Origin of the sequence: Microvirga sp. M2 (genome assembly GCF_047497095.1) — a bacterium.
Classification (GTDB): domain Bacteria; phylum Pseudomonadota; class Alphaproteobacteria; order Rhizobiales; family Beijerinckiaceae; genus Microvirga.
Genome location: NZ_CP134064.1, coordinates 835,001 through 891,039, shown reverse-complemented (window position 1 = coordinate 891,039; position 56,039 = coordinate 835,001). Strand labels below are relative to the sequence as shown.

Sequence of the window (56,039 nt, the reverse complement as noted above, 5' to 3'; positions counted from 1 at the left end):
GCGAAGCACGTCGTAGACGAGGTCGGTCGAGATCGTCACCTGCCGTCCCGTCTTATGCTCCCCCGGGAAGCGGCGCTCGATCAATCCCGCGATCACGGCGCATTGGCGGAAGGTGCGCTTCATCAGGGAGGATTCCGCCAGCCAATCCTCCAGGTCGTCACCCAGCATATCCTCGGAGAACAGCTCGTCCAGGAAGGCCGGCTCCCGCCCCGCCCGTGCGGCGATGTCGCCGGAGGCGTAGACGGCGATGCCGTAATCGTTCGCGACGAAGCCGAGGGGCTTCAGCCGCGCGCGCTCCAGGCGGCGGGTGAGCAGCATGCCGAGCGTCTGGTGCGCGAGCCGCCCCTCGAAGGGAAAGCAGGTCATGTAGAATCGGTTGCCGCGCGGAAATGTCTCGACCAGGAGGTCGCGCGGCCCCGGGACGATGGAACGGCGGCGCTGCTGCAGGAGCCACTCCGTCATCTGCGGCGGCAGACGATCCCATTCGAAGGGATCCGCCAGGATTTCGCGCACGCGGGCTGCGAGAAAGGTCGACAGCGGGAACTTGCCGCCCTCGTAGGATGGGATCATCGGATCCGTTCCGGATGCCGCGCGGGTCACCAGCACCTCGTCCTCGGCGATCCCCTCGAAGCGAAGCACCTCGCCCGCGAAGAGAAAGGTGTCGCCGGGCGTCAGGGTCTCGGCGAAGTATTCCTCGATTTCCCCGAGAATACGGCCGCGCGGCAGAACGGTCCCGGGTCGTGCCCGCGAGGTCTTGCCGAGGCGGACCTTGATCATGGTGGATTCGACGATGGTGCCGACATTCAGGCGGTATTGCTGCGCGACCTTGCCGTCGCGCACACGCCAGAGGCCATCGTTGCCCTTCACGATCTTGGCGAAGCGCTCATAGGCGCGAAGGGCGTAGCCGCCCGTGGCGACAAAGGCCACACAGGCCTCGAAATCCTCCCAGGTCAGGCCCGCATAGGGTGCTGCCGAACGCACCTCCTCATACAGATCCTCGAGCCTGAACGGATCGGCGCAGGCCATGCCGAGAATGTGCTGGCACAGCACATCGAGCGCGCCGATCCGGGCGTCGGGCGTGTCCTGCGCGGCCTCGTGCACGGCGTCCAATGCCGCGCGGCATTCGAGGATTTCGAAGCGGTTGGCCGGAACGAGATAGGCCTCGGACGGCTCGTCCATGCGATGGTTCGACCGGCCGATGCGCTGCATGATGCGCGACGCCCCCTTCGGGGCCCCCACATTCACGACGAGATCCACATCCCCCCAGTCGATGCCGAGGTCGAGCGTTGCGGTACACACCACCGCCTTGAGCCGTCCCGCCGCCATCGCCTCTTCGACCCGGCGACGCTGCGCCACATCGAGCGATCCGTGATGGAGAGCGATCGCAAGGCCATCGTCGTTGAGTTTCCAGAGTTCCTGAAACGTGTATTCCGCCTGCAGGCGGGTGTTCACGAAGACCAGCGTCGTCCTGTGCTCCCCGATGAGCCGATAGATCGAAGGCATCGAAAGAGAGGCGGTATGGCCGGCCAGCGGAAGGTGCTCGTCGAGGTCCAGCATGCGGATGTCGGGCTGCGCCCCGCCTTTCACCACGACGAGATCGGCGAGGTTCGCCTCCCGCTGCGGCACCAGATAACGCCGCAGATCGTCGGGCTCGCGGACCGTGGCCGACAGGCCGACGGCTGTCGCCTGCGGGGCGATGCTCATGAGCCGCGCCAGCCCGAGCGACAGGAGATCCCCGCGCTTCGAGGTCACGAGCGAATGCAGCTCGTCCAGGACGACACGGCGCAGATCCTTGAAGAACTCGCCCGCCTCACGATGGGCGAGGAGCAGCGCCAACTGCTCGGGGGTCGTCAGCAGGATGTCCGGGGGGCGCTCGATCTGACGCGCTCGCTTGTGGGACGGGGTGTCGCCTGTGCGGGTCTCGATCCGGACAGGAAGCCCCATCTCCTGGACTGGGGTTTCGAGATTGCGGGCGATATCGGTGGCCAGCGCCTTCAGGGGCGAAATATAGAGGGTGTGGAGGCCACGCCTGTCCTTCGCCGTGCCCCGGCCCGGTTCCCGCTCCGCAAGCTCGACGAGGCTGGGAAGGAAGCCCGCGAGGGTCTTTCCTGCGCCCGTCGGCGCCACGAGCAGCACCGAGCGGCCGGCCTCTGCCTTCGCGAGAAGCTGCAGCTGATGCTCGCGAGGCTCCCAGCCTCGGCTTTTGAACCAGTCCCGGAAGATTTGGGGGAGGAGGGATGAGGACGCTTTCGACATGCCCTGACAAGATAGGCGCCGGAGAAAGGTTTCGCCACGGGAAGCGAACTTCCCATGTGAACCCGGGCCTCGGCCGCTTGCTATCCGTCACGGGATGCGCTCACCCTAGAGCATCGGACCCAAAAGTGGATTTGCACTTTTGGGATTGAATCCGATGCTCCCACTTTAGAACAGCGCATCGTTTGATGCGGAAAACCGGGTCCACTTTTCCGCACGATGCGCTAAGCCGGCAAAAAGACCATCACAGGAAGCGCCATGACCAGTTCAAGCCAATTCAAGAACGCCGTCGCCGTCGTCACGGGAGGAACCCAGGGCGTCGGGGAAACCATTGCCCGGACGCTCGCCGAGCGCGGCGCTGCGGGCCTCGTCATCTGCGGCCGCAACGCGGAACGGGGCGAGGCCGTGGCGCGGGCCATTACGGCGCAGGGCTGCCGCACGGAGTTCGTCAGGGCCGATCTTGCCGATCTCGACGCGGCGCGCGCCGTGACCGCACGGGCGGACGACGTGTTCGGACGGATCGACGTGCTGGTGAACGCGGCAGGCATGACCGACCGCGGCACGATCTTCGATACGAGCCCTGAGCTGTTCGACCGCATGTTCGCCGTGAACGTGCGCGCGCCCTTCTTTCTCATGCAGGAGGCCGCCAAGATCATGCGCCGCGAGAAGATCGAAGGCGCGATGATCAACATCCTCTCCATGTCGGCCCATGGCGGCCAGCCATTCATCTCCGCCTATTGCGGCTCCAAGGGGGCGCTCGCGACCCTCACCAAGAACGCCGCCTTCAGTCTCATGCCGTGGCGCATCCGGGTGAACGGCCTCAATATCGGCTGGATGAGCACCCCGGGAGAGGATCGCATCATGCGCACCTATCACGGCGCTCAGGATGGCTGGCTCGAACAGGCCGCGAAGGAACAGCCCTTCGGCCGGCTGCTCGATCCCGCGGAAGTGGCGCGTGCCGTCGCTTTCCTCGCCAGCGCCGAATCCGGCCTGATGACGGGCTCGATCATCGATTTCGATCAATCGGTGCTGGGCTGCTGGGAATCCGCGCCGCACCCGTCGAGGCCCGACGCATAACCGTTCAACGCTGCATCACCACCAGAAACCCGGGAACCGGCATGCCACGGTCTTCCCGGGTCGAGACCCGTTCCAGGGTCACGGCCATGAACCCGGTCTCGTCCGCCAGGCCGCGCAGATAACGCTCGCTGTGTGCATAGCGCGCGTCGGCGCCGAGAATGAAGCCGTCTCCCTCATGCGTCTGGACCGTGAAGGCGAAGAGCCCCTCACGCTTCAAGACGCGATGGGCTTCCCGAAAAACCTCGTCGAGCGAAGCCATGTAGACGAACACGTCCGCCGCCACCACGAGATCGACCTCGCCCTCCGCGCGCATCTTCAGGAACGAGGCGAGTTCGCCCTCATGGAGGGCGTCATAGAGCTTCGTCCTGTCCGCTTTCTCGAGCATGCGCGGCGAGAGATCGACACCCACGAGCGACGCGCACACGCCCTCGAGCGCCTGCCCCATCAGGCCCGTTCCGCAACCGAGATCGATGCCCCGCCCGAACCTGAAATCCCTGATCCGCCTGGAACAGGCCCGGCGAAGCGCGTCGGCGATGAGCTCCGGCCCCCGATAGGCCAGGCCTCTGGTGAGATGCCGCTCGAATTTGGGGGCATACTCGTCGAACAGCGCCCGCACATAGCTGTCGGTCATCGCCGCATCGGCCGGAACCGCACCGAGACGGGCAAGATCGAGACGTACGCCCAGGACATCCTGCGGCTCGAGCTCCAGCGCTCGCCGCAAGGCCGCGACGGCCGGCTCCTGCGCTCCGAGCTCGGCCATCGCACGCCCCAGGAGAGCATGGGCCGGAGCAAAACCGGGGGCAAGCTCCAGGACCTGCCGGGCCAGATCCGCGGCAGCCTCGAAATCGCGCTCCTCGAAAGCCGCGCTGGCATATTCATAGCGTCGGTCGGCAAGGACATCGCCGGAGGAGCGGAAGGAATGGGGCAACAGCATGGCTTTGCCATGAGGCAGCGCCGAAGGGCTGTCAATGCCGAAGCACGGCCCTTGCGTTATGCACCCGCCTTAGTGGCCGACGCGGAGGATCACCTTGCCGCGGCCATGCCCCGAATCCAGCCGCTCATGGGCGATCGACACTTCGTCGAGCGGCAGAACCTCGTCCACGACGACCTTGGCCTGCCCGCGCTCGAAGAGCGGCGTCATCTCCCGCAGCCACGCCCCTTCGCGCATCAGGAACGTGCCGAAAAGGGTCTGGTTCTTGGTGTAGAGGGCGCTCAGGTCCCCGTCCGGCGGAAGAATGGTGGCGATCCGCCCGAAGGGCCGGGTCACCAGCGTGCTCATCGGCACGTTGCCGCCGGCGGTATCGAAGGCGGCATCGACGCTGCCGCCTGCCTCCCTCGCGATCCGCTCGACCGCATCGGGAGCGCGATAGTCGATCGCCACGTCCGCCCCGAGCTCGCGCAGAGCCGGATGGTTGGCCTTGCTGGCCGTCGCGATCACGCGGGCGCCGGCGGCTTTGGCGAATTGGACCGCAAAGGAACCGACGCCTCCGGCGCCCCCATGAATGAGGACGGTCTCGCCCGGCCTGACGTTCAGGCGACGGATGACCGCCTCCCAGGCGGTTCCGCCTGCCAGCGGGATTCCGGCAGCCTCGACATGGCTCAGATTCGCAGGCTTGCGCGCCACGATGCCGGCGGAGGCGACGGTGTATTCCGCATAGCTGCCGTGCGGATTGCCGAAGATCTCGGGCGTATAGAACACCTCATCGCCGGCCTTGAACTCGGTCACGCCGGGACCGACCTCCTCGACGACGCCGGACACGTCATAGCCCAGCACGGCGGGGAACGGGATCTGGGCCCAGGATCCCGCCTGCCGGATCTTGGCGTCGACGGGGTTGGTCCCCGAGGCGACGACCCGCACGAGAACCTGGCCCGGCCCCGGCTCGGGGCGCTCCAGATCCCGGAGTTCGAAGACGTCGGGACCGCCGAACCGTGTGATCACCATCGCACGCATGCCGTCGCTCCTCCTGCATCGCCTGCCATGTGGGCTTCTGCGGGGCCTCGATCAAGGCAAGCTCGACCGTGAGGGCCGGGTTCGACGGCAGATGGCCGCGCAACCTGACATTGCCGGACGGCATACTATATTCCCATCCATGGCGTTGCGCTCCACCGATATTCTCACCCAGACCCCGCAAGGACTCTACTGCCCTCTCGGGGATTTCCATATCGACCCGGTCCGGCCCGTGAAGCGGGCCCTCGTCACGCATGGCCATTCCGACCATGCGCGCTCGGGCCATGGTGCCGTCCTGGCCACCCGGGAGACCTTGCTCATCATGGGCGTGCGCTACGGTGGGGACTTTGCCGGAAGCATGCAGGAAGCACCGCTCGGCGAGAGCATGCGGCTCGGCGACGTGACCGTGCGCTTCACGCCCGCCGGGCACGTGCTGGGCTCGGCCCAGATTTCCATAGAGGCGGGCGGCACCCGCGTCGTGGTCTCGGGCGACTACAAGCGCGCCGAAGACCCGACCTGCCTGCCCTACGAACTCGTGCCCTGCGACATCTTCATCACCGAAGCCACCTTCGGGCTTCCCGTCTTCCGTCATCCCGATACGAGGGACGAGGTGCGCAAGCTCCTCGCTTCCGTCGCTCTCTTTCCCGAGCGCACGCACATCGTCGGGGCCTATGCCCTGGGCAAGGCCCAACGGGTCATGGCGCTGCTGCGGGAAGAGGGCTACGACGCTCAGATCTACCTGCATGGAGCCATGGAAAGGCTGACGGAGTTCTATAAATCCGAAGGCATTCCCTTGGGAGACACGCCGAAGGTCGTGGCGTCGGAGCGCTCGAAGCTCGCCGGCGCCATCGTCATCTGCCCGCCCTCCTCCATTCAGGACCTCTGGTCCCGCCGCTTTCCCGACCCGGTGACATGCTTCGCCTCGGGCTGGATGCGCGTGCGGGCGCGGGCGCGCCAGAAGGGCGTCGAACTGCCGCTCGTGATCTCCGATCATTCCGATTGGGACGATCTGTGCCGCACGATCCGGGAAACCGGCGCGGGCGAGGTCTGGGTCACCCATGGCCAGGAGGATGCGCTGGTGCACTGGTGCGGCACCCACGGCATCAAGGCGCGTCCCCTGCACATGCTGGGCTACGGCGACGAAGGCGAAGGAGAGGAAGCACAGCAGGCCGGAGGTGAGGCATGAACCGTTTCGCCGCCCTTCTCGACCGCCTGGCATACGAGCCGCGCCGCAACGCAAAGCTGCGGCTCATGACGGATTACTTCCGCCACACGCCCGACCCGGAGCGCGGCTATGCGCTGGCCGCCATGACCAATTCGCTGATGTTCAAGGAGGCGAAGCCCGGTCTGATCCGGGGCCTCGTGGAGGAGCGCATGGACCCGGAGCTCTTCCGCATGTCCTATCACTATGTGGGCGACCTCGCGGAAACGGCGGCGTTGATCTGGCCTTCGCCCGGGCATGCCGACGCGGCCCGCGTCGTCCATGACGCCCCCACCGCCCGCTCGTCCCCGCAAGGAGCAGGGGAACAGCCTCCACCCTCTCTCGGCCACAACAACCCGCCCCCGCACGTCCCCACGCTCACCGAAGTGGTCGAGACCCTGGCGACGACGGGCAAGAGCGATCTGCCCGCGAAAGTCGCAGGCTGGCTCGATGCCCTCGACGAGACCGGACGCTGGGCGCTCCTGAAGCTGATCACCCGGGAGCTGCGCGTGGGCGTTTCGGCCCGACTGGCGAAAACGGCGGTCGCGCAGCTCGGCGCTATCGAGCCCGATGAGGTCGAGCTGATCTGGCACGGGCTGGAAGCGCCCTATGCGGATCTCTTCGCCTGGGTCGAGGGGCTCGGTCCGAAACCCGAATCCGGCAATCCTGCTCCGTTTCGCCCGCCGATGCTCTCCCATCCTCTGGAGGACGAGGATTTCGAGAAGCTCGACCCTTCCGATTTCCTCGCCGAGTGGAAATGGGACGGCATTCGCCTGCAGGCGGTCGCAGGCCGTGACAGCCATGGGCGCCCGGTGCGGCGCATCTATTCCCGGACGGGCGAGGACGTCTCGCGCGCCTTTCCCGACCTGGTGGAAGCCTTGGATTTCGAAGGTGCCATCGACGGCGAATTGCTGATCGTGCGCCATGGCCTGGTGCAGAGCTTCAACGTCCTGCAGCAGCGGCTCAACCGGAAGGCGGTCACGCCGAAGCTCATCGCCGAGTTCCCGGCGCATCTGCGCGTTTACGACGTTCTCACCGAAGGCGATGAGGACCTGCGCGACCTTCCCTTCGCCGAACGGCGCGAGCGCCTCGAGGCGCTCGTGTCCCGCATCGGAGATCCGCGCATCGACCTCTCCCCCATGGTGCCGTTCGAGACCTGGGAGGATCTGGCGGCCGCCCGCGCCGATCCGGCCTTCATCGGCGCGGGCCCCGATGCGGACGCGATCGAGGGCTGCATGATCAAACGGGCGAACAGTCCGTACCTCCCCGGCCGGCCCAAGGGTTACTGGTATAAGTGGAAGCGCGATCCCTACCTTGTCGATGCGGTGATGATGTACGGACAGCGGGGGCACGGGAAACGCTCGTCCTTCTATTCCGACTACACCTTCGGCGTTTGGCGCGACGGTGCGAACGGGGAGGAGCTGGTGCCCGTCGGCAAGGCCTATCACGGCTTCACCGATGAGGAACTCGTGAAGCTCGACCGCTATGTCCGCAACCACACGGTCAACCGCTTCGGCCCCGTGCGGGAGGTCGAATACGGCAGGGATCGCGGGCTCGTCCTGGAAGTCGCCTTCGAAGGCCTGCAGCGTTCGACCCGGCACAAGTCGGGGGTCGCCATGCGGTTTCCCCGGATCAACCGCATCCGCTGGGACAAGCCAGCCGCAGAGGCGGACCGGATCGAGACTCTGGAAAAGATCCTGGAACGGGGCGAAAAGGAAATTCACCCCCTCAAGAGTCAGGAGTCCTGACGATGCTGAACGTGGAAACCCTTTCCGAAGGCAGCGTGACCCAGCAGGTTAATGGGCGCCTTCTCGTCGATACCGAAGGCCAGGGTCTCGTCGACATCACCGACGCGGTTTCCCGCTGGGTCTTCGGCACGGGCATCCTGCACGGCCTTCTGACGGTCTTCTGCCGCCATACCTCCGCGTCCCTGCTCATCCAGGAGAACGCCGACCCCGACGTTCGCCTCGACCTGATGACGGCCTTCGACCGGCTGGCGCCCCGGGACGCGGACTATATCCATTCCACCGAAGGTCCGGACGACATGCCCGCCCATATCCGCACCGTCCTGTCGGGCGTCTCCCTGAGCATTCCCGTCATGGAAGGGCAGATGGCCCTCGGCACCTGGCAGGGCCTTTACCTGGCCGAGCACCGGGACAGCCCGCATCGACGGGACATCATCCTTCATCTCATAGGGGCATAAGTCGAACACCTCGATGTTTCCATATATTATCCGCCGATCTTTCCCGGTAGAATGAGCGGGGCCCTCGATTGCCGCCTTGCCATTTCGGCGAGGATGCGGCTAAGGCTCACAAAAGCTCTCGTGGGAGAAGGCAGCAGTGCAGGGTCAGAACACCACGATCATCATCGCCGATGACCATCCGCTGTTTCGCGGCGCGCTGAGGCAGTCCGTCGCCTCCGTCATGCCCGAGGCCCGGGTTATCGAGGCGAGCGGCATGGACGACCTCAACGCGTCCCTGGCCCAGGAGCGGGACGTCGACCTGATCCTGCTGGATCTGACGATGCCCGGCGTCCAGGGCTTTTCCGGGCTCATGTCGTTGAGGGCGCAGTATCCCGAACTGCCGGTCGTCATCGTGTCCGCCACGGAGGAGCCCAATGTGATCCGCCGGGCGATGGATTTCGGCGCCTCGGGCTTCATCCCGAAATCCATCGACATCGACAGCATCGGCGGCGCCATCCAGGCGGTGCTGGCCGGTGATACCTGGACTCCGCCGGATGTGGACCTCTCCGCCGCCGAGGACGTGGAGACCGCCGACCTGGTCCGCCGCCTCGGCACCCTGACCCCCCAGCAGGTCCGCGTGCTGACCATGCTCTCGGAGGGGCTGCTCAACAAGCAGATCGCCTATGAGCTCGGCGTATCCGAAGCGACCGTGAAGGCCCACGTTTCCGCCATTCTCGACAAGCTCGGCGTCGACAGCCGCACCCAGGCCGTGATCGCCGCCTCCAAGATCGGCGTGACCCAGCGCCCCTCCCCGGCCGGCGCGGATTAGGGCGCCAAGGTCCCGCACGAAGCATCCCGTACAAGGCCACCGTCCCCATCCCGAACCTCCGCACGAGAGCTTCGGGCGACGGCTCAGGGCATCGGACGTGAAAAGTGGACTCCACTTCTCGCACGATGCGCTAAAGCGCCTCGACGAAGGCATCGATCCGGGACAGCGCCTGTTCGCTCAATGCGCTGTCGAAGCGGATGAACACGTGGCATCCGCCCGGCCAGAGGGCGAGGTCCGCCCGATTGCCCGCCGCGGCCCAGCGCGAGGCCATGAAAAGCGTGTCGTCGAGCAGCATGTCCTTCGTTCCGACCGAGAACAGCGCCGGTGCGAGCCCTTTCAGGTCCGCGTAGAGGGGCGAAACGTCCGGATTGGCCCGGTCGCTCATCCGACCGCAGAAATTGTCGGCGAAAACCCGGATATCGTTGGTATTGAGGATCAGCCGCTCCGGTCCCCAATGCCGGACGCTCGGGGTCAGGGTCAGGTCGTAGCAGCCCGCGAAGAGGTTCGCGCCCCGGAATGGCGTAAGGCCATGCCTGTCGCGCAGACGCAGGAGCGTCACGGCCGAGAGATGAGCCCCCGCCGATTCGCCGCCGATGAACAGCCGGGAGGTCCCGAAGCGGCTTTCGGCCTCACGAATGACCCAGAGGGCGGCCGCCTCGCAATCGTCCGGCCCCGCAGGATACGGGTTCTCCGGCGCGAGCCTGTAGTCCACCGAAACGACGGCGAGCCCGCAGCGATCCGCGAGGCGGTCGAGCCAGGGATCCTGCTCGTCAGCGGTCCCCCAGGTCCAGCCGCCGCCATGAACATGGAAATAAAGCCCCCGCGGGTTCTCGGGGGCGATGATCCGCAACGGAAGCGGCCCGGCGGGCCCGGCGATCTCGATGACCTCGGCCCTGGGGCTCGAGGGCATCAGGGGAAACGGCCCGAGGCCCTGTGCGCGCCGCTCGCGCACGACGGACGGCGGCACGGACATGGGATCGGGAAGAGCCGCAAGCTTGGCCACGATGTCCGCGTTCTGGGCGCGGATCTCCTCGCTGACGGCGGCGGGGTCGAATAATGCAGGATCGATCATGGGATGCTCGACAGGGTTGCGTTCATCATCGGCCCTTGCGATGAAGCACACGCGACTCCCCGCGTCCAGTGACGCTTTCTGACGAGATTAGACGACATGTCCAACCTGACCCGGTTTCTCGGCGGCTCGCCCGGCTCCGTGCTGGCCAAGCTCATTTTCCTGTCGCTTCTCGTCGGCGCCTTCATGCATTTTCTCGACATCACGCCGATCGGGCTGATCCAAGGATTGTTCGACTGGATCAGTTCCGTCCTCGACCTGAGCCTGGACACGGTGAAGGAGGTCGGCCTCTGGGCCGTCTACGGAGCCGTCATCGTGGTGCCGCTCTGGCTCCTGACCCGGATCTTCGGCCAACGTTAATCGGACATCCCAGCCCATGGATGGCTCCCTGAAACTTCGTCGCCCGGAAGTCTCCCACCGGCGCATCCTCACCCTCGCGCTTCCGATGACCCTGTCGCACGTGACGACGCCCCTCCTGGGGCTCGTCGACGCGACGGTGATCGGGCGCCTCGGCGAAGCCCATCTCCTCGGCGCGGTCGCCTTGGGAGCCGTGATCTTCGATTTCGTATTCTGGAGTTTCGGCTCCCTTCGCATGGCAACCGCGGGCCTGACCGCGCAGGCGACCGGCGCGGGGAACCGGCACGAGGTCGACCTCGCGCTCGCGCGCGCCTTCCTCGTGGCGGGGATCACGGGCCTCCTGCTGATCCTTCTGCAATGGCCCATCGCGACCGTCGCATTTTCCTTCGCCGGCGCGAGCGAAGCGGTCACCGGCGCCCTCTCGACCTATTTCTTCATCCGCATCTGGGCGGCGCCGTTCACGTTGGCGAATTATGTGATCCTCGGTTCGACCCTCGGGCGCGGCCGGACGGATCTCGGCCTGCTCCTGCAGGTCGCGATCAACATCGCCAACGTCGTTCTGACGGCCGGCCTGGTGCTGATCTTTCATCTCGGCATCGCAGGGGCAGCCATCGGGACGGCCATCGCGGAGGCGCTGGGTGTCGGCCTCGGCATCCTGGTGCTGCGCCGCCTCGGCTCGAACCCGCTCGCCGTGACATGGGCGGAAGTGCTGCACCGGGCGGCCATCCTGCAGACGCTCGCCATGAACCGGGACATCATGGTCCGGAACGTGGCGCTGATCCTGGCCTTCTCGATCTTCAGCGCCCTGGGCGCCCGCGCAGGCGACGTGACGCTTGCCGCGAATGCGGTGCTCTACAACATGTTCCTGATCGGCGGGTACTTTCTCGACGGCTTCGCGACCGCCGCCGAGACCCTCTGCGGCCAGAGCATCGGCGCCCGCGACGAGCGCGGCTTCAGGCGCGCCATCCATCTCAGCCTCGGCTGGAGCCTCGGGTTCGGCCTTGCCGTTTCGGCGATCTTCCTGATCGGCGGCGGATCGTTCATCGATTTCGTGTCGACCAATCCGGACGTCCGCGCCTATGCCCGCGACTATCTGGTCTTCGCGGCGCTGTCGCCTTTGGCCGGCGCCGCCGCATTCGCCTTCGACGGCATCTATACCGGAGCGACCTGGACCAAGGCGATGCGCAACCTCATGGTGATGGCGTTCGCCATCTATGGGGCCGTCCTGCTTGCGCTGGGAAGCATCGGCAATGCCGGATTGTGGATCGCGCTGCTCCTGTTCCTCGGCGCACGCGGGATCGGCCAGGCCCTGCTTTACCCGAGACTGGCGAGGCAGACCTTCGCCAGTCTCCCGTAAGCTCGCTCAGAACCGTCCCAGCGCGATGGCCGATGCATCGCGGCCGACAGCCTGCGCCAGCGATGTCTTTTCCTGGTCGAGCTTCTGCACGAGCCCGCGCTTGATGTCGCCGATCAGGCCCGGACCTTTGTAGACCATCGCCGAGTACAGCTGCACGAGGCTCGCGCCCGCACGGATCTTGGCCCAGGCGGCCTCCGCCGAATCCACGCCCCCGACTCCGACCAGCGGGATCTTCCGCTCGACGCGCAGGAAGGTCTCCGCCAGGATCCTGGTGGATGGCACGAAGAGCGGCTTGCCGGACAGGCCGCCGGTCTCTGCGGCCAATGCCTTCTCCCTCAAGGTCTCGGGCCGCGCAACCGTGGTGTTGGAGACGGTGAGCCCATCGACCCCGCGCCTCAGGGCCGTCGCCACGATGGCATCGAGTGTCTCGAGCGAGATGTCCGGCGCAATCTTCAGGAGGATCGTCGTTTTCCTGCGCCCTTCATCGGTCTGATTGCGCGCGTCGATGCAACGGGCCAGCAGATCGTCAAGGAACGCCTCCCCTTGCAGGTCGCGAAGGCCCGGCGTGTTGGGCGAGGATACGTTGATCGTGAGAAAATCGACGAGCCCGCTCAGCGCCCGGATGCAGGTGACGTAATCGGAAATGCGATCGTTGGAATCCTTGTTCGCCCCGATATTCACGCCCACCACGCCGGGGCGCCCGAAACGACGGGCGAGACGTTCGCGTGCGGCCTCCACCCCTTCGCTGTTGAGCCCGAAGCGGTTGATGACGGCCTCGTCCCGCGTCAGCCGGAACACGCGCGGGCGCGGATTGCCTTGCTGAGGCTTCGGCACGACACCACCGAGCTCCACGAAACCGAAGCCCAGGGATAGAAGCTGATCCGGCACCTCGCATTGCTTGTCGAAGCCTGCTGCAAGCCCGACCGGATTGGGAAAATGACGTCCGAAAACGTCGATGGCCAAACGGGCATCGTCCTTCGACGCGGGGGCCGCCGGCATGAGAGCCAGACTGCGGATCGTCAGCTGATGCGCCGTTTCCGCGTCGAGTGAGTGCAGTGCGGGTCTTGCCAGGGAGAAAAGCGCGCCGATCATGAATCGAGGTCCGGGAATACATGGCGGCCGTCTTGACCGATCGGCAGGGGCTTTACCCACAGGACCGCGGACAATGCAAGCGGCTCATAAAGATGGGGAAAGAGATCGCCTCCCCGTGACGGTTCGTATCGCAGAGCCGAACCGAGCTTGTCGGCATCGATTGCGATCAGCAGAAGATCGCGCAGTCCCGCGAAGTGCCTATCCGCAGTTTCCCGCACTTGCCCTGCCGTGGAAAAATGGAGGTATCCATCCTGTATATCTATAGGGGCTCCGTCAAAGGAATGGGCGGTTTCCGCCTCGCGCCAAAGGCTTTCCGGACAAATTTTATAAATGATGTGCATGGAATCCCTACTACTCGGCACCGCTTATGGAGCAACCCTTACTAGGCATGGTGTCTCGGCGATTTTTCTCAGGTTGCAAGAGCCACAGAACAACCTTAATTCCTAGGCATAAGTTCGCTTTCAGTTTTATTTTTCGCTCCTTTGCGAAGGTTCCTAAAATGTTATCTCACGAGCGCGTTTGGGCTGCTATCGATGCACTCGCTGCCCGTCACGGAATGACCGCGTCCGGGCTGGCTCGTAAAGCCGGTCTCGACGCCACCAGTTTCAACAAATCGAAGCGCGTAAGTCCCGAAGGCCGGGAGCGCTGGCCCTCGACGGAATCCATCTCGAAGATCCTTCGCGCCACGGGGGCCACGCTTGAGGATTTCCTGCGCCTCGTCGAGCCCTCGGGTTCGTTGCGTCGCTCCATGATTCCGATGATCGGCATGGCGCAGGCCAGTTCCGGCAAGATCCTCACCGAGGAGGGCCTTCCGGCGGGCGGCCCGGGTTGGGACGAAATCGAGTTTCCCGATTTCGGACAGGAAAAGGTCTTTGCCCTCGAGGTGACGGGTGACGCGATGGCCCCCCTCTATCGGGATGGGGACGTGCTCATCGTGTCGCCGACCGCAAGTCCGCGCAAGGGCGACCGCGTGGTCGTCTGCACCACTGCGGGCGAGATTCTCGCCCAGGAACTGAGGCGCCGTTCCGCCAAGACTCTGGAACTGTCGACCCTCACCAAGGAGAGCGAAGGCCGGGCGATTCCCGCCGAGGAAGTCGCCTGGATCGCCCGTATCATGTGGGCCCGGCAATAGGGCTCGATCACGTCTCCGATCGAGCCCGCAAGCGCATGTCGCGGTCGCGCGTGGGATCGATGCCTCAGGCCGCGCGCGAGTTCAGGAATGCCTCGTGCTCGCGCACGAGCTCTCCGGCCAGCGCCTTCGCGATGAGCGCGCGCGTTTCCTTCACTCCATAGAGTGCCACGAACGAACCGAAGCGGGGACCGCGGGGTTCGCCGAGCAGCACCTGGTAGATCGTATTGAACCACTCGATGGAAACGCCCGGGCGCTCGGGCGTCGCGCCTTTGGCCTTGAGATCCTGATAGCGCGGCTCCGCACGGCCGACGTTGTAGATCTCCTCCTGAATCGCCTCTGCGGTGGCAGGGCGCTCGCCGCCTTCGAACGAGGCCAGCACGTCGCTCAGCCGCTGGAGCGAGGCGGCTTCCACGTCGTCCGCCAGACGATAGGTCTTCTGCGGCTTCACGAAATCCTCGAAATAGCGCACGGCGCGCTTCACGAGGCTGTCGAGGCGCGGATGCGTCTCGGGTGACACGCCGGGCGCATAGCGGCGAATGAAGCCCCAGAGCACAGACGGGTCCTCCGAATTCGCAACGGCCACGAGGTTGAGAAGCATGGAGAACGAGATCGTCGTGCCGGGCTGATTGCCTGCGCCGGACGAAACGAGCTCCGGCGCAGGCGGCTCGCCCGCATGGAGGTGCCAGACCGGATTCATCAGGCGCGCCCTCGCATCCTGGCCCGGATACTTCTCCAGGAAGGTCAGGTAATCGTCCACCTGGCGCGGGATGACGTCGAAATAGAGCTTCTTCGCCTCGCGCGGCTTGTTGAACATGAAGAGCGCGAGACTGTCCGGCGTACCATAGGTCAGCCACTCGTCGATCGTGAGGCCATTGCCCTTGGACTTCGAGATCTTCTGGCCCTTCTCGTCGAGGAAGAGCTCGTAATTGAAGCCCTCCGGCGGCAGGCCGCCGAGCGCCTTGGCGATCTCTCCCGAGAGCTTCACGCTGTCGATGAGATCCTTGCCGGCCATCTCGTAATCGACGCCAAGCGCCACCCAGCGCATGGCCCAATCGGGCTTCCATTGCAGCTTGGCATGTCCGCCGGTGACTGGCGTCTCGAAACGCTCGCCCGTTTCCGGGTCGCGCCAGACGATGGTTCCGGCGTCGAGCTTGCGCTCGTCGATCGCCACCTGCATCACGATTCCGGTCTTCGGGTGGATCGGCAGGAACGGCGAGTAGGACTGCTGACGCTCCTCCCGCAGCGACGGCAGCATGATCGCCATCACGGCGTCGTAGCGCTCGAGCACCGTCAGCAGCGCCTTGTCGAAAACGCCCGACCTGTAGCATTCGGTCGCCGACTTGAATTCGTAGTCGAAGCCGAAGGCATCGAGGAATTCGCGCAGGCGCGCATTGTTGTGGTGAGCGAAGCTCTCATGCGTGCCGAACGGATCCGGCACCTGCGTCAGGGGCTTTCCAAGAGCGGAGGCCACCAGCTCCTTGTTCGGAATGTTGTCCGGAACCTTGCGCAGGCCGTCCATATCGTCCGAGAACGCGACCAGATGGGTGGGAATGGAATCCCCCGTCAGCACCCGGAAGGCATGGCGCACCATGCTGGTGCGGGCCACTTCGCCGAAGGTGCCGATGTGGGGCAGGCCGGAGGGGCCGTAGCCGGTCTCGAACAGAGCCTCCTTCTTGCCCGTCCGTTTGAGACGCTCCACGAGCTTGCGGGCCTCCTCGAAAGGCCAGGCGGTCGCGGTCTGAGCGGCTTCAACAAGGGCGGGGTCGAGAATAATGGGTCGAGACATGGTCCTGTGCTTCGGGGAAAATGCTTCCGGAAGCGCGGCACACTAGGGGCGAGCCTCTCATGGGTCAATGCGGCTTGACGCGGTTTGCGCCACGGCGGGGCTCTGAATCGAGGCTGCCGGGTCCTCAAAACGGGCTGACGGGGAAGAACCTCAGGTACAGCTCGGCGTATTTGCCCTCTTTCCAGAGTTGCTGCAGGGCATAGTCCAGCGCGCGGCGCAAATTCTCGTCCTCGTCGCGCAACACGAAACCGATCCCTTCCCCAAAGAACCGGCTCTCGAGATAGGGCCCGCCTGCAAAGGCGCAGCATCCGGCCGCATCCTCGCCGCCGATCCAGAGGGCCAGGCTGAGCCCGTCCGCAAAGACATAATCGACCGCGCCGGCCTTGAGCTCCGCCTCGGCGGCGGAAAGCTCCGGATAGGGCTTGAGGACGGAAGTCCGCATGAAGGACTTGGCGAAAGCCTCATGCGCCGTGCCTTCGACCAGGCCGATGGTCTTGCCCTGGAGGGCCTTGGGCGAGAATGCCGGGAGATCCTTGATCGGGGCGGACTTCGTGACGAGCCGTGCGGGGATCTTGAAATAGGGGGCCGTGACCGCAAAACGCCGGCGCAGGTCCGCGGTGACCGGGATGGCTGCAGCGACCACGTCGCCCTGTTTCTCGGCCAGGGTATCGAGAAGAGTGTCGAAGCGGCGGACCTGGACGGTGCAGGTCAGGCCCAGCCTCTCGCAGGCCGCCCGGGCGAGCTCGACCGAAAAGCCCGTCGGCGTGCCGTCGAGGCCGGGGAAATGCAGGGGTGGAAAATCGTCGTCGACAAGGAAGCGGATCGTGCGCGTCGCGGGGATCTCGGGACGCTCGAGCTGCGCCTTCGGGTCCCAGAAATTCGGCACCATGACCGCTTGGGCCTGAACCGCGCCGCTCAAGGCCAGAAGGATAAGAGCCCCCCATGCTGCCGCGGAAGGCTTGATCTTGCGCGCAAAGCAGGCGACCGATGACACAATATAACTCATCTTGAAGACGATACTCTCTTGTCGGTTGCCCTGCATGTTCCACACACTCGTCCCGGGAGCGGGCCGGACGCATGAGGCATGGGTCTAGCGGAGCAAGCCCGACAGTCAACCGCGCTTCCGATCGAGATCGGCTTTCCGGCGCATCACGGCGTACGGCCGGATACCCTGCGCGACGCGGCATTCTCCTCGACCGGCGAAGACGCGCCGAGCACCCCTGTGGCGGCTCCTTTCCTACGGCCTTGCCCTAACGTCACGCTCCGGCGCGCTTCAGAAACACCAGGCCAGTGCGGCCGAAACCATGTCGTTGAAGATGACGCCGCCATAATGCCACCAGAGCAGTCCGCCCGATGCCGTGAGGCACAGGATCGCGGCCGCAACGAGCGCAAGGCCGGTGCGCCGCTCGGAGGGGGTGGTGTGTTCTGTGCCGATATTCATTCAGGCTCCGTCCTCTCATGCCGGGACGGCGCATGATAGGAAGAATTCACATAAAAGACGAGGCGGCCGATGCCGCCTCGTCTTGAGGGGAAGACGATCAGGCGGCCGCGGCCTTCTTGGTCGGCCAGCCGAGTTCCACGAGACGCGCCTTGGCGAAATCGCGGATCTCGTCGCGGATGCCTTCCGGCATTGCGGAGAGCAGCTTCTGCGTGTCGGCATGAAGCATGAGGTCCGTGACGGCGTTGATGGTCTTGGCCTTCTTGATCTTCTGCTTCAATTCGTCTTCGCTGCGGCCGTCGGCCGTCACCTCGACCTTCGTCTTCTCGGGCTCGGCGTGCTCGACTTCCGCGGGCTGCTCGGCAGGGCCGGGACGGCTCTGCTTGAACTCGTCGGCTTCTTCCTCGGAATAGACGAAGCCGTGGAGCTCGATGAGCTTGAGGATGACGCGGTCCTTCGCGCGCTTCTCGGCCATGGCATAGACATAGGCCGCCTGCTTGCCCGACACGCGATAATTCACCCCTACCAGTGCCTCGCCGATCGACCATTCCACGCGCTCGGCCATGCGGCCCGTCACCTGAATGACCGCCTCGTCGCGTTCGGCCCGGATGATCTTCGGTTCGTCGAAGCTGATCTTGGCCTGGGCGGCGATGCGCTCGAGCGTCTTGTGATAGATGACCGCCGTACCCTGGACGCGCCAGACATTGCCGGCGATCGGCTCATCGAATTTTGCGAGCACCTCGGCGATTTTCTTGTCTGCTGTATTCATCTCGATCCTATCTCTCACTGCCCGCAAAAAATCGGTCCCGCGCTCTCCGGCGGCCTCTTCGAAAGGGCCTGCGCGTTCTTTGTTTGTTCTATAGCAAATTCTGCTCTCGAGGTCTACCGGACCGGCCGCGAAGTACACTTAAATGCTCATCTTCGTCAGTGAGTTAGCCCCAGCGTCATTGTGTCCCAACGGCAATTGCGCGTGGCACCGTCCTATATCGCCCTCAAGGGTCCCTGCCGGATGCAGGCTGTTTGACACGGGCGGCCATGTTCCCTATTTGTTCGTATCCGTCGAGCGGGAATTGTTCCATCGTGATGCTCCCCACCCTCTCCTGCCAAACACCTCGTCCCAGGAGGCCCGAATGTCCGCGCCAGCGATCCTCGATCTGTCCGACCGCCGCCAGGAGCGGCGTCAAGGGCCCCGCCGTACCGCCAAGAAGCCCTCGGCGCCGCTGACGCGCAGCAGCCTCGTGGCCGATTTTCTCGCGATCTGCGAGCTCGACCCGGAGATCGAGAGCTTACGCGCACCGGCTGGGCCCGCCACATTCAGGATCGGGGATTCCGCCATCGAGCACATCGCGGATTTCGAGGTCGTCCGCGATGGGCAGGCCTGCCTCGTCGACGTGCTGACCGACGAGGACCTTCTCGCCCATCCCTTGAGGACAGCGGCGATCCATGGGCTCGTCGCCGAGGACGGCCGCCTCTTTTCCATCGAGACCGCCGCGAGCATCCGTGCCGAGCCGCGTTTCACGACGGTGCGCCTCGTCAAGGCCTGCAGGCGCACGCCCGTGACGGCGGGAGACCGGGTCCGCGTCCTGCATCTGCTCGACGAGGCCGGCACGATGCGGCTGGTGGATTGCGCGGGCGCCGTGATGAACACCCAGGACGGCGTCGCGGCCGTCCTGGCGCTCGCCTGCGAGGGGCTCGTCGCCGTCGATATCAACCGGCCGATCCTGCCCGAAACCCCGGTCCGCAGGCGGCGCCTGCCCTTTGCGGATCCCTTCGCGTTTTAAGACCCCGCGTGCCGTTCCACGGCCTCGCTCAGGAGCGAGCGCACGATCGCGCGCACGGCGTCCGGCGTGTCGTCCTGCACGAATTTCGCCTCGACCTCGTCGCGAACGATGGAGCCGTCGCCGCTGCGTTTCAGCTCGGTCGAGGATTCGGCCTGGAGCAGCGTGACGAAGGCGCTTTCCACCTCGCGCGCCACCATGCCGCCGTCGGCCGCCTCCACGATCCGCCCCGTGAGATCGAACACGTCCCGCTCATGCGGCAGATCCTGCGCCTCGAGCCCGCCGGCCGCGTCGAGAATCCAGGCGCGGGGAACATGGTCCGCCAGATCGACCGACTGGCGGTTGATGTTGCCCGGGTTGAGCCAGCGGGTGCGCCCGGCCGTCACGGCCTTCTGGGTCTTGTGAATGTGCCCGTTGACGAGCACGTCGCAGCCCTCGACCGCGAAGGGCGGCACCGCGCCCGGATAGCCGCCGTCGAAGGCGATGTCGTGATGCGTGAACCAGGCGTTGAGATCGACGCCCGAGAAGGAGCCGCGCAGATCGGTCGGGATCGCCTGGCCGTAGGGCGTCATGCCGACGCCCACGCGCCGCGTCCCGATGTGAAACTCGGCCACCGGACCGGAGGCCGAGACCACGTCCACCACGTCGCATAGGCCGAGCAGCGCCAGCGTGTCGCCGTCGGTCAGCATCGTGTGCTGGATATCGTGATTGCCCACATTCACGAGAGGACGGTGGCGAAAGTTCTTGAGCGTGCGGATGAGCCGGCTCTTCAGCGCCTCATCCGGCTCCACGGGCCGGTCGAACAGGTCGCCGAGGATCACCGGCGCGAGGCCGCGCTCATTGGCGATGGCGACGCAGCGCTCGAGCTTGGCGAGCACGGCCTGCGGCCAGACCGCATCCTTGCGCCGTCCCGGACGCCGCGACCCCACGTGCGGGTCGCCGATCACGAGAAGGCCGCTGCAGGAGAGAGGCGGCAGGCGGTTTCCGGACAGGATCATGCGATCAGCCGCTCCGACGGCGAGGAATGAGAGGAGTGGGCATGGTGGTCCAGGAGGTTCTCCGCGCTCACGGGCGATCCGCAGGTCGGACAAAGCCCGCCGGTCTCCGCGACGAAACCCGCCATTTCGACCTGGACGGATGTCAGGCCCTCGTCGATCTGCGCCACGCGGCTTTTCGCGATCAGGGCGGCGCTCCGCAAATCGGCGAGGCGCTTGGCCATGGCGTGCGCCTGAGAGGTGTCTTCGAGGGAGGGCGCCGCATCGGGCAGCGACCGGAGCGCATGAAGGCGCTGCCCGACCGAGGAAAGCTCCCTGCCGAGTTCGAGAACCCGGCGGCCGATGCGCTCGCGCTCGCGCGCCTGCCCGACCCGGCGCGCCAGCTCGGCCGCACGCTCCGCCTGTGGCAGGGCGTCGGTCGCCGAAAGACGCGCCCGGGCGGCGGCGAGCTGCCGCGCCAGGCCCGCAAGCCGGGCCGCGTGATCCTGCCGGGTCCGCAGGGCCTCCGAGACGGAGGCGATCTCCCGAGCCTTGCCGCGAAGAACGGTCAGCCGGGTTTTCAAAGCGCCGATCTCTTCGAGGCTCTCGAACCGTTCCCGCAGCGCGACGAGTTCCCGCTCGCCGGTGCGGACCACGGCGTTGTCGCGGGTGCAGCGCTCGCGATGGATCATCAGCATGTCGCGGATATAGCTCGCCTCCTGCCCGATGGAGAGAACGGCCGAGCGGCGCGAGGCGCTTTCGCCCAGCAGAAACACCGGGAACTTCTGGTGCGCGACATGGACGTCGAGATCCTCTACCTTGGTGATGCGCATCAGATCGCCCACCCAGTCCGGCACGTTGCGCCCGCCGGTCTCGTAGCGCATGCCCTTCTCGTCCACGATGGATCCATCGGCCTCGTGGAGGGACCAGACGTTCACCGGAGAACGGCGCGGCTGACGGGTGAAGCGCAACAGACGCCCGCCCGCGACGCCGATCTCGACGATGGCGGATTTCGCGCCCGCGCGGACGAGGCTGTCGCGCGCTTCGCCGTAGAACACGGCGCGCAGCGCGCGGATGAAGGTGGACTTGCCGCGATTGTTCGGACCGATCAGCGCGTTCACGCCGGGGCTCAAGGGAAGCGTCGCGTCCTGATAGGCCTGGACATTGACGAGGCGGATGAAGCGAAGACCCGGCTGCGCATCGTTCCAGGCCGCGCTGCAATCCGCCGATTGCACGCTCACGCCGCCGACCGGCTCCCCGACGATGCGGGCGATGTGAAACGTGCCGGAGAACTGCGACAGATCGTGATGGGATACGGCGAAGCACTGCACGCCGAGACGCGCCGCGCCGTCCTCCAGAACCTTGTAGAACGAGGACACGCGATCGGGCGCGATCCAGCAATCCGCCTCGTCGAGCGCGAGGAACCGCGCCACATCCGCTTTCACCACGGCAATCAGCCGCAGCGCCATGCCGACGACATTGGTCAGCGCGCCGCCATTGTCCTCGAGCACATCCTCGAGCGATCCGTCCGCACGGCGGACGCAGATGTCGAGGGACGCGAGACCCCGCTCGGTCGACAGCTCCAGCGCCACGGGCTTCTCGCCCGGCAGCACCTCCTGCACGAGGGCGGTGAGCAGCGTCTCGAAAGCCGCGAGATTGCGGCGGCTGGCATTTCCGTGCACCGCCTCGATGAAGGCTTCCACCTCGTCCTTGACCGCGAGGCGTCCCTTGGCGAGCTCGATCTCGCGCGTCAGCTCCGCAAGGCGCAGCGCGATCGCATCGCGCCGCCCTTCCAGCCGCGCGAGGGACGCCTCGGCGCGGCTCAGATCGTGATCGGCGGAACGCTCCATCAGCGCTCTTCCCCGAGCTGCCGCAGACGCGCCTCGACTTCGCCGAGCGCCGCGCCGAACTCCTCGACGAGCTTCGCATTCTGCGCCTCGGCGGTCTCGATGAGGCCGCGGATTTCCTCCTCGTCGTCGGTGCCCAGCTCGGCCTTGGCGAGCGCCTTCGCGTCGTCGAGGTCGCGCGCCAGTCGCTCGACCTCGCCTTCCGCGCGGATGCGCTCCGCCCGCAGCTTGTCGAAGGTTTTGCGCAGGTCTTCGAGACGCCTGAGGCTGTCCGATTCCAAGCGTGTCCGGCTCGTCATGAAAGAATGGCTCCGTTGCAGGTGAGTGGTCTGGCTTCAGTTTAAGATGGCGATATTTCGTCGCAATTTCTTCGCCTTATTTCGCTCCGGATTAAGGACCATCTCTTCAATCCTGCCGTCCAGACCTCCACATAGTATCGGTTACTCCAAGATTACAGACCGCGACAACGAACTTTGCTTGACACCTTACCGGCCGGTATTATGTTCTTGTTTTGTTCGCGCATCAATCACGAACCTGATTCCCGCAAGTGATGAAGGTGATTCATGAGAGTGATTCATGGGCGACGTCCGGGGCCGGGATGCCCTGGAGCCAAGTGCCCCTGGAGCCGAGTTCCCCTGGAGCCGAGGGCTCCGCGCCGGAAGGATGATGGTATGACCGCGATGACGGACGTTCGCCCGATCTTCGAGAACCAAGAATGGCTCGTGAGCGAGGATGGGCTCGAGCACAAGACGACCGGCTATTTCATCGAGCGCGAGAGCCTCGGCCAGCGGCGCGGGGACGGCCTGTGGGCATGGCCGCTGCACATGGCGGAAAAGCAATGGTGCGCGATGACGCCCTTCGCCGAGGCGTTCTCCCGCGCGGCCTTTGCCTACAACGTGGAGACGGACCCGGAATTCGCGCAGACCTTCAAGGTCGCGCGCGGCGAAATCTCGCCCTGGCCGCAGCTCGCGCGGGGGTCGCGAATTCCTGCCCCGGCGATGGCTCCGATCTTGCGAAACGATGATCGCATTCCCATCTTCCGGGAGTCGGATTCTTTCGAAAACTCCTTGGCAGACACGGGTTTTCGCAAACCTGACGATATCAAGCTCGACGATACCCGGCGCATGCGCGGTCAGACAGGCGCGCGCCCCTTTTCGACGACAACGCGTATCCGTTCCGCACGCTACACCATGGAAAGGGCTCCGGCCCCCGCATGGCATGCGCCTTACCGAATCCGCAGGACCGGAACGAAACTCGTTCGACTGCTTCAGGCAGCCTGGAACCTACGGTGATGTGAATGCGAGATCTAGGGCACGATGAGAGATCCTTGTCCGGTTGGAGCGCTGCGTTCGGCGGCGCGTCGGACCCCGATATCTCCGCGCCCGAAACGGCGGAGGAATTCGCAGGTAGCGTGATCGCCACCATCTGCCGGGCAAGCGTCACGCCCGGCGTCGGCCGACGCACGTTCGAGCGCTGCATGCGTGCGCTCGCGTGCGGCTCGACCGCCCGGGCCGGCTTGCGTCATCCGGCCAAGGCCGCCGCCATCGACCGGATCTGGCAAAACCGCGACCGGCTCTTTCGCGCCTACGCCGAAAGTCCGGACAAGCTGCGTTTCCTGGGCACGCTTCCCGGGATCGGGCCGGTGACGAAACATTCCCTGGCGCGCCGCCTCGGCCTTTACGGCGATCCGCGCGACAGAGCCGTTGCGTGAAGAAGAAACAACAACAAGAAGAGGTTCAGCCCATGTCCAAGATCCGTGCAAGCGATGTCGGCTTCTGCGTCGTCGACGGCAACGCGAACGTCATCGCCGATAATCTCGTCCATCGCATCCGCGAAGCCGCGGTCGATATGGAAAGCCAGGTCAACCGCCTCTATCGCGGTCGGCAGGCGTATGATCTCAGCCAAGGTACGAAGGCCGATCTCGACAAGGCCATCGAGCAGCTGACCTACATGGCCCGCACCCTCCGCGAGATTCAGAGCGAGCAATCCAAGGTGGTCTACCTTCAGGCCGCCGAGTAACGCGCATTCTCACGAGCCACGAGACTCATCGCGGCTCGTTTCCGCCTGGGCTTTCGCCCCATCATCCAGCGCTGCATTCCCGCTGACGTGTCACCCCGAATGCGATGCGGCTCCCCGCCCTCGGCACCGCCACCGGGTACCGATCCCGACACCTCCGAGGCGGTCCCCCGGACCGGTTCCGGCTTCGAGCGCCCATCGGCCCGCGCCCTTTCCGAAGCGCTGCCCCCTGCTCCAGGGCGCTCCCGTCCGCGTCTCCGCCCTTGCAATTCTTCCGGAACAAAGATAGAACATTAGGCGATGCCCCATCATGGGCAGGAGAGTGCAACAGACCCGGACCGCGTCCGGGGGAGATGGACAGGAGAGTGCCCGATGGCAGGCAGCGTGAACAAGGTGATATTGGTGGGCAATCTGGGGCGCGACCCCGAGGTGCGCCGGCTGAGCAACGGCGAGCCGGTGGTGAACCTGCGCATTGCGACCTCGGAGACCTGGAAGGACAAGGCCACGGGCGAGCGCAAGGAAAAGACCGAGTGGCACTCGGTGGTGATCTTCAACGAGAACCTGGGCCGGGTGGCCGAGCAATATCTCAAGAAGGGCTCGAAGGTTTACATCGAAGGGCAGCTCCAGACCCGCAAATGGACCGACCAGTCGGGCCAGGAGAAGTACACCACCGAGGTGGTGCTGCAGCGCTTCCGCGGCGAGATGACGATCCTGGACGGGCGCTCGGGCGGCGGGGCGTCGTCGGAATACGGCGACGAGGAGCCGGGCCAGATCAGCCGCGGCGGCGATTTCGGCCGTTCCTCCCCCATGGAACGCCGGCCCGAACCGGCAGGCGCGAGTTCCCGCCGCAGCGATTTCGACGACGACATTCCGTTCTGATCGGACAGCCTGGAGCATCGGACGTAAGAAGCGGATCCCTCTTGCGGAACCTGCCCGATGCTCGCAGGCCCGGCATGACGGCGGAGAGTGTCGACGGCCTCTTCATCCGTCCTCGCGCCCCTCCCGTCGCGGCCGTCAATCCCCGGCCCTTCGCACATCCTTGTGCCCCGCATGGCGGGCGCGCTGCGCGCGTTCGCTCTGGCGCAGCCGGCGGGCCCGGTCCTGGAGCTCGTCCCGGCTCGGCCGCCACCAGCCTCGGCTCTCCCGCAGGGAGCGCTCCTCCGTCTCCCGGGCGGGCCGCGCCCGGTAGACCTCCTGCAGGGCGGGCATCCTCCAATGGGCCCAGACATGGCGCCCCGGATCCGCCGCCGCGTGCGGATAGAGGTTCGCGTCCAGCGCCTCCTCGATCACATGATCGTCGATCTCGTCGAACACCACGACACCCCAGGGAATCGTCATGAGCGGCATTTCGACGGGCGGGAGGTCATCTCCCGGAACCGGATAGCGCCTCCGGCGGCGTTCCGCCTGAGCCGGGTCGATCCGCGCCGCGCCGGCCCGCCTCTGCTCCTCGCGGCGCCGTTGCCTCTCGGCCGGCTCGTTGCGCCGGGCCGCTTCCTCGATCACGGACCATTTCTGCCGCAGCGCCTCGTAGGAACGGAACGGCACATGCCAGACCTTGTCCTCCGGATTCCAGGACGCCCAGGGAATGGACCGCAGCGTCTCGACGATCGTCCGCGAATAAGGGGTGCGGATCCTCAGATCCTCGCCGATGCTCAGATACGGGCTTTCCAGGGGCTCGAAGAGATAGGCGTCGCGCCCCTTCGCGTCCGCGTGACGGTCGAGGTCGGCGAGCTCCTGGGCCATCCAGGCATTGAGCCGCTGCTCGGCCGTGGTGCCCGGCACGAACCAGCCCTGCTCCTCGCCACGCCAGCGCGCCCGCGGGAACGCCTCGCGAAACCGGCGCACGAGATCGCGGTCATAGGGAAACGCCGCGAAGGCGCCCGGGCGCTCGCCCTCTCCCGGGATGACCTGAAAGGCGGATACCAACTCCATCGCGCGTCCCTGCGGAGGACCCTTGAAAGGCCCCGCAGGGACAACAGGCGATGGCCGGAATGGATCCGGCCCGGCCGGTCAGGCCGGGGCGGAAGCCGTCTGCGCGCGCGCCTTGAGAAGCTGGGACGCGAGCACCGGGGTGGCGATCGCGAGGCCGACCAGGGTGGTGCGCAGATCGGGCGCGATGATCGGCAGGGCCGCGATGCCGATGAGCCAGCGCTCCCAGGCCCGCATCTCCGTCAGCGCGTAGCCGGCGAACGCCGCCGACAGGCACAGGATGCCCGCGATGGCGCCCGCGGTCACGAGGAAGAAGCTCGCCCAGGTGAAGTCCGGCGTCACCAGCAGCATGGCCGGGCCGTAGACGAAGACGAAGGGCACCAGCGCCTTGCCGAGGCCCAGACGGAACGCAGTGTTGCCGGTCTTGAACGGATCGGCCCCCGCCATGCTCGCGCCCGCATAGGCCGCGAGCGCCACGGGCGGCGTGATGTCGGCGAGCACTCCGTAGTAGAATACGAAGAAATGCGCCACGATCGGAGTGACCCCGAGCAGGCCGAGTGCGGGAGCCGCCACGGTCACCATGATGATGTAGTTCGCCGTGGTCGGAACGCCGCAGCCGAGAAGGATGCAGACGACGGCCGTCATCAGCAGCGTGAAGAACAGGGTCATGCTCTTCACGTCCATGAACCATACGGGCAGGATCTCGCTCATGGTCTGGGCCATCTGGGCCGCGAACGACGTCACGATGAACGAGATCTTGAAGCCGACGCCGGTGAGCGTCACGATGCCCACGATGATGCCGACCGTGGCCGCCGCGGCGCCCACGCCGATGGCGTATTTCGCGCCGACCACGAAGGCGTCGATGAGATCGATCACCTTCGCCTTGCCGGCGTCGCTCGTGACATAGGCGTAGATCAGGAGCGCCACGACCAGGAGCAGCAGCGGCAGGACGAAGACGATCTGGGTCAGGAGCCCGGCTGCGATGCCGATCGCGACGGCCGCGAGGAAGCCGAGCGTCACGGCGGGGATGCGGCTCACCCCGACTACGATGCAGGCCGTGATGCCCCAGAACGCCGCGAGATAGGGCGTGAAGCCCGAGAACAGCACCATCAGAAGAACGGCGAGCGGCATGATCGTCTGCCAGCCCTCCCGGATCACCTTGGCGGCAACCGGAAGCTCCTCGGCCGGCAACCCGCGCAGGCCCGCGCGCTTCGCCTCCAGATGCACCTGCATGAAGACGCCGAAGAAGTGCATGCAGGCGGGAACGAGCGCCGCGAGAATGACGGTCTGATACGAGACGTTCAGAAACTCGACCATGAGGAAGGCGGCCGCGCCCATGATCGGCGGCGTGATCTGCCCGCCCGTCGATGCCGCGGATTCGACCGCCGCCGCGAAGTGGCGCTTGTAGCCGACGCGGATCATGGCGGGGATCGTCAGCGAGCCGACCGTCACCGTGTTGGCGATGGACGAACCGGAGATCATGCCGAACAGGGCCGATCCGAAGATCGACACCTTCGCGGGCCCGCCCGCATAGCGGCCCGCCACGCAGGTCGCGAGATCGATGAAGAGCTTGCCGAGCCCGACGCGCGTCGCGAGCACGCCGAAGAGCACGTAATGGAAGACATAGGTCGCCACCACGCCGAGCGCGATGCCGTAGATGCCCTGGCTCGTGAGATACAGGTGGTTGACGATGTTCGACCACGTCGCCCCGGGATGCTGCAGGATGCCGGGCATGGACGGCCCGAAATAGGCGTAGAGCATCATGCCGATGCCGATGACGGGGAGCGGCCAGCCGACCGAGCGGCGCGTCGCTTCGAGCAGGAGTACGATCAGGATCGTTCCCATGACGACATCCGTCGTGGAAGGGTTGCCGACCCGGAAGGCGAGCTCGTTGAAGATCCACGGAACGTAAAGACTCGCGATCGCGACCGCGACGGCAAGGCCCCAGTCGACGAGGGAGATGCCGCCCGGCCGCCACAGGCTCGACGGGACGACCCGGTCCTGATCGGACTTGAAGGCGGAGAATACGAGGAAGATGAGGCCCAGCACGAAGGCCATGTGAATGCCGCGATGGGTGGCCTCGCGCAGCAGGCCGAATCCCGCCGTGTAGTAATGGAACATCGAGAGCGTGAGCAGGAGCCCCGCCACGAGCCAGGCCGTTCCCGGCAGAAGGGGACGGAAGCGCATCTCGGGATCGAATTTTTCCTCGAGGCTGCGGTTCTCGATCAGGGCGGACGTGTCTGGTGCGGACATGGCGGTTCCCGTGTGGAGGCGGCTTTCCTGTCATGGCGGGCGCCGCTCTTCCGAACTGAGTGATGTGTTTGAGCGCCTCTCGGCCGGACCGGCCGCGGCATGCTAGGGCATCGGACCCGAAAGTGGATTTGCACTCTAGGGATTGAATCCGATGCTCCCGTCTTGGAAAGCGCGCATCGTTCTTGCGGAAAACCGGGTCCACTTTTCCGCACGATGCGCTAGCGCTGCGAAACGGGATCTCCCGCGGCTCGCGGCGCGGGAGACCCTTTTTCACAGGCCGTGAGGACCTCAGCCCTTGAGCAGGCCGGCTTCCTTGTAGAAGCGCTCCGCACCGGCATGAACCGGGAGGCCGGCGCCGGCCACGGCATTCTCCTTGCGGATCATCTTGCCCTTGGCGTGCCCCGCATCGAGGGCCGCGCGGGTCTTGTCGCTCCAGAGGCTCTTCGTGATCTCGTAGACGACCGCATCCGGCACCTTCGCCGACGTGACCCATTGCGCGCCGACGGCGAGCGTCTTCGCGGCGCCGACATCCTTGTAGGTGCCGGCCGGGATCTCGTCGGCGGCGAAGAAGCTATATTGCTTGCGGATGGCGTCCGCTTCCGGGCCCGTCAGGGGCACGATGTCGATGCCGCCGCCGGTCGCCGCGAGTTCCGTGATCGCGCTGGTCGGATAGCCGCCGACGAAGAAGAAGGCATCGAGACCGCCGTCGCGCATGCGCTCGGCCGCCTGGTTCGGCTTCAGGAAGTCCGCCTTCACGTCGCTTTCCTTGACTCCCCAGCCGCCCATGATGATGCGGGCGTCGACCAGGGTTCCCGAGCCCGGCTCGTCGAGCGACACGCGCTTGCCCTTCAGGTCGGACACGGACTTGATGTTGGCGGATTTGGCGGCGACCAGGTGGATGCTCTCGGGGTAGAGAGTGGCGATGAGGCGCAGATCCTCCATCTTCCCCTTGCCGTCGAACAGGCCGGTGCCCGCATAGGCCCAGGCGGCGACGTCGGCCTGGGTGAAGCCGGATTCGAGAGCGCCCGACATGATGGAATTGATGTTGGCCACGGATCCGTTCGAGGCCTGAGCCGTCAGGACGAGCTGCGGCGGGTTCGAAACGGCATTCGCGATCAGGCCGCCGATGGGGTAATAGGTACCTGCGGTGCCGCCGGTGCCGATCCGGAAGAAGGCGGGGGCCTGCGCAAAGGCGTTGCGGCCCAGAGCGGCGGCGGCGCCGACGCCAAGACCGAGCTTGGCGAGATCGCGACGGGTCAGTTTCATGGACATCTTTTCCCTCATGAAGCAAAACCGCAGCAATGCGGTTCCGCGTCACTCTAACGCATATCTCCCGTCCGTCCATGCGGGGAGAACGGCAAGGTTCTGGATAAGTCCATGCCCGGTCGAGGGAAATGGCTTCTCGCAATCCGGCCGGTTGCATGGCATGTCGCGCCGGACCCGTCCCGGCCCCCGCACAATCGCATGCCCGCGGGGGACGGATCGAATTCACGTCCGGCTGGAGGCACAGCCGACGCCAAAGGATCTCTTCATTCGTGACCGTGTCCCCTCATGTCATCCTCGACCAGGTGAGCTTCGCGTACGGCGAACGGGTCGCCATCTCCGATCTCTCCCTCACGCTGAAGGAGCGGCGGGTGGGCCTGATCGGCTCGAACGGCTCGGGAAAGAGCTCGCTGCTGCGGCTGATCCACGGATTGGCGCAGCCCACGAAGGGAAGCGTGACCACATTGGGCCTCAGCACGAAAGCCGACCGGAAGAAGATCCCGTCCCGGGTCGGCTTCCTGTTTCAGGATCCCGACCGGCAGATCATCTTCCCGACCGTCGGAGAGGAAATCGCGTTCGGGTTCGAGGAGCAGGGACGCACGCGCCGGGAAGCGCGGAACGAGGCGCTCTCCTGGCTGACCCGCTATGGGAGGAGCGACTGGCCGGAACGGGGCGTCCAGGAACTGTCGGAGGGGCAGAGGCAGCTGGTCTGCCTGATCTCGGTCATCGCCCTCGATCCCGGCCTGATCCTGCTCGACGAGCCCTTCGCGAGCCTGGACCTGCGCACGCGCCTCGCCTTCGCGGACCAGCTGGAGGCCCTGCCTCAGCCTCTGGTCATGGCGAGCCATGACTTCGATTTCCTGACGCGGTTCGAGCGCATCATCTGGCTCGAGCACGGCCGGATCCAGGCGGATGGCCCTCCGGAAACCGTTCTGAGCGCCTATGAGGCGGCCGCGCGCGCGCAGCCGGAGGTCATGCCGTGATCTCCACCTATGTCTCCCGCGCCGGATGGCTGCATCGTGTGCCGGCGGGCCTCAAGCTCATTGCGATCACGGCCTTAAGCCTCGTCGTTCTGCCCGTGTCCGACTGGCGCTGGCTCGCCCTCGGCTGCACAGCCCTGCTGCTGGTCTATGCAAGCCTCGGGCGGGACGTCTTTCGCCGCCTCGCCCTGCTCAAGCCGCTGCTGCCGTTTCTGATCGTGATCGCGCTGATCCAGGCCTGGATGGAGACCTGGTCGAGCGCCGCTGGGTCCGTTCTGCGCATCCTCCTCATGGTCGCGGCGGCGAACCTCGTCACGCTCACCACGACGATGCAGGACCTGATGGCGGCGGTTGCGCCGGCGTTCAAGCCTCTGGCATATGTGGGCGTCAATCCCCGGGCCCCTGCCCTGGCCATCGCCCTTCTCCTGCGGTTCGTTCCGGTGCTGCTGGAAGCGTGGAGCCGGCGGGAGGAAGCCTGGCGCGCAAGGACGGGCCGGCGGGTCTCCATCCGGCTGCTCGCGCCGTTCGTCGGAGAAACCATGCGCATGGCCGACCACATCGCCGAAGCCCTCGAGGCGAGAGGCTTCGACCCATCCACGTCCCCGGACGGGAAACCAGGAAAGCACCTATGACCACCCGCAGCCTCGTTCGCATCGCCTTGTTCGCCGCCATTATCGCGGCTCTCGGCCTGTTGCCGAAATTCGACCTTCCCTTCGCGGGCGGCGTCCCCATCACGGCGCAGACGCTCGGCATCATGCTGGCGGGCGTTCTCCTTGGGCCCCGGCAGGGTGCGGCGGCCGTTCTGCTCGTCATCTTCGTGGTCGCTCTCGGCGCCCCTCTTCTTGCGGGCGGCCGGGGAGGCCTGGGCGTTTTCGTCGGCCCGACGGTCGGCTTTCTTCTCGGATGGCTTCCGGGCGCCTATGTCACGGGCGTGATCTTCCGCTCGCTTCCCCGGACCCTCCCGGTCGGCCTGACGGCCGCCTTGGCGGCCTTCATCGGCGGCGTGGTCGTGATCTATGCCTTCGGGATCCCGAGCCTGTCGCTGATCTCGGGAATGCCCCTGACGCAAGCCGCCGTCGCAAGCCTCGTCTTCCTTCCGGGCGATATCGTCAAAGCCGTCGCGACGGGCGTCGTCACGGCCGCAACGCCGGCGAACATCCGCATCGGCCGAGCCGTCTCGTCCCCGTGATCCGGGGCCGGGTGCGGCGCTGCAAGCCTACCCCGAAGTTGTTACATCGGCGGAGATTACGGGGGATTTGGCCCTCGGGCGTCTGATCTAGGTACCGGCGAGAGAGGCCTCCACAGGCTTCGTCGGAGACCATGATGCCGGCTGAACGGACGACCCTCGATGCGCCGTCGGGCCCAGATGTGGCGGATCTGGCGGAGCGGTTTCGCGGCCGGCGGGCGACGCTCGGGATCATCGGGCTGGGCTATGTCGGCCTGCCGCTCGCGCTCACCGCCGTGCGCGCCGGCTTCCGGGTGCTGGGCTTCGACATCAATGCCGCCACCGTCGCCCGCCTCAACCGCGGCGAGAGCACCATCCGCCACATCCCGGCCGAGGCGGTCGCCGCCGCCGTGGCCGCCGAGGCGCTCGCCGCCACGGCCGATTTCCACCGCCTCGACGAGCCCGACGCCCTGCTCATCTGCGTGCCGACGCCGCTCACCAAGCATCGCGAGCCCGACCTGTCCTATGTGGTGCAAACCGCCCGCGCGATCGCCGCGCGGCTGCGCCCGGGTCAGCTGGTGGTGCTCGAATCGACCTCCTATCCCGGCACCACCACCGAGGTGCTCAAGCCGATCCTGGAGAGCGCCGGCCTGCACAGCGGGCGCGACTTCTTCCTTGCCTTCTCGCCCGAGCGCGAGGATCCCGGCAATCCCGACTTCGCCACCGCGGCGATCCCCAAGGTGGTGGGCGGCGACGGCGCGGCCGCGCGGGCGCTGGCCGAGGCGCTCTACGGCGCGCTCGTGGTCGCGACCGTGCCGGTGTCCTCGCCCGCCGCCGCCGAAGCGGTCAAGCTGACCGAGAACATCTTCCGGGCGGTCAACATCGCGCTGGTGAACGAGCTCAAGGTGGTCTACGCCGCGATGGGCATCGACGTCTGGGAGGTGATCGAGGCAGCCAAGACCAAGCCGTTCGGGTTCATGCCGTTTTATCCCGGGCCGGGCCTGGGCGGGCACTGCATTCCGGTGGATCCGTTCTACCTGACCTGGAAGGCGCGCGAATACGACATCACCACGCGCTTCATCGAGCTGGCCGGGCAGGTCAACGCGCACATGCCCTATTACGTGGTCGAGCGGCTGGCGGAGGCGGTCGACCGGAGCGGGCGGCCGCTCACCGGGGCGCGCATTCTGGTGCTCGGGGTGGCGTACAAGAAGAACGTCGACGATCTGCGCGAGAGCCCGGCCCTGAAGCTGATCGAGCTGATCGAGGCGCGCGGGGCCGAGGTCGCCTACCACGATCCTCACATTCCCCAGCTCCCCCAAACCCGCCAACATGGCGAACTCGCAGGGCTGCGCTCCATCGCCCTGACGCCGGAAACAATCAGCGCCCATGACGCCGTGCTGATCGCCACCGACCACGACGGCGTGGATTACCGCCTGATTGCCGACCATGCCCGGCTCGTCGTCGATACGCGCAATGTCTTCGCGAAGGCCGGCATCGTGAGCGATCGCGTCGTCAAGGTCTGACGGCGGTCGATCCGCCTCGGACCCGAGGCAATCGCGTCGTCGGGAACAACAGCAGAGAGCCGATGATGAACACCTCTCGCACGAACGCCTACCGGACCGAGCGGCAGCATCTGATGAGGGCTCCGAGGCGCTGGCTCGTGACCGGGGTCGCAGGCTTTATCGGAAGCAATCTCCTGGAGGCGCTCCTCGCGCTCGACCAGCATGTCGTCGGCCTCGACAATTTCGCGACCGGGCACCGGCGCAACCTGAACGAGGTGCGTGATCAGGTCTCGCCGGAGCAGTGGAGCCGGTTTCGCTTCATAGAGGGCGACATTCGCGACCTGGAGATCTGCCGGAGAGCCGTGCAGGCGGATCGCGACCGCTCCTCTACGGCGGTCGATTACGTCCTTCATCAGGCGGCGATCGGCAGCGTGCCGCGATCGATCGAGGACCCCCTCTTTACGAACGCGAACAACATCGACGGTTTCCTCAACATGCTCGTTGCGGCGCGCGATGCCGGCGTCCGGCGCTTCGTCTACGCGGCCAGCAGCTCGACCTATGGCGATCATCCCGGCCTTCCGAAAGTCGAGGACGTGATCGGCAGGCCCCTGTCCCCGTATGCCATCACCAAATACGTCAACGAGCTTTATGCCGACGTCTTCGCGCGGACCTACGGAACGAGCTCAATCGGGCTTCGCTATTTCAACGTATTCGGAAAGCGCCAGGACCCCGAGGGCGCCTATGCGGCCGTGATTCCGAGATGGGTCGCCGCCATGATCGGTGGAGACGAGGTCTTCATCTATGGCGACGGCGCGACGAGCCGCGACTTCTGCTTCGTCGAGAACGCCGTCCAGGCCAATATTCTCGCGGCGACCGCGGAGGCGGAGCATGCCGCCGGTCAGGTCTACAACGTCGCCTGCGGCGGCAGAACGACATTGAACGAACTCTACGATCTCATCCGGGAGCTTCTCGAAGCGCGGCACGTGAAGGTCCGGCAGACGAGGCCCCTTTATCGCGCGTTCAGGACCGGCGACGTCCCTCACTCCCAGGCCGATATCGGCAAGGCCCGCCGGCTCCTCGGATACGATCCTGTCCACGACGTGCGCGAGGGTCTCGACGCGGCGATGGAATGGTATCTCGCCTTCGCCCGCGAGCCATCGCCGTCGGTTTCGGCGCAGGCGCCGACCATTCCCGCAATCCCATAGCCGATGCGTCGGCGGCGCCCGGAGACGCCCTCCATGACCGTGAGGGAGAGACTATACCGGACGACCAGCGCGTTGCAGCGCCGGATCGTCCCCGAGCTGAAATATTCCCAAGCCTCCTACGAGGACGAGCTGCGCCGCCATCTCCCGCGCGCCCAGGCATGGCTCGATGTCGGATGCGGGCATCGTCTGCTGCCCGAATGGCGTTCGGAAGCGGAGGCGGAGCTCCTCGCACGCGTGCCGTTCGCGGCCGGCATCGACCGCGACTACGACGCATTGCGCAAGCACAGGACGATCCGCAACGTCCTCCAGGCGGATATCGGGATGCTGCCCTTCCAGGAGAGGAGCTTCGATCTGGTGACCGCCAACATGGTCATCGAGCATCTCGACGATCCCCTGCACCAGTTCCGGGAGATCGCCCGCGTCCTCCGGCCGGGCGGGGTCTTTCTGTTCCACACCCCGAACCTGAAGAGCTATGTGATCCGGATCGCGAGGCTTCTCCCCGACCGCATGAAGAAGTCCCTGGCGCGCGTGCTCGAAGGACGGCAGGAGGAGGACGTCTATCCGACGCATTATCGCGCCAACACCGCCGACGGGGTCAGGTCCATCGCCGATCGGGCGGGGCTCGACGTCGTGTCGATCAGGTTCACGGCATCGACGCCCGTCTTCTCCCTCGTCCCGCCGCTTGCCGTCATCGAACTGCTCTATCTGCGGCAAGTGATGCGGCGTCCGCACCTCGCATCGCACGGGCAGACGCTCATCTGCGCCCTTCGCCGCCCAGCCGAATGAAACGGGCCGGGCTTTGCCGGGTCAGCCTGCGGCCGCGGACGAGCGCCGCGGCTGTCCGGCCCTGCCGTCGCCCCGGCCGATCCTCTCGTCCCTGTCGGGCACCACGGCCAGAACAGGAAGGCCCGTCGCTTCCGACGCCTCGTCCGCGTGCCGGATGCGCTGGTCGAGCCTTTCGGCCACGAAGGCGAGACCGAGGCCGATCAGCCCGCCCGCGGTGATGCCCGAGAGCACGTAGACGAAACGCGAGCGGCTGGCGCTCGACGGATCGCGCGGCGGATCGACGATCCGGATCAGCTCCGGCGCCTTGAGAATGCCGACGCTGCGCACGGCATTCGTGCCCGAGAAGCGGTTCCGGTAGTTCTCATAGGTCTCCCGCGCGACCGCGATCACCTTGTCCAGCGTGGCGATGCGCTCCTGGAGCTCACGGGATCGCGTCATCCGCTCGCTGAGCGCCGAGGCATTGGATCCAAGCCCCTGCGTCTGGGACGCGAGGCTTTGCCGGAGAGAGAGCAGCGACCTGAGGGCGAGCAGGTTCTGGATCCGCTCGTCGTCCTGCCGTCCCGTTCCGGCCGGCGGGGCGTCCTGCGCGGTCCCATCCGCGGGCAAAGCCGCGATGTCCTTTTCCAGCTGCTCGTCGCTCGGGTTGCCGAGAGCGCTGCGCCGGCGGGCGATCTCCGTTTCGGTCCGGTTGAGCAGATCGCCCTTGTCGCGCCGGTCGGCCTCGATCGCGGCGAGCTGATGCGCCGCATCCTCCGAGCCGCCCGGAAGGAGGCCCGCGAGCTCACGCTGCGCCGCTTCCTTCGCCCGCAGCAAGGCATCGAGCTCCTGGCGGCGCGCACTCACCATGAGCTGCGCGGCCGTCGCACCGCCCTGCTCGGGAACGAGCGCCTCCAGGAAGCTCGCCATGACCGCTTCCAGCGTCTTGCCGAGGCCCTCGGGCGTCGCGCCGGCGAGCTTCACCTCGATGAAATCGCCTCCGATGAGATCGAGCGACAGCGCCTGGCGCAGCTCGCCGATCCTCTCCTCTCTCACGGCTGGCGGAAGGCCGTCTTCGCCCTCGCCGATGGCCCTGGCCAGAACGCTGTCGCTCAAGAAGAGCGCCCGCAGCCCCTCGAAGCGCTCCTGAACGCGATAGACGCCGCCCGCATCTCCTTCACGGGAGAACGGGTTGTCGCGCCCGGCCTCCTGCAGCTGCATGAGGGACCTCGCCATATAGGCTTTGGGCAGGACGAAGGCCGCCGCGATGCCGACGGGCATCATCAGGAGCACGGGAAGCAGGATCAGAAGGCGACGCCGCCATGCGCCCTGCACGAGATCGCGAAGGATGCGCGTCGCGCGCTTGGGCCCGTCCGCTCCCGCCGGCCTGTCGGCGAAGGGAGGCGCCGTTCCGTCCGGCCGTCCTCCTTGCGTCCTCGTCACCGAATGCATGCCCTCACCCTCGCTGCGCCACCATGCCGCCGTCGACGCTTGCACGATGCGGCGCCGGTGCCGGAACGGTCTCGTCCACATATCGCCCGACCGCGGCGGCAAGGGCGACGAGCACATAGATCGACCACGTGAACCCCTGCGACAGGAAGTTGCCCGATGCGCAGAATCCCGCGATGGCGGCCACCAGGCCATACGCCACCGGCTGCACCCGAGAGCGGACATTCGCCGCGCTCAGAAGGCGGTGCGCGCGCAGGCTCGTGCGAAACGCGCTCGCGATCATGAGGACGAACACGGCGAAACCCGGAATGCCGACTTCCGCCAGAACCTGCAGCCACGTGTTGTGTGTGGTCATGTCCTGGCCGGTCTCGAGGTAGTTGAACCACGAGAAGTTCGCGAGCCCGACTCCCGTGACCGGGCGCAGGAGCGCGGCCTTCAGGGCCGTGATCCAGAAGTCCAGCCGGCCCGCGGCGGAAGGATCCAGCCCGACGCCCGGGGCCGCGCGCGACATGCGTTCGGAGAGCCCCATTGCGACATAGAGCGCCGCGATCCCGATGATGCCGGCGGCGACCAGGGCCGCCTTCGAGCGCACGAAACGAAGTCCGTAGACGGCAAAGACCGCGAGAACCCCGAGGACGGCGCCCCGGCTTTGCGTGTAGACGATCGCGACGAGAACCGCCGGCACGCAGGCGGCCCCGATGATCCTGTTCGTCCAGCCGGTCCCGCCCGTCAGAAGGGCCATCGAAAAGCTCAAGGTCGTGAGCAGCAGGAATGCGAGATCGTTCGGGTCCGACAGGGCCGACTTGATCTGCAGGCCGATGGTCACGCGGGTGCCCTCGACGAGATCGGTGCCGTCGAGTTTGTTGCGGATTGCGACGGCGGCCACCAGCAACCCGCTGATGGCGATCACCCGTGCGACAAGGTCGAAATCCTCCTCTGTCCGCGTGAGCCATGTCAGTGCGAGCGTCATCAACCCGATCTTGACGTAGACCTCGTTCCAGAACTCGAAGGACAGCTTCGGGTTCAGGGCGAAGACGCTGCCTACGGTCGCAAGGGTGAAGAAGACGAGGAAGAGCCGGATCTCGACGGGCCAAACGGCCTCGATGCGCCCGGCAAGGGCGTTGCAGGCCAAGGCGATGGCCGTGAGCGCCGCCAGGCCGAGCGGCAATTGCAACGGCAACAGGATCGGATAGGCCTCGTGGAGACGAAAGAGGGAAAAGGCAACGAAGCCGATGCACACGAGCAGCGGCCACTGAATGGCGACCAGCAGGGCAACGAGGCCGACGGCGATCGCCAGGGGCGCGAATGGCGACGAGGTCACAAGCCATGGCAGGGACGCGGCCACGCAGGCGAGAATGGCGGCAGGGATCGGCCAGAAGCGGGCGATTATCGACATCCGCGCTCCACGGCACGGAATGCCGCGCTTGATTTTCCGCGGGAGAATTCAAGGTAGTCCCACACAGCGTCACCGCTTTCCGACTGGATGGATGCCCCATGGCATATAAGGGAAACGATTTCGGCGCCAAGATCGAGGCGATTATTGGTCCTGACCGCCGATCCCGAATAGGTATGCGCCGAAACGCAGTCCCGACCTTGGCCGTGACGGCGCTCCTCTGCGCGGCGGCGCCGGCCGCGGCCGAGCGCGCACGAGCCGCCGACACCGGCAGCGATTCCCCCGTTGCGCAGAAGGACGGCAGCTCCCGACGGGCCAGCGACGTGCGTGACACGGTTCTTCGCACGGCGGGCCCTGCCCTTTCCGTCCAGGAGACGACGATTCTCGGCGAGCCCTTCCAGCGCTACGAGAACCGTTTCCGCGTTTTCGCGGAGCGTCACTGGCGCTCCGACGGACACGCTTGGGATGCGGCGAATTACTACGACCGGGCGAAGATCTTCTATGTCTGGTGGGCGCGAACGGGGGACGATACGCTCCTGAAGCGCGCAGGCGATCTCGCGGTCGACTACCGGACGAACTATCTTGAGGCGAACGACTACGGCACGTCGGCGCATTGGTCGCAGATCGCCGGTGTGGCGCTGCATTATCTCGCCACCGGCGACGAGGCCAGCCGCACCGCCGTCGGGCGCGTCGCCGACACCTTCGCGCAGCCCTACTACAGCGACAATGTCGGCAACGTGAAGGCCGAGATGGACCAGCGCATCCAGGCCCGCACCCTGGAGTCGTTCCTCTACGCCAAGCAGATCAACGCCCCCAGCGCGGCCGGCAACAACTGGGACAAGCTGCTCACCTCCAGCCTCGACAAGATCCTGTCGGCGCAAGCGGCCGATGGCGCCTGGCACTTCTCGAACTCGGACGGCGCGGTGGTGCCGTTCATGGCCGGCATGCTCAACGACACCCTGATCGACTACTACACCAACTACAAGGCCGATGCGCGCATTCCCGCCGCGATCAAGAAGTCGGTCGATTATCTCTGGAGCCATACCTGGGACGAGAAGAGCCAGTCCTTCAACTACATCGAGTTCAACGCCAAGGGCGAGGTCAAGGAGCCGGCGCCCGATCTCAACAACATGATCGTCGACGGCTTCGGCTTCGTCTACAAGATGACCGGCGACGCCACCTACAAGGAGCGCGGCGACAAGATCTTCGCCGGCGGCGTCAACGGCGCATGGCTCGAAGGTTCAAAACAGTTCAATCAGCAATATACGACATCCTACAGATACGCATCCCTCCGCGAACGGGCTGAAGCGAAGCGTTAGAGCATCGGACGTGAAAAATGGCATCCGCCTTGGGGATTGGATCCGATGCTCCCATGATAGAACAGCCCATCGTGCGGACGTCAGCCGAGGATGCCGCTTGCCGTCGCCTTCCGGCCGATCCGCTTCCCAAGCCACGGGGCGAAGAAGAACATTCTGCGCAGCGTGCGGGCGATCTCTTCCCCGGCTGAGACATATCCACCCTGCGTCATGACGATGCCGAACGGCTTGCCGCCCGTGGCGCGCGCCATGTCCACCGCGTTCCTGAGTTTCTCCTTCGCGACTGTTCCTCTTCGGCAGACGAGAACGAGAGCATCGCAGGCCGCCGCCACGGCAAAGGGATTGACCGTATCCGCCGGCCTCTCGAACAGAGGAGCGAGGTCGAGGACGATGGTGTCGTAGGACGCCAGATCGTTGTCGAGAACCCTTCTGAACCACAGGGTGTTGTCGAAGAGAAAGCGGACATCCGGGTCGGCCTGAACGGTCAGGCGCGCGAAGTCGTTCTGCGGCGAAGCGATGACGATCTTCGGCTCTTCCCGGCCCGGCGCCCAAGCCGCTTCGACAGGAGTTTCCTGGACGCCTTTCGAGATGTCGAGCAGCAGCGTCGGCTGCCCGGAGCGCGCCAGAACGCTTGCGGCAAGTGCCGCGAAAGCACTCGTGCCGGAGACGGGTTCGGGAGCCGCGAAGGCGATGGTGCGCGCTTCCGCCCGCCTCAGCGCGAGGATCGTCTCCTCGGCGGCTCTGATGCGGGAACCGTCCATGCTCTGTCCCGGCGGGGGCGTTCCGTGCATCATTCCCCCTCCTTGAAGTTCTGAGAGACGACCAGCACATCGCCGGGCCTCAGCGGCGTGGACTGGCCTGCCGTTTCGGTCGTCTCTCCCGCGTCCCCGTGGCGCACCACCGAATAGACGATCTCGGTTTTGTCGCCGCGCTCCGCCTCGAGAGAGGCGCCCGCGATCGTGTTGTAGGCCTGACGCGCCGCCGCCGCCTCGTCCGCAAGCTGAGCCGTCTCTTTCTGAAGGCGATCGATCTCGGCCTCGATGGATGCCTTGCGCTCCTCGGTGAGGGCGACGGAGTCCCGCTGCATGGCGGCGATCGTCGCCTGCACGCGCGCGGTCGACACCGCTACGTTCGCGGTCTTTTCCTCCAGCTCCGAGACTTTCATGTCCTCTTCGAAGGCGCGCTGCGCGATCACGACTCCCCTTTGCTGCAACTCTTCGAACTTTTGACGCGCCTCACGCCGCATCTGAAGCTGTTCGGCAACGCGCTTGCCTTGCTCGCGCAAGCCCTCCAGTTCCTGCGCCGCGAGCTCCATGCCGCGATTGAGCGTCGCCACCTGGTTCGACAACGATCTCTGCCGCGTCAGCAGGAGGTTCTTTTGCGCGGCGACGAGATCCTGCGCTTCCCTCTGTCCTGCAATCGCGACCAGAGCCTGAGGAACCTGAATGTCCGTCGCATTCTCGCGTTCCGCCTGCAGCCGCGCAAGGGACGCAAGAGCCTGCTTGCGATCTTCGACGGCGCGGCGATAGCGAGCCATCTCGGCATCGCCGGCCGCGGGTCCGCCGATCGTGGGGCCGGTTGCGCGGAACAGCCCGCCCGAAAGGGCGACCGCCTGGAGCACGGTCATGCCGGGATACCAAGGGATCGCTCCGGAGCGTGTCACGAGACCGGTCACGAAGACGGGCTTGTAGGCGGCGATCTCGACGGTGACGGAATTCGGCCGCCCCGTCATCTGCTCCAGCCGTTTGGAGAGAGCATCCTCGAGCTGGGCCGAGGACATGCCCCCGACCGGCATGCGACCCAGGAGCGGGATCGAGATCGTGCCGTCGGCCCCGATCCGGTAATCGCCGCTCATCTCCGGATTTCCGGGAAATCTCAAGGCGAGCTTCTCGGCATTCGCGACATCGGCACTATCCTGCCCGGACGCGGGCGGCGCTGGCGAGGACTGAGACCATGCCGGAACGCAGAGACACAACAGAACGGTAAGAAGAGGCAGACGGCACATGCGGTCACTCATCTCGCGTTACTTCTAAGACGTCATCGTCATCCAGACCGGCTCGTGATGTGCGAGCCCTCACGCCTTGGCCTTGGCGGCAGCCGACACCCTCCATGCCAGCCCTTGCAAGCCGCAGAGCAGGATCAGCGCTCCGATGAATCCCGCTGCATGACCCTGCACAAAATAGCCCGCCCACCGGGCGTGGCGAGGCATCGTCCTGGGTACTCCGAAATAGCCCGCGAGGGCTGCCGCGCCGATCACGGCCTCTCCGGCGGATGCCGGGATATAGAAACCACCCTCCCGCATCGCGAGAACCGGAAGGAGGGCGGCGGCCATCAGCAGGAGGAAGGGCATGAACGCGCGCAAGGCCTTGCCGGACACAAACGCGAAAGCGATCCCGGGCCGGCGCGGATCGGCAAGGCCGGGAAGACGCAGGACCTGCTGGAGATTGCCCGCGCCGATGCGGATCCGCCGGCGGAAATCCTGCCGCGCGGAGCTGGTCTCCAGTTCCGTCGCGACGATGCCCGGATCGTAGACGCCATCATATCCCCGCAGCACGATCCGCATCGGCAGAATGAAGTCGTCGTTGATCGTGTCCGGCGGGAGCGGCTCCCACATGTCCCGTCTGAAAAGATAGAAGGATCCATGCGCGCCCATCGGTGCGCCGAGCCTGCCTTCGGCGGCTTTCACGCGTGTCTGGTAGGCCCAGTACGCCCGCTCTCCCTCGCTGCCGGGGCGGACGAGCGCGTAGGTCGGGCAGACCACGCCGACGGAGGATCTCCCGAAATGACGGACCGCCCGGGACAGGGCCTGCGGTTCGAGAAGCGCGGAGGCGTCGCTGAGCGCGATGAGATCGGAACGGGCCTTGCCGATCTGCTCGTTGAGCACAGCCACCTTGCCGATGTTGCTGGCATGCTCGACGATGCGCAGATCGAGACCGTCCGTCCTCCTTGCCGTCCTCCTTGCAAAGCTTTGCGCGATGGCCGCGGTCCCATCGGTGCAGCCGTCGAGAGCCAGCACGATGGTCAACCGGTCGCGCGGATAGTCGAGCTGAGAAAGGTTGCGGATTTTGGCCGCGACCACGGCCTCTTCGTTGTGGGCCGGAACGATGATCGTGACCGAAGGCGAAACGGCGGGATCCGCCGCCGGGACGGGTGGCCTCCGGCCGCACCCCGCCGCGATCGCCCGGATGGCGATGGGATATCCGGCATGGTGATAGAGGATCAGGACGACGCACGCCCAGAAGACCAGCTCGATCATCGTTTCCCCAACAATGGTTGAGCCAGATAGGCTGTGTCGCAGGAACAGCAAGATACCTCGCAATTGCCGACCCTGCGCCTTGCCGGGCCATGTCACGCGCAACATCATGAACGGCGACATGCTGACCATCATGCGCCGACATGCTGCCGACGCGCGTTCCGCGCCGGCTCCCGGGCAATCCTGCCGATAGAGCCCCCGGTATCCTCGCCCGCGCGACGGCCATGGAGACAAACGACGATGGCCCATGAGACTTCCGCCGTCCTTCCGTCAAAGCCGGCCTCTCCCCGCCTGCGCGTCGCCGCCGTCATGGACACGTGGATCGTGTCGGGTCCCGGGCGTCAGCTCGCGGCCCTCGCCCAGGCGCTGAAGAGCCACGAAGTGGACCTTTGCATCTTCATGTTCCAGCGCACGGGGCGCGATCCATCCCCCTTCATCGGCTATCTCGAGCGGGCGGGCGTTTCGCATGTGGTGATCCCCGACGGCGGCCCCCTGGACATGTCCCTTCCCGGACGGCTCCGGCGGGCTTTCGGTGCATTTCAGCCGGACATCGTGCAGACCCATGGCTACCGCATGACCACCCTGTTGTTCCTGCTGCGTCGCTCCGGCCTGAGGCTGCCCTGGATCGCCTTCTTTCACGGCGCCACCGATGAGAACTGGAAGGTGCGGCTCTACAACCGCCTCGACGGGACGCTGCTGCGCCGGGCGGACCGGCTCGTCGTCCTGTCCGAGGAGAACCGCCGCGTGTTCGCGGATGCGGGAGAGCGGCTCAGGCTGATCCACAACGCGTCGTTTCCGATCCCGCCGGCGGGCGAGCCCGTCCGGCTCGACCGTCTGCGCCGGGCGGACGAGCCGCTCATTGCCGCGATATCCCGGCTCAGCCCCGAGAAGGGGCTCGACCTCCTGATCGAGGCCGTCGCACGCCTTCGTACGCGAGGAAAGCCCGTTTCCCTGGCGATCGCGGGCGACGGGCAGGAACGGACGGCGCTTGAAAGGCAGGCGGCGGCGCTGGGCATCGGCGACCGCGTCCACTTCCTCGGCACGATCCTGAACGTGACGTCGATCTATTCCCAGGTCGATGCCGTCGTCCTCCCGTCCCGCCCCGGACGGGAGGGGCTGCCGAACGTTCTGCTCGAAGCCATGCGGGCTGATGCGCCCGTGGTCGCCACCGCGGCGGGATCGGTCCCGGAGGTGCTCGCCGTTCCCGGTTCCGGCGAACTCGTCCGGCCAGGGGACGTCGACGCGCTGGTCGAGGGCATCGAGGCCGCCCTCGCTCATGGCCGCTCGCCGACGGCCGCCGCCGCCCGGGCGGCGGCGATCGGCCGGTTCTCGCTGGAGCGCCGGGTCGCCGCCCATCTGACGTTGTATGCGGAGATGCGCCCCGACATGCTGGCCTGGGCTCCTGTCGGCCCGCCCGCCACGGCTGTCCCATGACGGCGGGCGCCCCCCTCGCCATCGAGATGATCCTGCCCTCCCTCGCGACCGGAGGCATGGAGACGATGACGGCCGCCCTCGCCCGGGCCCTGGCCCGGCGGGGGCACCGCGTCGGCGTCACGTGTCTCGAGAGCGAGGGGGATCTCGCGGAGGACCTGCGGCGGACCGGAATCCCGGTCTCGCTCGTCCCCTGCCCCGGAACGGTTCCGCTCCTTCGCCCCCATCCGGGGCTGCGGGAGCACTTCGCCGCGCGGGCGCTCGATGTCGTCCACGCGCATAACGGGGTCTGGGTCAAGGCCGCCCTGGCGGCCAGGGCCGCGGGCGTTCCGGCGGTCGTTCATACGGCCCACGGTTTCGCTTTCGGCGAGCCGTGGTTCGAAGATGCGCTGCGCTGGTGGGCCGGTCTGCGCACCGACATGGTCGCGGCGGTGTCGGCCCCCTTGCGCGAGCACCTGGTCCACAAGGCGCGGATCCCCGCCTCCCGCGTGAGCACGCTCATCAACGGCATCGACACGATGCGCTTTGCGCCGCACGGTAAGAGCGGGCTCCTACGGGGAGCTGTCGGGATCGGACCGGATGTCCCCCTCGTCGGCTGCGTGGCCCGGCTCGATCCGGTCAAGAACCTTGCCCTGCTCGTCGACGCGATGACGCTCGTGGTTCGCGATCTCCCCGGCGCCCGGCTCGTGCTCGTAGGAGATGGCCCTGTGCGCGAATCCCTGCGGGAGCAGGCGCAAGCCGCGGGCCTCGGCGACAGGGTTCTGTTTCCCGGAACCTTCGCCGACACGGCCCCCGTCTATCGCGATCTCGACGTCTTCGTCCTGCCGTCCCTATCCGAGGGCACGTCGATCAGCGCCCTGGAGGCCATGGCGAGCGGAACCCCCGTGGTGGCGACGGCCGTGGGAGGAACGCCGGAACTGCTCGGCGACGGCTGCGGCGTGCTCGTGCCCCCGGGAGACGCCCGGGTTCTGGCAGACGCCATCCAGGGCCTCCTTGCCGACCCGATCGGGCGCTCCCGCATGGCCCAGGTTGCGCGCAAGCGAGTCCTGGACAGGTTCAGTCATGCGGACATGGTGCGCGCCTACGAGAGGCTTTACCGGCAGGTTGCCGGCGCGGACGCCGGCGCGATTCGAAGGAAGGCCTGACATGTGCGGCATCGCGGGAGGAATCGCCCTTTCGACGAACCGCCGGCCGGATCCGGACAAGGTCAGGACGATGGCCGGACTTCTCGCCCATCGGGGCCCCGACGGCGAGGGCCTTTGGATCTCGCCGTCGGGGCGCGCCTGCCTGGCCCACCGGAGGCTCTCCGTCATCGACATCGCCGGAGGCGGCCAGCCCATGGTCGACGGCTCCGGGACCCGCGGCATCGTCTTCAACGGCGAGATCTACAACTACCTGGAGCTCCGCGACGCCCTGGCGCGGGACGGCGAAACGTTCCGCACATCGTCCGATACCGAGGTGCTCCTGCGCCTCGTCACCCGGGACGGCGAGGAATGCGTCGAGGCGCTCGGGGGGATGTTCGCCTTCGTGGCCTGGGACGACGAGAAAGGCACCCTCGTCGCGGCGCGGGACCGCATCGGCAAGAAGCCCCTGTTCTTCGTGATGGAAGACGGCTGCCTCTATTTCGCGTCGTCGCTGGGCGCCTTGCGCGCAGGCATCGGCGGGACGCGAGCCCTCGACGCGGAGGCGCTCGATCGATACCTTGCTCTCGGCTACATCCCGGCGCCGCGTACGATCTATCAGGGCATCTGCAAGCTTCCCGCCGCGACCGTCATGATGTCGCATCGGGATTCGGTGGTGCTGCGGCGCTATTGGGACATTGCCGCGGAGCCGGAGCCTTTGGAGGGCTCCTATGAACAGGCCATGGATCGGCTCGAGGAGCTTCTGGAGACGGCGGTGAGAATCCGTCTTCGCAGCGACGTGCCGCTCGGGATCATGCTCAGCGGCGGCATCGATTCCAGTCTCGTGACGGCGCTTGCCGTCCGGCAAAGCGCGCATCCGGTGGACACGTTCTCCATCGGCTTCGGGGAACGCAGCTACGACGAAAGCGACCAGGCCGCCGAAGTCGCCCGCCATCTCGGCGCCCGCCACCACATCCTTCGTCTCGAAAGCGACCTGACCGGCCTGATCCCACGGGCCGTCGCACATTTCGGGGAGCCCTATGCCGACTCGTCGGCGCTGCCCTCCTGGGCGCTCGCCGGATTGGCCCGGCGCCACGTGACCGTAGCGCTCGGCGGAGACGGCGGCGACGAGGGCTTTTCCGGCTACGAATGGTACGCGACGGCACGCCGCCTGGGAGATTGGGCCAGCCGGATCCCGCGCGGACCCGTTCGTGCGGCGGCCTCTGCCGCCACGGCCGCGGGGCTGCTCGGGAATGCGCGAAGGATCGGGCGTTTCGCACGCGGTCTGGGCTTCCTCGCCGCGGAGGATTTTGGGGCGCGCTTTGCCGCCCTGCGTTGCTGTCTCGGAGCGGGAGAGGCAGCCTTCCTCTATCGCCGCAGCATCGCCGCCCGCGCGGAACTGCGGCGACAGGACGCGGAGCAATCGATCCGCAGTGCCTTCCGGCGAGCCTCGGGCTCGCCGCTCAGAAAGATGCGCTACGCCGACCTTGAGACCTATCTGGCGGATGATCTCATGCCCAAGATCGACGTGGCCTCCATGGCGCACGGGCTCGAGGTCCGCGCTCCTCTCCTCGACCACGCAGTGGTCCGGTTCGGGCTTTCGCTGCCGGACGAGTATCTCGTCGACGAGCGCGGCGGCAAGCGCATCCTGCGCGACCTCCTGCTGCGATATCTGCCGCGCCCCTTGATCGAGCGGCCGAAGCGAGGCTTCACCGTCCCCCTCGCGCCCTGGTTCCGCGGTGGATTGCGCCCACGCATCGAAAGTCTGGCAGGCAGCGAACGTCTGCGCGGCCTCGGCCTTTTCGATCCGAGCGGGATCCGCAGGCTCGCGGACGAGCATATCGCCGGAGCCCGCGACCACAGTCAGCGGCTCTATGCCCTGCTGGTCCTCGATCAGTGGCTGGAAGCCTCGGCGGCAGGAGCCGTCGATCCCAACCTCGTCAGGGAAGCTGCGGAGTGAAGGCCGACCCTGCTTACGAGATCCTCAGGCGGTGGATGAGGCTCTTGGCGGGAGCAAGGGCCCCGCGGCCGAGGAGGAGGAAGGCACAGGCGGGCAGGTAGAGCGCCGCGTACAGCGCCCCGTATCCGATCAGGGAGATCCATCCGCGAACCGGCCACTCGGCCGTCATCATCACGATGAGGAGAATGGCGCCGCAGCAGCAGACGACGACCGGCGCGATGGCGTCGCGCAGATAGGCCAACGGCGCCACGCCGAGCAACCTGCAGGCGAGGAGCCACGGACAGAGGCCGCGGAACACGGTCGCCGAGACCGCGATGGCGCAGCAAACGCCGAGAACCCCGAAAGGCCGCATCAGCAGAGCCGCGAGGCAGAGGGTGCATATGCCCTCCATCATGGCGAACCGCGCCAGCGTCCGATGCCGGCCCATCGCGGTCAGGATGCTGTAGGTGACCCCCTGGGCCATGGGAAAGGCCTCGCCCAGCATGAGCACCACCAGCGGTGCGAAAGCGGCGTCCTGGCGTCCGCCCTGCCAGACGGAAATGAACGGGGCGCCCAGGCTCAGGAAGCCTCCGGCGAAGAAGAGAGCCAGCACCGTGGCGGCGCGCCCGCCCCCGACGAACAGGATCTTCTGCTCGTCCCCATGTCGCCCGAAGAACAGGACAGCCGCTCGCGGCGCTGCGATCTGGGTCAGGGACAGCATCACCGTGGCGCAATAGGTGGTGAGTTGCCGGGCGATGGAAAATGTCGCCACCGCCCGGTTGCCGAGGCTGTGGCCGACGAGGGTCGGCCCGATCTGCTGAGTGAGGGATCGCGCCATCGAGAGCGCGGAGAACCAGACGCCGATCGGATAGATCTCCCGGAGCGCCGCACGGCTCATGACGCCGGGTATCGGCCTCAGGCGAGGCTCGACCCACCATGCGCACGCGGCCTGCAGGGTGACCATCGTGACGTTGGCCGTCAGTCCGATGGCGGCCAGATGCGACAGAGGTGATCCTTCATGGATCAGGAGAAGGATCAGACTCAGACGAAGGCCGATGATCGGCATTTCGATGAGGCTGCTGAGATCGAAGCGCTCGTGGCTCCACAGGACGACGTCGAAGACCGAAGTGGGAAAGTAGAGAGCGGCCCAGACACCGGCGATGATGAGGGCCGTCCTGACATCGGCGAGCTGATGGTCGGGGACATGGAAGATCAGCGGGAAGATCTCGGCCAGGCCGACGGCCGCCAGCAAGGTGACAGCCCCGGCGCCGGTGAGGAGCGTGAGAGCGGTCGACAGGGTCCGGTTGAAGCCCTCGATGTCGCCGGTCCCCCGATGCCCCGCGAGGAGCCGACCGAGGGCGCCGACAATTCCGAGATCGAGGACCAGGAGATAGGCGGCCATCGTCGAGATCAGCGCCCAGATTCCGAAATTCTCGGCCCCCAGCACCTTGAGCAGATAGGCGACCGTGATGAGGCCCTCGCATGCCCGGAGGACGGCGACGGTTGCCGTCATCCCCACATTGACGATGGATCTGTGGCGCGTCCTGCTCATGCTCCTCCCTTGCCGTCGCGATCCCTGGAACCGTACGCCCGCCGGCCCTCCTCGTCAGCGCACCATTTTGGGATCGCACAGAACCGAGAAGGTGAGCGCACCGATCCAGAGGTCCAGGGAAGGACTCTGATGCACCAGGTAGTAGAGATCGTATTCCAGTTTGTGGCGGGTATCGTGGACCGTTTCCGCATAGCCGTAGCGAACCTGCGCCCAGCCGGTGAGCCCAGGCCGAACGAGGTGCCTCAGATCATAGCAGGGGAGCTTGCGGCGGTAGGCTTCCACCAGGGGGACCTGTTCGGGCCTCGGACCGATCAGCGTCATGTCGCCGCACAGGATGTTCCAGAACTGGGGCAGTTCATCGAGATGGGTACTTCGTAAGAAGTGTCCGAGCGGGGTGATCCTGCTGTCGTTGATTGCGGTCGCGATTCCGGTCTGCTCCGGCGCGGGCTTCATCGTTCGCAACTTCCAGATTCGGAAGATCCGCCCTTTGTATCCGACCCTCTCCTGAACGTAGAAGACGGGCCCTCCCATGCTGGTCCGGATCGCCAGGGCCGTGATGGCGATCACGACCAGGACGGCCGGTCCTGCAAGCAGGACGAAGGCAATGTCGATGGCTCTCTTCACATGGCAGTAGACGCGCTTCGAAGCAACGGCCTCCGACACCTGGGCCGCCGTTGCTTGCGTGAGAGAAACCTTCTCGGGCGTTGCATATGCTTGCTTGGTATCTGCGGAGAAATTCGTAAGCACCCGACTTACCTCAAAGTTTCAGTGCTCCCCGTTCATTCCCTGGTTTATATTCTCAGTTTGTCGATGGTTGTTCGTTGCACCGTCCGGCTTTCGTTTCCCCGCATGAGCGCGCTCTGTGGAGCCGCACCCCTGTTTCCGCAAACCGGCCTCGAGTATCGGGAATTACAGAATGCGCCCGCCGCACGGTCAACGGGAATAAAGAGACGGCGGCGCATCGGGTGAGCGGCGGAACTTTTTTCGTGCAACCGTCTCGGACCGACGCGCATCCGGCAGGCAAAGTCGCGCCCCGCTTCTGATAATTCGGAAGCACGCATAGGAATAAGAAGCCTCGGCGGCCCGCTTCAACTTGAGCGGACGAGAATCTCTACGAGCCTCGTCTCTATATCGCCTTATTTCCCTTCTCTAAAGCCATGCCATGAGCCTGAGCTTGGGTGTTTGGGGCGTGTCAATTCTTCCACGTCGGAAGATTGCCGTCGCCGAACCGCAAGTCCGGCATGAGCCCAATTTTTCCGAGCAGCAACCGGTTCCGGTTGACCTTATTGCAACGACACATCTCACGCTGACATGCCCGCTTTTTGCGCGGGACCATGTCGAGTCAAACCTGCGTTTTGGATATCGGACTGCACTAGATCGGCTTTAGAGGGAAAGGAGTCAGCGACTCAGACGGTTCAGTTTTCAGTAAAATTAATAATTTTCCGCGAATTTAAATAATTCACATCAAAAACAATTCATTGTGGGCAGACCTAATGACGACATCTTCTCCTGCTTTTCAGTCCCTCCTTGCGCCCAAAATCTCCGTCAGCTCAGTGGCATCGAAGGGCGGCGTCTACGGCACATACGAGTCCAATTTTTCCAAATATGCGGCCCAGCATTGGAGTGAGGATGGCTCCTCCTGGGAGGACGCGAATTACTACGACCGCGCTGAGATCTTCTACAACTGGTACAACCGGACGGGCGACAGTTCCTATCTCGCCAAGGCGAATGCCCTCGCGGTCGACTACCGGACGAACTATCTTGAGGCGAACGACTACGGCACGTCGGCGCATTGGTCGCAGATCGCCGGTGTGGCGCTGCATTATCTCGCCACCGGCGACGAGGCCAGCCGCACCGCCGTCGGGCGCGTCGCCGACACCTTCGCGCAGCCCTACTACAGCGACAATGTCGGCAACGTGAAGGCCGAGATGGACCAGCGCATCCAGGCCCGCACCCTGGAGTCGTTCCTCTACGCCAAGCAGATCAACGCCCCCAGCGCGGCCGGCAACAACTGGGACAAGCTGCTCACCTCCAGCCTCGACAAGATCCTGTCGGCGCAAGCGGCCGATGGCGCCTGGCACTTCTCGAACTCGGACGGCGCGGTGGTGCCGTTCATGGCCGGCATGCTCAACGACACCCTGATCGACTACTACACCAACTACAAGGCCGATGCGCGCATTCCCGCCGCGATCAAGAAGTCGGTCGATTATCTCTGGAGCCATACCTGGGACGAGAAGAGCCAGTCCTTCAACTACATCGAGTTCAACGCCAAGGGCGAGGTCAAGGAGCCGGCGCCCGATCTCAACAACATGATCGTCGACGGCTTCGGCTTCGTCTACAAGATGACCGGCGACGCCACCTACAAGGAGCGCGGCGACAAGATCTTCGCCGGCGGCGTCAACGGCGCATGGCTCGAAGGTTCAAAACAGTTCAACGAACAATACACGAGCTCGTTGAAATATCTCGCCTACACGCTGGGCGACGGGAACGTCAGCGCCCCGGCGCCGCAGCCCCAGCCGACTTCCCTCGTGAAAACCCAGGTCAGCTACACGCTGGCAGCGGACGAGGTCAATCTGACGGCTACCGGCTCGAACGCGATCTCCCTGACGGGCAACAAGCTCGACAACGTGATCAAGGGCAATGCCGCCGCCAATAAGATCTACGGCGGCGCGGGCAACGACACGCTCAGCGGCGGATCGGGAGACGACAGGCTCACCGGCGCATCGGGGAACGATACGCTGACCGGCGGCGCAGGCAAGGATGCCTTCGTCTTCAACGCCAAGCCGAACGCGAAGACCAATATCGACAAGATCGTCGACTTCAAGCATGGGGAAGACAGCGTCTGGCTCGACAACGCCGTCTTCACCAAGCTCGGCAAAGCCGGATCGACCAGCGACCCGGCGCCCCTGAACAAGGCCTTCTTCACTGTGGGAACCAAGGCGAAGGACGCCAATGACCACGTGATCTACGACAAGGGAACGGGCAAGCTGTTCTACGATGCGGACGGCTCCGGCCACGGGGCCGCCGCCCAGATCGCGACCCTTTCGAAGGGGCTCGCCCTGTCCCACTCGGACTTCTTCGTCGTCTGACCAAGTCGCGCTCGGTCCTCTCGCCCCGTGCTCTCCACGATCCGCCTCGTGGAGAGCACGGGGATTTCTCACCTCAACCCGTAGAGAATCCTGCCGAGCGTTGCGCCGACCGGACTTGCGCATATCAGCGAACTCCAGAAATACGGAAGGCGATGCATTCCCGGCGAGCGGAACCGGCGCCTGAGATCGCCGGCTCGCTGCCGTCGTCCCCAAAGTCCCAGCACGCAAGCGGTCTTGTAGGCCCGAATCGCCAGGATCTTGGTGAGGAGTGGCTTCAGCTCTTCGGGGCAGCATGCCTCGATTTCCTCGGGCTCGCTCAGGAACGGCTCGACCGGACGCGGAGCGGCCAGGTTGCCGCTCAGCTGCGATGCGTCCCGGTGGTATCGGACCACCGGCTCCATGTTGAACAGCACCGGCTCGTTCAGCAGGACCTTCAGCCACAGGAACGCATCCTCTCCGTAGAGGCACCGGTTCCTCTCATAGAATCCGCCGTGCTTCCGGAAGGCGCCCATTCTCACGACCGTCGACCATGGCGACATATAGGCCAGCATATGGACCGCCAGCATGGGAGCCGTCTCCGGCTCGAGACGGTGAAGGCCCGAGCGGATTCCACGGTCACGCCACATGTTTTCCGTCGGCAGGCCGCCAGGCATTTCGAAGTACCCCGAAGAGACCGTCGCGGCCTCGGGATGATCGGTGAGCAGCCGAACGCTCTCGGCCAGATAGGACGGCAGCCATTCGTCATCGGCATCGAGGAAGGCGACGAGATCTCCGCGAGCGCTATCCACACCGCGGTTTCGCGCATGTCCGGGACCGCTGTTTTTTTGGGATATCACTCTGACCCGGTCATCGGGAAAGCGTCTGGCCAGCGTTGCGCCCTCGTCCGTCGAGCCGTCGTCCACGACGACGACTTCGAAGTCGGCGAGCGTCTGCGACGCAACGGACTCGAGACACCGGACGATGTGCGGGCCCTTGTTGAAGAGAGGTATGACGACAGAAACGAACACGGCGAGCCTCGTGGCGATCCCTGTGTCACATGGATAGTGCGCTGACCGCTTCGTACCAGTCCCGGCCGTGCGGAGCTGCGGGACAATCGGCTGCGCGGACCTGCGGCGGCCGCTCGCAAGTGCGGGGCACAGGCATGCGCTCGCCGCCGGCGACGCATCGCACCTGCACACGGATTATCTGCGCCATCCGCTTCAACTCGCGACCAAGGCGCCATCGCCCGCTCCTGCCCGCTCTTCATAGCGCCCTGATCAGGATGCTGTCCCGATTTCACCCCGTGCGCGTTGCGGCGCTGCGCTGGCGCGGGACCGTGTCGGGAGCCGGGATCAGCCAGTCCCGCAAGGCACCGGGTTCGCCATCCAGTCCAGCCTCCGATGCGGCGACGAGGTTGTACATTTCCCGCGCTGTCACGTAGTGAAGCCTGAAACGCTCGCCGTCGTTGTAGCGCGCCTCGGCATCGGAGAAGAGGGCCTCGAGATCACGGCCCAACAGGGCCTCGCGATCGCCGTCCGCTGCCCCATGGCAGGACAGCTTGATGAAAAGCCAGTCGGGCCGCCCCTCGACGTGAACGCCCGCCCGAACCCAACGGTCGAAGCGCTCGCGCCGATAACAGTGGTTCATCGTCAGCGTGCCGTCGTCCATTCCCGGCCGGAGCATGCCGCCTCGCCCCCGCTTCAGATGCGGCACGAGAGGTCCCTCGATGAGGACGAGGCCCGACTTGCGCGGCGCCCCATGCTGCGCGGCGACACCCCTATCGTAGCATTTAGGACATGTCGGATCGCCGGCCGCATAATAGATGCTGTTCACCTGCCGAGGCTGGGCCGTGGTTTGCCATGCCGGGAAAGTAAAGTCCGCGTAACAGCCCTCCTGTTCCAGGATGGCGAGCTCATTGTTCACGCCGCAGAAATTGGCCCCGCCCTCGCAGCGCGAATTGGCGAGGGCGAAATTCCCGTGAATGAACCCCCAGGCCGGGCGTCCGCTGGGCCAGGTCGAGAGTGCGCCATGCGCCCGGAAGGTCTCGAGGCCCTCACGCAGCGTCCGGCGAAGGGTCGATTCGGTATCGTCGCGATGGTGGAGGTGGAATTCGATCTCTCCCCAGCCCGCCGCGCAGAGGTCGCGCAACCGGGAGAACTCCCATTCATCATATTCGTCCCATGGATAGAAGAAGCTGTGTGCGGGCGTAAAGCCGTCGTGGTCCCGGTGCCGGCCAGCGACGAGAGGGTATTCCCGCAGCCATTGCTCAAGACGTTTGCGCGCCATGGGCTGCCCGGGCCGATGGACCTGCGGCTCGAAGTGATCGGTGATGGCGAGGAAGAGGTGAACCGGGCCCCCTGCCGGCCTACCGCCTGGGTAGGCGCGCCTCATGGCGGCGCGGGCGGTGATGTCGAGCGTATGGAGGCGAAGCTGCCAGGTCATGACTTGGAGGCCCTGACGATCAGATGGGGCTCTCGGCAGACCGAGAAGGGGCGCAATCCCCCTGCCGTCAGGATGCGCCGCATGCCCGACGGCGTCTGGACGGTCTCGCACCGTCCTCCGATGCGGAACTGACGCCCGAGAACATGGAGCAGGAGACTGTTGATGCCGATGCCGCCGCAGAAGATCAGGTCCTTTACGCCCCCCGACCGGATATCCTGGCCAATGCGGCGCAACAGCATGCCTGGAGGATGCAGCATGGCCCAAAACTCGCCGCCGGGCTCAAGGACGCGAGCCACCTCGGCGACAACCCTGGAAATGTCCATGTAGGGCAGTGCAACGCGTGAGAACACGAGATCGAAGCTGCGATCGGGAAACGGGAGAAATTCGCCCTGGCCGGCGAGCAGATGGATATTGGACGCAACGAGCCTGGACCCAGCCGCCAGGGCGTCGGCGTCGCGATCGACTCCCCATGCTTCGACGGCGCCGGACAATTGCAACGCCATGAGGCTTTGCCCCATTCCGCATCCGATATCGAGGATGCGGCGGTGGTCCGAGCGGATCGGCGGCAAGGCATGGTTGGGATGCGCCGGATCCCGTGCGATCTCCCATTCCCCATAGTGATAATGGAGGGCGGGATCCCCAGGGATCTGCCCCGCCGTGCCCGTCTCACTCCGGCGGCTCGGGGTCATCGGCATTCGGTTCCGCAGTTCAGCACGGGTCTACTCCCGGATTGAGCGGTATGAGCCCGCGCCTTCGCCGCAGAGCCCGATATCGGATAAGCGACCCTGCCTCCGCTGCCAGTCGCCGCCTTCGGAGTGCCTCCGACGTCCGGCATCACACTCCGACGAGAGACGGATCAGTGTCATCTGATATTTCGGGCTAGTCGTCTCGAAAGGGGCGGACCGCCCCGGGGCCCGCATGTCGGCGCCGGCTTCGCCCCTGCTCCCACGGAAGCGTCGATGCGGTCGGTTCGGGCAGCCCCGCAACCGGAGGCGGAAGGCGACTTTTTGCGCCTCCCAGAGGGTGGTCCCCTCCCCTTTTTCGGACATGACGATTGAGAGACGTTGCCTCGTGGGGGCCCCGTCCTAGTCGCCCTGGTTCGGATGTGATAATTCCGGCTCGTAGGCTTAGCCTGAAGCCCAATGAACAGCGAGGCGGGTGACGTTGATCATTCTTTACGGAATTCTTGCGGTCTGCTCCGGCGCTCTCACGATGGCCCTGCTATGGCCGCTCGGGCTGCTGATCGCCTTGCCGGCGTCGGTTGTTGTGGGCGCTGTTTTGATCGTGGGCGTGGCGCTGGTGCGTTTCATGGCGCGTTCGGCTGGCGTGCGGCGGGGTCTGGGCGACGCGGGCTGACGGGCCCTGCGGCGATCGCGCCGGCCTTGTGGCGTCGTGCGCGTCCGGACGGCCGAAAGCCCTCCGGGCGGGTGGCGCGGGAGGGCGTTTGGTTCGAGATCTGGGATTTGGTTGCGGGGACAGGATTTGAACCTGTGACCTTCAGGTTATGAGCCTGACGAGCTACCGGGCTGCTCCACCCCGCGTCATGGCCGTTCGGGAGCGCTGGCTCCTGCGGGCATGGGCTTTTGGAGTTTGGTTTCGTCAAGAGGCGTGCTGTCCTTTGCAGGTCCGGCGATGACCTACTCTCCCGGGTCTTGAGACACAGTACCATCGGCGCTGAGG

Annotated in this window: 51 protein-coding genes, 1 tRNA gene and 1 rRNA gene (2 of these 53 running past the window's edge); 25 read left to right on the top strand and 28 right to left on the bottom strand. The window is 65.9% G+C overall.

The features are described 5' to 3' along the window. Positions 1 to 2,256, bottom strand: the 5' portion of a protein-coding gene (locus tag RE429_RS23695) for a ligase-associated DNA damage response DEXH box helicase (RefSeq protein WP_414475787.1). It extends 252 nt beyond the left edge of the window; 2,256 of the gene's 2,508 nt are visible here — the first part of the coding sequence; it begins with the start codon at positions 2,254 to 2,256; the stop codon falls past the left edge of the window. Between the two features lie 255 nt (positions 2,257 to 2,511). Here RE429_RS23695 and RE429_RS23690 point away from each other — a divergent pair, with 255 nt between their 5' ends. Then, positions 2,512 to 3,330, top strand: a complete 819-nt coding sequence (locus RE429_RS23690) for an SDR family oxidoreductase (RefSeq protein WP_414475786.1) — start codon at positions 2,512 to 2,514, stop codon at positions 3,328 to 3,330. A gap of 4 nt (positions 3,331 to 3,334) precedes the next feature. Here the strand turns inward: RE429_RS23690 and RE429_RS23685 are convergent, their stop codons facing one another. Both RE429_RS23685 and RE429_RS23680 read right to left on the bottom strand, forming a co-directional pair. Then, positions 3,335 to 4,264, bottom strand: a complete 930-nt coding sequence (locus RE429_RS23685; protein WP_414475785.1) for a methyltransferase domain-containing protein — start codon at positions 4,262 to 4,264, stop codon at positions 3,335 to 3,337. A 69-nt stretch (positions 4,265 to 4,333) separates the two neighbouring features. After that, positions 4,334 to 5,281 (bottom strand): zinc-dependent alcohol dehydrogenase family protein, encoded by a 948-nt coding sequence (locus tag RE429_RS23680; RefSeq protein ID WP_414475784.1) that lies wholly within the window; start codon positions 5,279 to 5,281, stop codon positions 4,334 to 4,336. 139 nt (positions 5,282 to 5,420) lie between these two features. Between RE429_RS23680 and RE429_RS23675 the strand changes: the two genes are divergently transcribed. The 4 genes from RE429_RS23675 (at position 5,421) to RE429_RS23660 (ending at position 9,490) form a co-directional block, all read left to right on the top strand. Beyond that, complete coding sequence (locus RE429_RS23675) at positions 5,421 to 6,464, top strand: ligase-associated DNA damage response exonuclease (RefSeq protein ID WP_414475783.1); 1,044 nt, start codon at positions 5,421 to 5,423, stop codon at positions 6,462 to 6,464. Next, positions 6,461 to 8,227, top strand: coding sequence for a cisplatin damage response ATP-dependent DNA ligase (locus RE429_RS23670; protein ID WP_414475782.1), 1,767 nt, complete (start codon positions 6,461 to 6,463; stop codon positions 8,225 to 8,227). Before RE429_RS23675 ends, RE429_RS23670 begins: the two co-directional genes overlap by 4 nt. Before the next feature lie 2 nt (positions 8,228 to 8,229). Further along, positions 8,230 to 8,682, top strand: coding sequence for a secondary thiamine-phosphate synthase enzyme YjbQ (locus tag RE429_RS23665; protein ID WP_414475781.1), 453 nt, complete (start codon positions 8,230 to 8,232; stop codon positions 8,680 to 8,682). 136 nt (positions 8,683 to 8,818) lie between these two features. Continuing rightward, positions 8,819 to 9,490 (top strand): response regulator, encoded by a 672-nt coding sequence (locus tag RE429_RS23660; protein ID WP_414475780.1) that lies wholly within the window; start codon positions 8,819 to 8,821, stop codon positions 9,488 to 9,490. A gap of 130 nt (positions 9,491 to 9,620) precedes the next feature. Here the strand turns inward: RE429_RS23660 and RE429_RS23655 are convergent, their stop codons facing one another. Beyond that, positions 9,621 to 10,562, bottom strand: coding sequence for an alpha/beta hydrolase (locus tag RE429_RS23655; protein ID WP_414475779.1), 942 nt, complete (start codon positions 10,560 to 10,562; stop codon positions 9,621 to 9,623). A gap of 96 nt (positions 10,563 to 10,658) precedes the next feature. On the opposite strand from RE429_RS23655, the gene RE429_RS23650 reads away from it, so the two are divergent. Both RE429_RS23650 and RE429_RS23645 read left to right on the top strand, forming a co-directional pair. After that, positions 10,659 to 10,919 carry a DUF6460 domain-containing protein gene (locus RE429_RS23650; protein ID WP_414475778.1) on the top strand — a complete coding sequence of 87 codons (261 nt, stop codon included), beginning with the start codon at positions 10,659 to 10,661 and terminating at the stop codon, positions 10,917 to 10,919. 16 nt (positions 10,920 to 10,935) lie between these two features. Then, positions 10,936 to 12,273, top strand: coding sequence for an MATE family efflux transporter (locus RE429_RS23645; protein ID WP_414475777.1), 1,338 nt, complete (start codon positions 10,936 to 10,938; stop codon positions 12,271 to 12,273). A gap of 6 nt (positions 12,274 to 12,279) precedes the next feature. Here RE429_RS23645 and RE429_RS23640 read toward each other — a convergent pair whose 3' ends face one another. Further along, positions 12,280 to 13,365, bottom strand: a complete 1,086-nt coding sequence (locus RE429_RS23640) for a quinone-dependent dihydroorotate dehydrogenase (protein ID WP_414475776.1) — start codon at positions 13,363 to 13,365, stop codon at positions 12,280 to 12,282. Next, a complete protein-coding gene (locus RE429_RS23635) occupies positions 13,362 to 13,706 on the bottom strand; it encodes a DUF952 domain-containing protein (RefSeq protein WP_414475775.1) in 345 nt (114 codons plus the stop codon). The genes RE429_RS23640 and RE429_RS23635 overlap by 4 nt, the downstream gene beginning before the upstream one ends. Positions 13,707 to 13,864: 158 nt before the next feature. Here RE429_RS23635 and RE429_RS23630 point away from each other — a divergent pair, with 158 nt between their 5' ends. Then, positions 13,865 to 14,497, top strand: coding sequence for a S24 family peptidase (locus RE429_RS23630; RefSeq protein WP_414475774.1), 633 nt, complete (start codon positions 13,865 to 13,867; stop codon positions 14,495 to 14,497). Positions 14,498 to 14,561: 64 nt separating this feature from the next. On the opposite strand, the gene RE429_RS23625 is transcribed toward RE429_RS23630, so the two are convergent. The 4 genes from RE429_RS23625 to RE429_RS23610 form a co-directional block, all read right to left on the bottom strand. Continuing rightward, complete coding sequence (locus RE429_RS23625; RefSeq protein ID WP_414475773.1) at positions 14,562 to 16,283, bottom strand: lysine--tRNA ligase; 1,722 nt, start codon at positions 16,281 to 16,283, stop codon at positions 14,562 to 14,564. A gap of 124 nt (positions 16,284 to 16,407) precedes the next feature. Then, on the bottom strand, positions 16,408 to 17,289 hold the full coding sequence (locus RE429_RS23620; RefSeq protein WP_414475772.1) for a transporter substrate-binding domain-containing protein: 882 nt from the start codon (positions 17,287 to 17,289) through the stop codon (positions 16,408 to 16,410). A gap of 267 nt (positions 17,290 to 17,556) precedes the next feature. Beyond that, the gene (locus RE429_RS23615; RefSeq protein WP_414475771.1) at positions 17,557 to 17,724 is read right to left on the bottom strand and encodes a hypothetical protein; all 168 of its coding nucleotides are present in this window, start codon (positions 17,722 to 17,724) and stop codon (positions 17,557 to 17,559) included. A 97-nt stretch (positions 17,725 to 17,821) separates the two neighbouring features. Next, positions 17,822 to 18,490 (bottom strand): trna delta -isopentenylpyrophosphate transferase, encoded by a 669-nt coding sequence (locus RE429_RS23610; RefSeq protein WP_414475770.1) that lies wholly within the window; start codon positions 18,488 to 18,490, stop codon positions 17,822 to 17,824. A 361-nt stretch (positions 18,491 to 18,851) separates the two neighbouring features. Here RE429_RS23610 and RE429_RS23605 point away from each other — a divergent pair, with 361 nt between their 5' ends. After that, on the top strand, positions 18,852 to 19,502 hold the full coding sequence (locus RE429_RS23605; RefSeq protein WP_414475769.1) for a hypothetical protein: 651 nt from the start codon (positions 18,852 to 18,854) through the stop codon (positions 19,500 to 19,502). Here RE429_RS23605 and RE429_RS23600 read toward each other — a convergent pair. From RE429_RS23600 to RE429_RS23590, 3 genes are read right to left on the bottom strand one after another with little or no spacing between them, the layout of a single operon-like run. Further along, positions 19,499 to 20,497 carry a metallophosphoesterase gene (locus tag RE429_RS23600; protein ID WP_414475768.1) on the bottom strand — a complete coding sequence of 333 codons (999 nt, stop codon included), beginning with the start codon at positions 20,495 to 20,497 and terminating at the stop codon, positions 19,499 to 19,501. The two genes, RE429_RS23605 and RE429_RS23600, sit on opposite strands and share 4 nt — an antisense overlap. Continuing rightward, positions 20,494 to 22,323 (bottom strand): AAA family ATPase, encoded by a 1,830-nt coding sequence (locus tag RE429_RS23595; RefSeq protein WP_414475767.1) that lies wholly within the window; start codon positions 22,321 to 22,323, stop codon positions 20,494 to 20,496. The genes RE429_RS23600 and RE429_RS23595 overlap by 4 nt, the downstream gene beginning before the upstream one ends. After that, complete coding sequence (locus tag RE429_RS23590; protein ID WP_414475766.1) at positions 22,323 to 22,619, bottom strand: hypothetical protein; 297 nt, start codon at positions 22,617 to 22,619, stop codon at positions 22,323 to 22,325. The genes RE429_RS23595 and RE429_RS23590 overlap by 1 nt, the downstream gene beginning before the upstream one ends. 372 nt (positions 22,620 to 22,991) lie before the next feature. Here RE429_RS23590 and RE429_RS23585 point away from each other — a divergent pair, with 372 nt between their 5' ends. The 4 genes from RE429_RS23585 to RE429_RS23570 all read left to right on the top strand — a co-directional run bounded on the left by RE429_RS23585 (position 22,992) and on the right by RE429_RS23570 (position 25,215). Beyond that, a complete protein-coding gene (locus RE429_RS23585) occupies positions 22,992 to 23,612 on the top strand; it encodes a hypothetical protein (RefSeq protein ID WP_414475765.1) in 621 nt (206 codons plus the stop codon). A 35-nt stretch (positions 23,613 to 23,647) separates the two neighbouring features. Continuing rightward, positions 23,648 to 24,031 carry a hypothetical protein gene (locus RE429_RS23580; RefSeq protein ID WP_414475764.1) on the top strand — a complete coding sequence of 128 codons (384 nt, stop codon included), beginning with the start codon at positions 23,648 to 23,650 and terminating at the stop codon, positions 24,029 to 24,031. A 32-nt stretch (positions 24,032 to 24,063) separates the two neighbouring features. Beyond that, complete coding sequence (locus RE429_RS23575; RefSeq protein WP_370433943.1) at positions 24,064 to 24,339, top strand: hypothetical protein; 276 nt, start codon at positions 24,064 to 24,066, stop codon at positions 24,337 to 24,339. 369 nt (positions 24,340 to 24,708) lie between these two features. Further along, a complete protein-coding gene (locus tag RE429_RS23570) occupies positions 24,709 to 25,215 on the top strand; it encodes a single-stranded DNA-binding protein (RefSeq protein ID WP_370433942.1) in 507 nt (168 codons plus the stop codon). 135 nt (positions 25,216 to 25,350) lie between these two features. Here the strand turns inward: RE429_RS23570 and RE429_RS23565 are convergent, their stop codons facing one another. The 3 genes from RE429_RS23565 to RE429_RS23555 all read right to left on the bottom strand — a co-directional run bounded on the left by RE429_RS23565 (position 25,351) and on the right by RE429_RS23555 (position 29,784). Further along, the gene (locus tag RE429_RS23565) at positions 25,351 to 26,268 is read right to left on the bottom strand and encodes a hypothetical protein (protein ID WP_414475763.1); all 918 of its coding nucleotides are present in this window, start codon (positions 26,266 to 26,268) and stop codon (positions 25,351 to 25,353) included. A gap of 78 nt (positions 26,269 to 26,346) precedes the next feature. After that, on the bottom strand, positions 26,347 to 28,518 hold the full coding sequence (locus RE429_RS23560; RefSeq protein WP_414475762.1) for a TRAP transporter permease: 2,172 nt from the start codon (positions 28,516 to 28,518) through the stop codon (positions 26,347 to 26,349). A gap of 288 nt (positions 28,519 to 28,806) precedes the next feature. Further along, on the bottom strand, positions 28,807 to 29,784 hold the full coding sequence (locus tag RE429_RS23555; RefSeq protein ID WP_414475761.1) for a TAXI family TRAP transporter solute-binding subunit: 978 nt from the start codon (positions 29,782 to 29,784) through the stop codon (positions 28,807 to 28,809). A 269-nt stretch (positions 29,785 to 30,053) separates the two neighbouring features. Here RE429_RS23555 and RE429_RS23550 point away from each other — a divergent pair, with 269 nt between their 5' ends. The 6 genes from RE429_RS23550 (at position 30,054) to RE429_RS23525 (ending at position 35,419) form a co-directional block, all read left to right on the top strand. Continuing rightward, the gene (locus RE429_RS23550; protein ID WP_414475760.1) at positions 30,054 to 30,764 is read left to right on the top strand and encodes an energy-coupling factor ABC transporter ATP-binding protein; all 711 of its coding nucleotides are present in this window, start codon (positions 30,054 to 30,056) and stop codon (positions 30,762 to 30,764) included. After that, positions 30,761 to 31,393, top strand: coding sequence for an energy-coupling factor transporter transmembrane component T family protein (locus RE429_RS23545; protein ID WP_414475759.1), 633 nt, complete (start codon positions 30,761 to 30,763; stop codon positions 31,391 to 31,393). Before RE429_RS23550 ends, RE429_RS23545 begins: the two co-directional genes overlap by 4 nt. After that, positions 31,390 to 31,950, top strand: coding sequence for a biotin transporter BioY (locus RE429_RS23540; protein WP_414475758.1), 561 nt, complete (start codon positions 31,390 to 31,392; stop codon positions 31,948 to 31,950). The genes RE429_RS23545 and RE429_RS23540 overlap by 4 nt, the downstream gene beginning before the upstream one ends. Positions 31,951 to 32,081: 131 nt before the next feature. Beyond that, positions 32,082 to 33,449, top strand: coding sequence for a nucleotide sugar dehydrogenase (locus tag RE429_RS23535; RefSeq protein ID WP_414475757.1), 1,368 nt, complete (start codon positions 32,082 to 32,084; stop codon positions 33,447 to 33,449). A gap of 65 nt (positions 33,450 to 33,514) precedes the next feature. After that, the gene (locus tag RE429_RS23530) at positions 33,515 to 34,633 is read left to right on the top strand and encodes an NAD-dependent epimerase/dehydratase family protein (protein WP_414475898.1); all 1,119 of its coding nucleotides are present in this window, start codon (positions 33,515 to 33,517) and stop codon (positions 34,631 to 34,633) included. A gap of 33 nt (positions 34,634 to 34,666) precedes the next feature. Next, positions 34,667 to 35,419 carry a class I SAM-dependent methyltransferase gene (locus RE429_RS23525; RefSeq protein WP_414475756.1) on the top strand — a complete coding sequence of 251 codons (753 nt, stop codon included), beginning with the start codon at positions 34,667 to 34,669 and terminating at the stop codon, positions 35,417 to 35,419. Positions 35,420 to 35,440: 21 nt separating this feature from the next. On the opposite strand, the gene RE429_RS23520 is transcribed toward RE429_RS23525, so the two are convergent. After that, positions 35,441 to 36,847, bottom strand: a complete 1,407-nt coding sequence (locus RE429_RS23520; RefSeq protein WP_414475755.1) for a hypothetical protein — start codon at positions 36,845 to 36,847, stop codon at positions 35,441 to 35,443. A 4-nt stretch (positions 36,848 to 36,851) separates the two neighbouring features. Beyond that, a complete protein-coding gene (locus RE429_RS23515) occupies positions 36,852 to 38,240 on the bottom strand; it encodes an O-antigen ligase family protein (protein ID WP_414475754.1) in 1,389 nt (462 codons plus the stop codon). Between the two features lie 173 nt (positions 38,241 to 38,413). Here RE429_RS23515 and RE429_RS23510 point away from each other — a divergent pair, with 173 nt between their 5' ends. Then, positions 38,414 to 39,556 carry a hypothetical protein gene (locus RE429_RS23510; RefSeq protein WP_414475753.1) on the top strand — a complete coding sequence of 381 codons (1,143 nt, stop codon included), beginning with the start codon at positions 38,414 to 38,416 and terminating at the stop codon, positions 39,554 to 39,556. 80 nt (positions 39,557 to 39,636) lie between these two features. On the opposite strand, the gene RE429_RS23505 is transcribed toward RE429_RS23510, so the two are convergent. Genes RE429_RS23505 through RE429_RS23495 form a run of 3 tightly spaced genes read right to left on the bottom strand, consistent with a single transcriptional unit; the run spans position 39,637 to position 42,809 of the window. Beyond that, entirely contained in the window at positions 39,637 to 40,347 is a 711-nt protein-coding gene (locus tag RE429_RS23505) for a hypothetical protein (RefSeq protein WP_414475752.1), read from the bottom strand. Continuing rightward, the gene (locus tag RE429_RS23500) at positions 40,344 to 41,570 is read right to left on the bottom strand and encodes a polysaccharide biosynthesis/export family protein (protein ID WP_414475751.1); all 1,227 of its coding nucleotides are present in this window, start codon (positions 41,568 to 41,570) and stop codon (positions 40,344 to 40,346) included. The genes RE429_RS23505 and RE429_RS23500 overlap by 4 nt, the downstream gene beginning before the upstream one ends. Before the next feature lie 57 nt (positions 41,571 to 41,627). Next, positions 41,628 to 42,809: a glycosyltransferase family 2 protein gene (locus RE429_RS23495; protein WP_414475750.1), complete on the bottom strand. Its 1,182-nt coding sequence runs from the start codon at positions 42,807 to 42,809 to the stop codon at positions 41,628 to 41,630. A 237-nt stretch (positions 42,810 to 43,046) separates the two neighbouring features. On the opposite strand from RE429_RS23495, the gene RE429_RS23490 reads away from it, so the two are divergent. The 3 genes from RE429_RS23490 to asnB are packed head-to-tail and all read left to right on the top strand — an operon-like array spanning position 43,047 to position 47,318. Further along, positions 43,047 to 44,240 carry a glycosyltransferase gene (locus tag RE429_RS23490; RefSeq protein ID WP_414475749.1) on the top strand — a complete coding sequence of 398 codons (1,194 nt, stop codon included), beginning with the start codon at positions 43,047 to 43,049 and terminating at the stop codon, positions 44,238 to 44,240. Further along, positions 44,237 to 45,382 carry a glycosyltransferase gene (locus tag RE429_RS23485; protein ID WP_414475748.1) on the top strand — a complete coding sequence of 382 codons (1,146 nt, stop codon included), beginning with the start codon at positions 44,237 to 44,239 and terminating at the stop codon, positions 45,380 to 45,382. Before RE429_RS23490 ends, RE429_RS23485 begins: the two co-directional genes overlap by 4 nt. Before the next feature lies 1 nt (position 45,383). Next, entirely contained in the window at positions 45,384 to 47,318 is a 1,935-nt protein-coding gene (gene asnB, locus RE429_RS23480) for an asparagine synthase (glutamine-hydrolyzing) (RefSeq protein WP_414475747.1), read from the top strand. A 13-nt stretch (positions 47,319 to 47,331) separates the two neighbouring features. Here asnB and RE429_RS23475 read toward each other — a convergent pair whose 3' ends face one another. Together RE429_RS23475 and RE429_RS23470 are read right to left on the bottom strand one after the other, a co-directional pair. Further along, the gene (locus tag RE429_RS23475) at positions 47,332 to 48,849 is read right to left on the bottom strand and encodes a lipopolysaccharide biosynthesis protein (RefSeq protein ID WP_414475746.1); all 1,518 of its coding nucleotides are present in this window, start codon (positions 48,847 to 48,849) and stop codon (positions 47,332 to 47,334) included. Positions 48,850 to 48,903: 54 nt separating this feature from the next. Next, entirely contained in the window at positions 48,904 to 49,512 is a 609-nt protein-coding gene (locus RE429_RS23470) for a sugar transferase (protein ID WP_414475745.1), read from the bottom strand. Positions 49,513 to 50,342: 830 nt separating this feature from the next. Between RE429_RS23470 and RE429_RS23465 the strand changes: the two genes are divergently transcribed. Further along, entirely contained in the window at positions 50,343 to 51,938 is a 1,596-nt protein-coding gene (locus RE429_RS23465) for a calcium-binding protein (protein WP_414475744.1), read from the top strand. 68 nt (positions 51,939 to 52,006) lie between these two features. On the opposite strand, the gene RE429_RS23460 is transcribed toward RE429_RS23465, so the two are convergent. The 3 genes from RE429_RS23460 to RE429_RS23450 form a co-directional block, all read right to left on the bottom strand. After that, positions 52,007 to 52,945, bottom strand: a complete 939-nt coding sequence (locus RE429_RS23460; protein ID WP_414475743.1) for a glycosyltransferase family 2 protein — start codon at positions 52,943 to 52,945, stop codon at positions 52,007 to 52,009. Between the two features lie 268 nt (positions 52,946 to 53,213). Further along, positions 53,214 to 54,359, bottom strand: a complete 1,146-nt coding sequence (locus RE429_RS23455) for a hypothetical protein (protein ID WP_414475742.1) — start codon at positions 54,357 to 54,359, stop codon at positions 53,214 to 53,216. After that, positions 54,356 to 55,048 (bottom strand): class I SAM-dependent methyltransferase, encoded by a 693-nt coding sequence (locus RE429_RS23450; RefSeq protein WP_414475741.1) that lies wholly within the window; start codon positions 55,046 to 55,048, stop codon positions 54,356 to 54,358. The genes RE429_RS23455 and RE429_RS23450 overlap by 4 nt, the downstream gene beginning before the upstream one ends. A gap of 475 nt (positions 55,049 to 55,523) precedes the next feature. Here RE429_RS23450 and RE429_RS23445 point away from each other — a divergent pair, with 475 nt between their 5' ends. Next, positions 55,524 to 55,715 carry a hypothetical protein gene (locus tag RE429_RS23445; protein WP_414475182.1) on the top strand — a complete coding sequence of 64 codons (192 nt, stop codon included), beginning with the start codon at positions 55,524 to 55,526 and terminating at the stop codon, positions 55,713 to 55,715. A 108-nt stretch (positions 55,716 to 55,823) separates the two neighbouring features. On the opposite strand, the gene RE429_RS23440 is transcribed toward RE429_RS23445, so the two are convergent. Then, a tRNA-Met gene (locus tag RE429_RS23440) sits at positions 55,824 to 55,900 on the bottom strand. 83 nt (positions 55,901 to 55,983) lie between these two features. After that, a 5S ribosomal RNA gene (gene rrf / locus RE429_RS23435) occupies positions 55,984 to 56,039 on the bottom strand (it continues 60 nt past the right edge of the window).

Coding starts and splice junctions, on each gene's coding strand:
- RE429_RS23690 (WP_414475786.1), top strand. CDS start 2,512: ATGACCAGTTCAAGCCAATTCAAGAACGCCGTCGCCGTCGTCACGGGA.
- RE429_RS23685 (WP_414475785.1), bottom strand. CDS start 4,264: ATGCTGTTGCCCCATTCCTTCCGCTCCTCCGGCGATGTCCTTGCCGAC.
- RE429_RS23680 (WP_414475784.1), bottom strand. CDS start 5,281: ATGCGTGCGATGGTGATCACACGGTTCGGCGGTCCCGACGTCTTCGAA.
- RE429_RS23675 (WP_414475783.1), top strand. CDS start 5,421: ATGGCGTTGCGCTCCACCGATATTCTCACCCAGACCCCGCAAGGACTC.
- RE429_RS23670 (WP_414475782.1), top strand. CDS start 6,461: ATGAACCGTTTCGCCGCCCTTCTCGACCGCCTGGCATACGAGCCGCGC.
- RE429_RS23665 (WP_414475781.1), top strand. CDS start 8,230: ATGCTGAACGTGGAAACCCTTTCCGAAGGCAGCGTGACCCAGCAGGTT.
- RE429_RS23655 (WP_414475779.1), bottom strand. CDS start 10,562: ATGATCGATCCTGCATTATTCGACCCCGCCGCCGTCAGCGAGGAGATC.
- RE429_RS23650 (WP_414475778.1), top strand. CDS start 10,659: ATGTCCAACCTGACCCGGTTTCTCGGCGGCTCGCCCGGCTCCGTGCTG.
- RE429_RS23645 (WP_414475777.1), top strand. CDS start 10,936: ATGGATGGCTCCCTGAAACTTCGTCGCCCGGAAGTCTCCCACCGGCGC.
- RE429_RS23640 (WP_414475776.1), bottom strand. CDS start 13,365: ATGATCGGCGCGCTTTTCTCCCTGGCAAGACCCGCACTGCACTCACTC.
- RE429_RS23635 (WP_414475775.1), bottom strand. CDS start 13,706: ATGCACATCATTTATAAAATTTGTCCGGAAAGCCTTTGGCGCGAGGCG.
- RE429_RS23630 (WP_414475774.1), top strand. CDS start 13,865: ATGTTATCTCACGAGCGCGTTTGGGCTGCTATCGATGCACTCGCTGCC.
- RE429_RS23625 (WP_414475773.1), bottom strand. CDS start 16,283: ATGTCTCGACCCATTATTCTCGACCCCGCCCTTGTTGAAGCCGCTCAG.
- RE429_RS23620 (WP_414475772.1), bottom strand. CDS start 17,289: ATGAGTTATATTGTGTCATCGGTCGCCTGCTTTGCGCGCAAGATCAAG.
- RE429_RS23615 (WP_414475771.1), bottom strand. CDS start 17,724: ATGAATATCGGCACAGAACACACCACCCCCTCCGAGCGGCGCACCGGC.
- RE429_RS23610 (WP_414475770.1), bottom strand. CDS start 18,490: ATGAATACAGCAGACAAGAAAATCGCCGAGGTGCTCGCAAAATTCGAT.
- RE429_RS23605 (WP_414475769.1), top strand. CDS start 18,852: ATGTCCGCGCCAGCGATCCTCGATCTGTCCGACCGCCGCCAGGAGCGG.
- RE429_RS23600 (WP_414475768.1), bottom strand. CDS start 20,497: ATGATCCTGTCCGGAAACCGCCTGCCGCCTCTCTCCTGCAGCGGCCTT.
- RE429_RS23595 (WP_414475767.1), bottom strand. CDS start 22,323: ATGGAGCGTTCCGCCGATCACGATCTGAGCCGCGCCGAGGCGTCCCTC.
- RE429_RS23590 (WP_414475766.1), bottom strand. CDS start 22,619: ATGACGAGCCGGACACGCTTGGAATCGGACAGCCTCAGGCGTCTCGAA.
- RE429_RS23585 (WP_414475765.1), top strand. CDS start 22,992: ATGACCGCGATGACGGACGTTCGCCCGATCTTCGAGAACCAAGAATGG.
- RE429_RS23575 (WP_370433943.1), top strand. CDS start 24,064: ATGTCCAAGATCCGTGCAAGCGATGTCGGCTTCTGCGTCGTCGACGGC.
- RE429_RS23570 (WP_370433942.1), top strand. CDS start 24,709: ATGGCAGGCAGCGTGAACAAGGTGATATTGGTGGGCAATCTGGGGCGC.
- RE429_RS23565 (WP_414475763.1), bottom strand. CDS start 26,268: ATGGAGTTGGTATCCGCCTTTCAGGTCATCCCGGGAGAGGGCGAGCGC.
- RE429_RS23560 (WP_414475762.1), bottom strand. CDS start 28,518: ATGTCCGCACCAGACACGTCCGCCCTGATCGAGAACCGCAGCCTCGAG.
- RE429_RS23555 (WP_414475761.1), bottom strand. CDS start 29,784: ATGAAACTGACCCGTCGCGATCTCGCCAAGCTCGGTCTTGGCGTCGGC.
- RE429_RS23540 (WP_414475758.1), top strand. CDS start 31,390: ATGACCACCCGCAGCCTCGTTCGCATCGCCTTGTTCGCCGCCATTATC.
- RE429_RS23535 (WP_414475757.1), top strand. CDS start 32,082: ATGATGCCGGCTGAACGGACGACCCTCGATGCGCCGTCGGGCCCAGAT.
- RE429_RS23530 (WP_414475898.1), top strand. CDS start 33,515: ATGAACACCTCTCGCACGAACGCCTACCGGACCGAGCGGCAGCATCTG.
- RE429_RS23525 (WP_414475756.1), top strand. CDS start 34,667: ATGACCGTGAGGGAGAGACTATACCGGACGACCAGCGCGTTGCAGCGC.
- RE429_RS23520 (WP_414475755.1), bottom strand. CDS start 36,847: ATGCATTCGGTGACGAGGACGCAAGGAGGACGGCCGGACGGAACGGCG.
- RE429_RS23515 (WP_414475754.1), bottom strand. CDS start 38,240: ATGTCGATAATCGCCCGCTTCTGGCCGATCCCTGCCGCCATTCTCGCC.
- RE429_RS23510 (WP_414475753.1), top strand. CDS start 38,414: ATGCGCCGAAACGCAGTCCCGACCTTGGCCGTGACGGCGCTCCTCTGC.
- RE429_RS23505 (WP_414475752.1), bottom strand. CDS start 40,347: ATGATGCACGGAACGCCCCCGCCGGGACAGAGCATGGACGGTTCCCGC.
- RE429_RS23500 (WP_414475751.1), bottom strand. CDS start 41,570: ATGAGTGACCGCATGTGCCGTCTGCCTCTTCTTACCGTTCTGTTGTGT.
- RE429_RS23495 (WP_414475750.1), bottom strand. CDS start 42,809: ATGATCGAGCTGGTCTTCTGGGCGTGCGTCGTCCTGATCCTCTATCAC.
- RE429_RS23490 (WP_414475749.1), top strand. CDS start 43,047: ATGGCCCATGAGACTTCCGCCGTCCTTCCGTCAAAGCCGGCCTCTCCC.
- RE429_RS23485 (WP_414475748.1), top strand. CDS start 44,237: ATGACGGCGGGCGCCCCCCTCGCCATCGAGATGATCCTGCCCTCCCTC.
- asnB (WP_414475747.1), top strand. CDS start 45,384: ATGTGCGGCATCGCGGGAGGAATCGCCCTTTCGACGAACCGCCGGCCG.
- RE429_RS23475 (WP_414475746.1), bottom strand. CDS start 48,849: ATGAGCAGGACGCGCCACAGATCCATCGTCAATGTGGGGATGACGGCA.
- RE429_RS23465 (WP_414475744.1), top strand. CDS start 50,343: ATGACGACATCTTCTCCTGCTTTTCAGTCCCTCCTTGCGCCCAAAATC.
- RE429_RS23455 (WP_414475742.1), bottom strand. CDS start 54,359: ATGACCTGGCAGCTTCGCCTCCATACGCTCGACATCACCGCCCGCGCC.
- RE429_RS23450 (WP_414475741.1), bottom strand. CDS start 55,048: ATGACCCCGAGCCGCCGGAGTGAGACGGGCACGGCGGGGCAGATCCCT.